Raw genomic sequence first — 57,469 nt, forward strand, 5'->3', positions numbered from 1 at the left:
GTTATCGGTCATCGTGGGATCTCGCTTTGCTTCTTGCCGGAAACAACTGGTCATCCCACGATGGCCCTCCTACGTCAACGACGACGAGAACCCCGCGGGAAGTGACACCACGCTACGAGACGCACCCGAGTCCTCCGATCGCAGAGGTCTCTGCCCCTTATCCACCGAGCTGAAACTGACGGTGGCGATGTGCATTGCGGTCCGTCAAGGTCAAGCTGATCGAGGCTGCGGCGTGACGCCGACGGTGCCGCTGGAGACTCGGGGGCGCAGACATGTCGGTGGTCCTGTATTCACCGTGGCGGCCGAACCTAGGCCATGATCGGAATGTGCGAAGTCCGGAAGAGCAGGTGGCCATCCGCGAGGACGTGTTTCGCTGGCTCGACGACGTCTTCATCGGACATGGCGGCTACGAAATACGTCATTCGATTCTGCGCTCGTATACGTACCACGGAGAGCGGATCCCGCTCTTGGACCAAGGGCGCGGTATCCGAAACCCGGCAGACTTTTCATCGACGCTATCCATCATGTCTGGCTGGAAGTCGAATAAGTATCGCGACTACGAGGCCGACGATGGATGGGTGACATACGACTATCGGGCCGGTGATGGCGGCGATAACGTCAAGCTGGTTCGGGCGTATGAGAATCAAGACCCGATCGTCTATTTTCGTGCAGTGAGCCAGGGGTATTACGTCCCCTACTATCCAATCACTATCGCGGAGAACGATCCGGTTGCGAGAGTTGTACGCTTCCCTCTTGATGAGGCCTTCATCGCGCTTGGTGACCCGGCCAGTTACACGCCAATCCAAAAACGCTACGCGGCTTCTCTCGTGCAGCAACGACTGCATCAACCGATTTTTCGGGCGCATGTGCTCCATGCATACGCCGGCGCGTGCACTGTCTGTGATCTTCGGCACGCGGAGCTCTTAGACGCTGCGCACATCATTCCGGACTCTGCGGAGCTTGGCGTTGCCGAAGTGACGAATGGTCTCGCGATGTGCAAGATCCACCATGCGGCATATGACAGAAACCTAATGGGGATCACCGCGGATTACGAAGTGCGTATCAACGATGATCTTCTCAACGAGATCGACGGCCCCATGCTTCGCCACGGTCTCCAGGACATGCACGGTCGGACGATCCACGTCCCAACTCGGCGGAGTGAGCGACCTTCACCGGAGCGTCTCGCCGAAAGATTTGAGCAGTTCTCTCTACGCTGATGTGCCGATCTCCTCGTGAAGTCGGAGCCAGGCCTGTGGTCGTGTCCGTCGTCGCTGCGGTCATCACCAACGGCGACCGCGTCCTCGCGTGCCGACGCAACGCCGACCGCGAGGCCGGCGGACTGTGGGAGTTCCCCGGTGGCAAGGTCGAGCCCGGGGAATCGGCGCAGCAGGCGCTCGAGCGGGAGATCCGAGAAGAGCTCGGCGTGGGCATCCGTGTCGGCGATCTGCTGCATCGCGGAACCACGCCCATGAATGGGCGGCTCGTTGAACTCGCCTGCTATTGGGCGACGTTGACGGATGCCGAGCCCTCCTCCAGCACGGATCATGACGGCATCCGGTGGTTCCGCCGCGACGAACTGCACGAGGTGGAGTGGCCCGAGCCGGACCAGGCGGCCGTGGCGCTGCTTGCCGATGGTGCGAGGCCTCGGGGTGGCGTGGCCGAATGACCTCTGCGGCTGACGGAACCGCTCCGCCGATTGCATCGTGGATCGGGCGGGTCCCGGGCGCCCACCACTCAGTCCATGCCGCCGCGGATCCAGTGCTGAACGCGCCAGATCACGTTGTACAGGTTCCACGGCGCCTCGTCGTACGTCTTCCATTCCTGGCCGACGCGGGTGGTCCACTCGGGAATGCGTCCGCAGCAGATGTGGTGCCCGAACACACGGAACAGCGAATTGCACAGCACGGCCTTCATCACGAAGTCCTCTCAGCGATGGCCGGCCCCTGGGTGGGGCTAGCGTTGTCGTCTGCGCATGCTCGTACCGTACGCCAAGGGGCCGACGCTGCGATGCGGCATACTGTGGCCGTCATGCCTTCCGCACCCGTCGCATCCGAGATCGCCCTACGCCGATGACCGGCGTCGACCTCACGGAAGCCGGGGATCTCGTCGACCGGATGCTCGCGCTCGCCGACGCGCAGGCATCCGCGGGGCGCGTGCTTCTCGGCATCGTCGGCGCGCCCGGTGCGGGCAAGTCGACGCTCGCGGCCGCGCTCGCACAAGAGGCGACTCGTCGTGGACGCGCGCACGAGGTCGCGGTGCTCCCGATGGACGGATTCCACCTCGCCGACGCCGCACTCATCCGGCTCGAGCGTCTCGACCGCAAAGGTGCGATCGACACGTTCGACGGCCACGGACTCCTCGGGCTGCTGCGACGCATCCTCGCCGAGCCCGATCACACGGTCTACGCGCCGGCGTTCGAACGCGACCTCGAACAGCCCATCGCGGGCAGCATCGCGATCGAGCCGGCGGTGCGCTTCGTGATCGTCGAGGGCAACTACCTGCTCGATCTCGAGGAGCCGTGGCGGAGCATCCGCTCTCTGCTCACCGAAGCGTGGTTCATCGAGACGCCGGACGACGTGCGACTGCCGCGACTGATCGCCCGGCACGAACGGTTCGGCAAGAGCCCAGCGGATGCCCGTGCATGGGTCGAGCGCGTCGACGAGGCGAACGCGCGACGCATCGCCGCCTGCCGCGATCGCGCCGACCTCATCGTGCCGCACTGACCGAAGTCGCCCGTTGATGCGGCCCACCCCCTAGCCTCGGAGCATCCGTCCTGTGCCAGAGGAGGCCCCATGCGAAACCTGCGGATCGTCGACGTCGAGGTGCACAGGATCACCGGGCCGAATCCGCGGTACTCCGAGGGCGCGCATCCCGAAGGCGACCGCCAGCGGCAGGTGCAGGCCATCGATCTGTACGACGACGCCCGCGAGCCGCTGCGCGTCGCGGCGGCGGATGCTCGGGAGCCGCGCACCATCTCGCTCTGCTACCTGCGCATCGTGGCGGATGACGGCGCATTCGGGTTCTACGGGCCGATCGATGAGCTGCCGGGCCGCGTCGTGCTCGACGTGTACCGCGACCTGCTGATCGGGCAGGATGCGCTGGCATCCTCCACGATCTGGGACCAGCTCGAACGCATCGACCGGCACAGCAGGCACGGTCTGCACAAGGCCGCGATCTCCGCGATCGACAACGCGCTGTGGGACCTGCGCGGGCGCGTGTTCGACGCCCCAGTGTGGCAGCTGCTCGGGGGTGGGTCGCGGCGGAGCATCCCCGCCTATGCGAGCATGCTCGGCACCCCGCTCGACGCGGCGACGATCGCGAACCGCGCCAAAGCCGTGCAAGCCGAGGGTTTCGCCGGCCAGAAGTGGTTCTTCGAACACGGGCCGGCCAGTGGCCCCAGCGGGCTTGCCGCCAGCGTCGACCTCGTGCGGCAGGTGCGCGAGGCCGTCGGCGACGACGAGCCGATCATGTTCGACGCGTATCACGGCTGGGATCTGCCGTTCGCCCGCGCCTGGGCGCAACGCGCCGAGCAGTACCGTCCGGACTGGCTCGAGGAGGCTCTGCTGCCGAACAGGCACGCAGCGTTCGCCGAGCTGCGGCGGTCGACGCGCATCCCGCTGGCCACCGGCGAGCACGTGTACGACCGTCAGGAGGTGCTCGACCTCCTTCGCGACGGGTCGATCCAGGTGCTGCAGGCCGACCCGGAGTGGTGCGGCGGCGTGACGGAGCTCACCAGGATGGCCGCGCTCGCCGAGACCTTCGGCGTCGCGCTGATCCCGCACGGGCACGGCGTTCACGCCGCGCTGCACGTGATCGCGTCGCAGTCGCCCGAGGTGTGCCCCAAGGCGGAGTACCTGCTGCGGCACATGCCGTTCCGGCATCACTTCGAGGCGGATGCCCCGGCTCCCGTCTCCGGCGCGTTCGCTCTGCCGACGGAGCCGGGCTTCGGCATCGGACTCGACGCGTCGAAGGTCGAGCGCGTCGAGTTGCTGCCCACGAGCTGATCAGCGGCGCCTGAGGTGCGTCACGTCGGAGGGACGCTCGTTCCCCCGGTGCCGCGGCGCAGCACGATCGCACCGGGCATCCGTCGAAGCACGAACCGGAACAGCGGCTTCGCCAGGGCGGATGCCTCCACCGCATCCACGATGCGTGGCTCGGTCGTTCGCTCGTCGCGACCCTTCCACGTGACGACCGCGCCATCGGCTGCGACGACATTGCGCGCCCAGTTGGTCGTCGTGCCCCATGGCAGGCCGATCAGGATGAGCGACTTGTCGCGCGTGGGCACCACGGCGATCGGCGTCGCGTACTCGGCGCCGCTGCGTCGTCCGCGGTGATGGACGACCGCCCAGAGCGGGAACCAGCGCCGCCCAGCCAAGGCTCGGGCGATGGGTTCGAACCCGCGCTGCGCGGCCGGACGTCGCTTCTCCTCGGTCATGCGTCCAGCATGCGCCTTGCCACGGGCATCCCTCACCGCTTCCCGGCGGGCTGGCGGATCGCCGCGTTGATCCGGTTCCACACGTTGATGGTGCCGATCGAGAACAGCAGCGCCGCGATCTCGCGCTTGCTGAACACCGCAGAGACCTCGTTCCAGAGCTCGTCCGGCACCGCATCCGTCTTGTCCGCGACCCGCGTCACCGCCTCCGTGAAGGCGAGTGCCGCGCGCTCACGAGCGGTGAAGTACGGCGCCTCGCGCCAGGACGCGACGGCGGCGATGCGCTCCTCGGAGGTGCCGTCCACCTCGCGCAACTCGCGCGTGTGCTCGACGGTGCACCACGAGCATCCATTGATCTGGCTCGCCCGCAGCGTCACCAGGTGCAGGATCATCTCCGGGATGTCAGTGGATGCCGCGACCTTGTTCATCGCGGTGAGCGCATCCATGCCGCCCTCCAGCAGGAATGCCGGGTGGGGCATGCGTGCCCGAACCGGCACGATCGCGTCGGCGTCGGAAGCGAGGGTGGTCTGCTGCAGCTGCGTGGTGTCGGTCATGGTCTGCTCCTGTTCATGTCTTGCGATGTCACACCGCCGCGATTTCGACGGTCATAACGGGGACGCCATGATTGACCCGCGACCGGAAGGAAACGTGACATGACCGACCAGGATTTCTTGGCCGCGCAATTCGAGGGGCACCGCGCACGCTTGCATCACCTCGCCTTCCGCATGCTCGGTTCAGACGCCGAGGCCGACGACGCGGTGCAGGAGACCTGGCTGCGGCTGTCCCGCTCCGGCGGTGACGACATCGACAACCTCGGCGGCTGGCTCACCACCGCAGCCTCGCGCGTCTGCCTGAACATGCTGCGGTCGCGGGCGACCCGCGGCGAGACCGAGTACGAAGAGGCGCTGCCCGACCCGGTCGTCGAGCCGGTGCGCGCGGCAGGTGACCCGGAGGCATCCGCTCAGCTGTCGGACGCTGTGGAGACCGCGCTGCTGCTCGTGCTCGACAGGCTGAGCCCTGCGGAACGGGTCGCGTTCGTGCTGCACGACACGTTCGACGTGCCGTTCGAGCAGATCGGCGAGCTGCTGGAGCGCTCGCCGGAGGCCGTGCGGCAGCTGGCCAGCCGCGCGAGACGGCGGGTGCGCGCCGACGACAGCTCCTCGGATGCCGCGAGCGACTCCCGCGGTCGCCGCCTCGTCGATGCGTTCTTCGCGGCCGCACGCGATGGCGACTTCGACAGTCTGGTCGCCGTTCTCGCCCCGGATGCCGTGCTGCGGGTCGACGACGGCGTCTCGGCGACGACAATCGTGCGTGGCAACCAGCAGATCGCCTCGCGCGCCATGATGTTCGCCAACCCGCGAGCCGTGCTTCAGCCCGTGCTCATCGACGGACTGCCGGGCGTGCTCGTGACCGTCGAGGGGCGGCCGGTGTCGCTGATGGCGTTCCGGGTGGAGGGGAGCCGGGTGCTCGGGATCGACGGGTACTCGGGGGAGCGGCTCGCGGGCATCCGGTTGCCGGTGTGATGGCCTGACGCCGGGTGTCGGCGTCTCCGTCCCCAGCGGAAGCGAGTCACCGGGGATCGGACGAACGCGGGCGCGCCGGGCATCCAGCGCCCAGCCGAGGTTCTGGGCCACCGGCGATCTGACAGGGCTGTTATATTAGCGCTGTGACATCGTCGAACCAGGAAGAGCCGCGTCCGCAACGCGTCTCGGAACTGCCGAGCACCTGGCGCCCGATCAAAGTGGTCAGGCAGCGCATGGAAGACGGCATCGCCGAGGCGTACGAGCGCATGGGCATCGAGGGGGTGCGACCGCGGTTCAGCATGGCTGTGATGTTCCTCGACGACCGAGCCATGAGCATCCGTGACCTTGCAGAACGGTGCGGCGTCACGCACTCGGCCATGAGCCAGTCCGTTTCGGCGATGCGCAAGGCGGGCCTCGTCGAGTCGGAGCCGGGAACGGATGCCCGCAGCCGTATCGTCTCGCTCACCCCGCGTGGCAAGGAGGTCGCCTCGGTCTTCTGGCGGGAGTGGTACGCGACGGAGGCGGCCGTGCGGGAGGTGGCCAAGGAGGCCGGCGTCGATCTCGAAGAGCTGGGCGCCGCGATGGGAGCCGCTCTCGACCGGGAGTCCTTCGCCGACCGCGTGCTGCGGAACCTGGTATGACGCTCCGGGATCACCTGGTCGACATCCGTCCGCTGCGGGAGATGCCGGCGTTCCGCGCGTTCTGGATCGGCACCACGGTGTCGAGCTTCGGCAGCCAGCTGAGCGCGTTCGCCCTGCTCTACTACGTGTGGGAGCTCTCGCACTCCGCCGCACTGGTCGGCCTGACGGGCGTCGTGCGCGCCGTGCCTTTGGCGGTCTGCGGCCTGCTCGGCGGTACCCTCGCCGACAGGATGAACCGCCGCACGCTCCTGCTCAGCATGCGGCTCGCGCAGATGGCGTCGTCCGCCACGCTGGCCGTGCTCGTGATCGCCGGCGTCGCCAACGTGCCCATCGTCTACGTCTTCATGGCGATCGGCGCGGGGCTCGCATCCATCTCGGTTCCTTCGAGCCAGACGTTCGCACCGCGGCTGCTCGATGGCGAACGGCTCGGAGCGGGCCTGGCGCTCATGCGACTCTCTTCGCAGTTCGCGATGCTCGCAGGGCCGTTCGTAGCGGGCATCCTCGTCGACAATCTCGGCGTCGGCATCTGCCTCGTCGTCGATGCCGCCACGTTCATCGCCGCTCTTTGGGGCATCGTGAGCCTGCCGAAGGCCGTCGGCGAGCCGCAGCGCGACGCCGGCACATCGGAGCGCGGCATCCTCGGCGCCGTTCGCTACCTCGTGCGCACGCCCGTGCTGGTCGGCGCGTTCGTCGCCGACCTCAACGCGACGGTGCTGGCCATTCCCACGGCCCTGTTCCCGGTGATCAATGCCGAACGATTCGGCGGATCGCCGGTCACTCTCGGGTTCATGCTGCCCGCGATCGGGCTGGGCGGCATCCTCGCCGGCGTGCTCTCGGGCCGCATCACCCGGCAACCGAGGCAGGGCGTCGTGATGGTGGTGTGCTGCGCGATCTGGGGCGCAGGCATCGCGCTGTTCGGGCTGAGCGGATGGCTGCCCCTCGCGCTCCTCGGCCTGGTGATCGCCGGCGCCGCGGACACCGGCACGGTCGTGAGCCGCGGCACCATCGTGCAGCGCTCGACTCCGGATGCCCTCCGCGGCCGCATGAACTCGCTCGACTTCCTCGTCGGTGCGGGCGGCCCCAGCCTGGGCGATCTGCGAGCCGGGATGGTGGCCTCCGCGACGTCGGGCGCGATCTCGGCCGTGACCGGAGGACTCGCCTGCGCCGTCGGGGCCGGCGTGATCGCGGCGGCGATACCCAGCCTGCGCAGGTGGCGGGCAGATGAAGCGGCGACGGCGCAGATGCCCTGAGAACGTCGACACATTCATTACACAGGCTTGACATGTCTGGCAGGTCGCGCGCAGAGCCCGCCTAACCGAAGCCGAAGTTCGGCGCGCAGTGTGGTGGCGTGCGAAGTGCGGGTGCGATCAGGGTTACGCGCATCCGCCCCGAGATCCAGGCGCTTCGGGCACTTGCTGTGCTCGGCACGATCACGTATCACACCTGGCCGGGATACATTCCGGGCGGAGACGCGGGCGTCGACGTGTTCTTCGTGGTTTCGGGCTTCCTGATCACGGGGATGCTCGTGCGCGAGGTGGACCGGACGGGCGGGATTTCGTTCCGGAGCTTCTATGTGCGCCGGATCCGCCGTCTCTTCCCCGCGGCGTGCGCGATGCTCGCATTCAGCGCGGCGATGACGATCGCCTTCGTGCCCAAGGCGAAGTGGGCCTACTTCTTCCACGAGATCGGCGCGGCCACGATCGGCGTGGAGAACTGGAGCGAACTGGCGAACTCGCAGAGCTCGAACCCGGTGCTGCGCCACCTGCCGCCGACACCGGTTCTGCACTTCTGGTCGCTGGGCGTGGAGGAGCAGTTCTACCTGGTGTGGCCGGCGCTGATCCTGCTCATCGTGCTGCTCGTGCGACGCAGCAGGCGGCGCGGCGAGGGCTTCCGCACGCAACTGCGGTGGGTGTTCGGGATCGTCGCGGCCGGCTCATTCGTGGACTGCGTCATCGCCACCTATGTCAACGTCAACCTCGGCTACTTCGCTACGAACGCTCGCGGCTGGGAACTGGCCGTCGGCGGTCTGCTCGCGCTTCTGCCGGGTCTCGACCGCATTCCCGAGCGGATGCGCCTGGCACTCAGCTGGGCCGGCCTGCTCGCCATCGTCGGCACCTACTTGTTCACCTGGGATCAGCATCATTTCCCTGGCTGGTATGCGCTGTTCCCGGTGTTCGGCGCCGTGGCCGTGATCGCGGCCGGCACACCCGCAGGACGTTCCTCGCCGGCGTACTTCGCGCAGTGGCAGCCGATCCAGGCGTTCGGGGATGCGTCGTACTCCATCTACCTGTGGCACTGGCCGGTGATCTTCTTCTTTCCCTTCGTCACCGGTGTGCCGACGCCGTGGTGGGGCGTGGCCCTTCTCATCGCAGCGGGCGTGGCGATCGGGTTCGCATCCAAGCGCTGGATCGAGGACCCGCTCCGCGTCGGAGCGAGGGTGCGCGTCGGGCCCGGATGGGGAGGTCCCTCTCGACACGATCGGCCGCTGCAGCACACCGCGTAAACCTCTTTCGCCCCCAGGCATCCGCTGCGCCGCCGAGTACTCCCGTAACACGCGCAGAGGCACACTCCAGCCGCCCGTAGAATTGGGATACCAGCGCCGAGACGCCGGCATCCGTCGTTTCGCACCCGCTCGGCCGGCGCATCCCACCCTTCAGGAGTCTTTCGTGGCCTTGATCGTGCAGAAGTACGGCGGCTCGTCCGTCGCCGACCCCGAGAGCATCAAACGGGTCGCCAAGCGCATCGTCGAGACGCGTAAGGCCGGCAACGAGGTGGTCGTCGCGGTCAGCGCCATGGGCGACACGACGGATGAGCTGATCGACCTCGCACACGAGGTGACGCCGATGCCCGAGCCGCGCGAGCTCGACATGCTCCTCACTGCGGGCGAGCGCATCTCGATGGCGTTGCTCGCGATGGCGATCAAGTCGATGGGCTACGACGCCCGCTCCTTCACCGGCAGCCAGGCCGGCATGATCACGGATGCCCGCCACGGCGCCGCCCGCATCGTCGACGTCACGCCGGGGCGCATCCGTGAGGCGCTGGACGAGGGTGCGATCGTCATCGTCGCCGGATTCCAGGGTTTCAGCCGCGAGTCGAGGGACATCACGACGCTCGGACGCGGGGGATCGGACACCACGGCGGTGGCGCTGGCGGCTGCACTGGACGCATCCGTCTGCGAGATCTACACAGACGTCGACGGCGTCTTCACGTCCGACCCGCGCGTCGTGCCGCTCGCTCGTAAGATCGACCACATCACGAGCGAGGAGATGCTCGAACTGGCCGCGGCGGGGGCCAAGGTGCTGCATATACGCGCAGTGGAATATGCCCGCAGGCACGGAGTGACGCTGCACGTGCGCTCGTCGTTCAACAACGGCGAGGGCACCTACGTGCTGAACGAGGCATCCAGGGACTACGCCGACAAGCTCGCGGCGCTACAGCAGAAGGTCCAGAAGAGAGGCAACACAGTGGAAGAGCCGATCATCGCCGGCGTGGCCACCGACCTGAGCGAAGCCAAGATCACGGTCGTCGGGGTTCCGGACGTTCCGGGCAAGGCCGCCTACATCTTCAAGGTGGTGGCCAAGACGAACGCCAACATCGACATGATCGTGCAGAACGTGTCGGCGGCGGCGACGAGTCTCACCGACATCTCGTTCACTCTGCCGAAGGGCGACGGGCAGAAGGTGCTGCAGGCGCTGCGCGCCGAGCAGCAGGACGTGGGATTCCAGTCGCTGCAGTACGACGACCAGATCGGCAAGCTCGCCCTGGTCGGGGCGGGCATGCGGTCGAACGCCGGCGTCTCCGCGAAGCTGTTCGAGGCGTTGTACACGGCAGGAATCAACATCGAGATGATCTCGACCAGCGAGATCCGCATCTCGGTCGTCACCCGCGCCGACACGGTGGCAGAGGCGGCGCGGGTGGTGCACACGGCGTTCGGGCTCGACTCCGACACCGAAGCCGTCGTCTACGCGGGCACCGGGCGGTAGCGGGCACCGGGCGGTCGCAAGCGGCGGGCGGTAGCAGGCACCGGACGGTAGCGGGCGGCCGGACTGTCGCAAGCGGCCGCTTCGGGACATCCATCGAGTCCTAGTCGACAGGCAAAGTACGTGAGGACAGGCAGAATCTGCCTGTTCTCACGAGGTAAGCGTCTTCCTGCCTGTTTTCGCGTGGAGCGACCGCATGTGGAGGCGCGCTCAGTGCGTGAGGGCCGAGAGCGTCTTCGCGTACTGGGTGTAGCCGTCGAGGGTGGGATGGTAGGCGTCGATGCCCTTCAGCACGAACCACGGGTTCTTCGCGTTGACGCCGTGGCCGCGGAACTGCACATCGACGAAGCGGATGTCCGTGCCAGCAGCACGCTGCTTCGCCACCGCCTTCGCGATGGTCGCGTCGAGTGACGCCACGGCCGTGTCGACGGCGATGGCGGCCGACAGCTCATCGGATCCCAGCGTGCTCTCGTTGATGGCGGGCAGGTCGTAGAACAGGGGATAGTCGGCGACGAGGATGCGCGCGTGCGGTGCCGCCTTCGCGATCGCCTGGTAGGTCTTCTCGAGCTTCGGCGCCAGAGTGTGCAGCAGCGCGACCGACGCGGCCACCGCGGTCTTGCAGATGTCTGTCTCGCCCCGGCCGCACGCCGACGGCAGCACGCTGACGTCGAGGTCGTTGCCGCCGATCGTGATCGTGACCAGGTCGATCTGCGGGTCGAGCGCGTCGATCTGGTGATCGAGCACGTCCGAAGTCGTCGCGCCAGAGCAGGCGACGAACCGGGAGAGCACGATCGTCTTCGATTTCGCGAGCTGCTCCGGGAATCCGTGCGGGCTGCGACGGCACCGGCCGCTCGCGTCGCCGCCGCCCATGCCCGCCGAGTATGAGTCGCCCAGTGCGGCGTAGCGCAGCGGGTCGGATGCCGTTCCCTTGCGCATCGTGGAGGTCGGGGCGGGAGTCGGCGTGCTGCTCGTCGGAGCCGTGGGCGCGCCGGACTGGTCAGGGTCTCCGGAGCCCGACTGCGAGCATCCGGCGAGAACCAGTGCTGTCAGAGTTGCTGCGACGAGCGCGACGGCGCGTGCATGTGCCGTTCGGGTTCGCTTGCGCATCCTGCGAGGGTAGTGCGGGCGTCCCGGAGGCGGGTGGGCAGTTGCTGGACGCGGCGTCAATGGTCGCGGTTCGGGCGCGGGCGGCGGATGCCCGGCGCGGCTGCAGATGCCTGGCGTGGCTGCCGATGCCTGGCGCGGGCGGCGGGTGCCGAGCGCGGGTGGCGGATGCCTGCCGGGGGCTGCGGATGCCGAGCGGGGGCGGCGGGTGCCTGGCGGGGGCTGCGGATGCCTGGCGGGGGCTACGGATGCCCGCCGGGGCTGCGGATCCCTGGCGTCGCTCAGCGCGGCTCGAGGCGGAACACGCGGAACCCGGTGTCGACGTGCCCGCCCGCGGAGCGCGAGCGGAGGCGCTTGCCTGCGCGGCGCATCCGTTCCGCCGTCACGTCGGCGATGGTGGCGAAACCCGCGGCGGCCGCCTCGGATCGGGGCGAGGTGCGCTCATCCAGCTGCACGAGCGCGAACCGGCGACGCGCGCCGTCGTCGGCGTTCTGCTCCATTACGGCCTGCGCGGTCGTGCCGGAGCCGGCGAAGAAGTCGAGCACGAGGTCGTCGCCGCTCGTGGTCACCGCGATCAGGGTGCGCAGCAGCGCGACGGGCTTCGGGGAGTCGAACAGATGGTGCATTCCCAGGTCGTCGAGATCGCGCTGGCCCGACATGGTGCTCGGGCCCATCACCACGTCTTTCAGTGTCATGCCGTCCACGTCGCGCACCTTCGTGCGGATGCGCAGCATGCCGCCACTCACGTCGAACTCGAGTTCGTCGTGGTCGGCCAGTACCCGGGCGCGACTCCAGCGCCATGCGTGCCAGTGAAGACCGGCCCGATGATTGGGGTGCGGCAGAGCGGTGACGAATCCATCGAACTCGGTGTCGTCGTCGATGTCGGTGACGCGCACCTCGCCGGTTCCGGGGTGGTAGTGGATGCGGAACACCATCGTGGGTGCGGTGCGCTCGTTGAACCGCGAGTTGGTGTTGTAGAGCTCGTTCTTCGTGACGTAGGGGCCCTTCGCGTCGTACTTCGGCGGGTAAGCGGTGCGCCGGTAGACGGCGGGCATCAGCGCGTGCAGGTCGGATGCAGACCCGCGGAACCGGGCGACGGCGTCCGCGTTCCGGGCGAAGCAGAGGATGTACTCGTGCGTGCCGGCCGGCCCCCCGCCTGAGATCTGCCGCCCCTTGAGATTGCTCACCCACACGATCGTGGCCACCACGTTGCGCGCGCCGAACACCTCGGCCAGCAGCAGCTTCAACTGGGCGACCTCGTTGCCATCGATGCTCACGAACCCGACGCCGTCGTCGGTGAGCAGGTCCCGGGCGAGAATCAGCCGCGGATACATCATGCTGAGCCACTCGGCGTGCGACGGCCCGAAGTCGTCGTTGTAGACGAAGTCGTTGCGCGTGTTGTACGGCGGGTCGATGTAGATCAGCTTCACCGACCCGGCGTGCGTCTGACGCAGCAGCTTCAGCGCCTCGAGGTTGTCGCCGGCCATGAAGACGTTCCGGGTGGATGCCCGATCCACCGACTCGTCTTCCGCCTCGCGCAGCTGCGCGCTCGGCGGCGTCGTCGCCTCGAGTGCGGCGGCCCGCTTGCCGGGCCACTCCAGCCCGTACCGCTCACCCGAGCCCTGGGCTAGCTCGCCCGAGAGCTCCTGCTGGAGCAGATCGAAGTCGACCGACATCCGCGGCTCGCCCGCCTCGCCGGCCACCTCGGTGATCACGTGCGGGAACAGACGTGCGATCGCTGCGACGTTGTCGGTGAGCCGGCTGGCGGGCCGAGCATCCCACTCGTCCACGATGCTCCCTCCGATCCCATTGGCTCGGCTGTTCACAACACTATCCACGCGTTCGAGAGCGCCGTGAACGAACCGGCAGCTTGGCGCGCACGAAGGCGCACCGTCGCAGTGACGGACGCGCACCTTGGCGGGAAGAATGCGCACTCTCGCGGCGAAGGGCGCGCACCCTCGGGGGAAGGGCGGGCACTCTCGCGGGGAAGGGCGCGCGCTCTCGGCGTTTGCGCTCAGTCGCGCGGGCGCAGGCGAAGGCCGGACATCCCTCCGTCGACCTCGATCGCCGTGCCGGTCGTCGAGCCGGCCGCGGGGCTCGCCAGGTAGGCGACGGCATCCGCGATCTCGTCGGCTGCGACCAGGCGGCCGTGAGGCTGCCGCGCCTCGAGCGCCTTGCGCTCGGCGGCGGGATCGGGCGCCATCTCGAGCAGCCGGGCCACCCACGGGGTGTCGGCGGTTCCCGGGCTGACAGCGTTCACGCGGATGCCCTCGGCCAGGTGATCGGCGGCCATCGCGCGGGTCAGCGACAGCACGGCGCCCTTCGACGCGGAATACAGGGCGCGCTGCGGGAGGCCCGCCGTAGCGGCGATGGACGCCGTGTTCACGATCGCGGCGGCCGGTGACTTCCGCAGGTGCGGGAGCGCTGCGCGCGAGACCCGCGCCATGCCGATGACATTGATGTCGAAGACGCGCTGCCACTCGGCATCCGGGTTCGCGGCGACGTCGCCCTGAGCGCCGATGCCGGCGTTGTTCACCACGATGTCGAGGCGGCCGAACTCGTCGATGACACGCTGCACACCGGCTACGACCGTGGCGTCGTCGCTGACGTCCACCCGCACGGCGAGGTCGGCGTCGGCGGCATCCGGGTTCAGGTCGAACGCGGCCACCCGGGCCCCGTCCGCGCGCAGCCGGCGGGCGATCGCAGCACCGATGCCGGAGGCACCTCCCGTGACGATGGCGACGAGTCCGGTGAAGTCGGTCATGGCGGTCCTTCCTGCGCGGGGAATCCGCGCAACCACGGTGGCGGCGAACATCCGAGGTGTGGGCGTGCGGTGGCGGCGTTCGCAACGATTGTGGCACATCGTTCCCCGGTTGACGAGGCAAACATCCGATGTTTAGGCTTGCGGCGGATGCCCGACACTTTCGGTGCGTTCGGAGAGGGAACACCATGAGCACGATCGTCGCCGTCGACACCAGGGACGTGCGGTTCCCGACGTCGCTGTCACTGGACGGTTCGGACGCGATGAACCCCGACCCGGACTACTCCGCGGCGTATGTCACGATCCGCACGGATGCCCCGGACGGGCTGGAGGGCCACGCGTTCGTCTTCACGATCGGGCGGGGCAACGATGTGCAGGTGGCGGCGCTCGACGCGCTGGCCGACCACCTCGTCGGGCGCAACGCCGAGGAGCTGCTCGCGGACATGGGCGCGGCATCCCGCCTGCTCGTGCACGACTCGCAGCTGCGCTGGCTCGGACCCGAGAAGGGCGTGATGCATATGGCGATCGGCGCCATCGTGAACGCACTGTGGGATCTGCGCTCGAAGCGCGCGGGTGAACCGCTGTGGCTGCACCTGTCGAGACTGAGCTCGGAGGAGCTCGTCTCGCTCATCGACTTCCGCTACCTCACCGACGCGATCACCCCGGAAGAGGCGCTGCGCATCCTGAAGTCCGCCGAGCCGGGCCGCGAGGAACGCATCGAACGGCTGCTGACAGAGGGATACCCGGCGTACACGACGACCCCCGGATGGCTGGGCTACTCCGACGAGAAGCTCGCGCGGCTGTGTCGCGAGGCGGTCGACGCGGGGTTCGGGCAGGTGAAGCTGAAGGTCGGCGCCGACCTGGCCGACGACATCCGTCGATTCCGGATCGCTCGCGAGGCGCTCGGGCCGGACTATCCGATCGCGATGGATGCCAACCAGCGCTGGGGCGTGCAGGAGGCGATCGACTGGGTGAAGGCGCTCGCCGAGTTCCACCCGGCCTGGATCGAGGAGCCGACCAGCCCCGACGACATCCTCGGGCACGCCGCCATCTCGCGGGGCGTCGCCCCGATCCGGGTCGCTACCGGCGAGCACGTGCAGAACCGGGTCGTCTTCAAGCAACTGCTTCAAGCCGGCGGCATGCAGGTCATGCAGATCGACGCCACCCGCGTCGGAGGCGTGAACGAGAACATCGCTAACCTGCTTCTGGCCGCGAAGTTCGGCGTTCCGGTGTGCCCGCACGCAGGGGGAGTCGGACTATGCGAGGCGGTGCAACACCTGTCCATGTTCGACTTCGTCGCGGTGACCGGCACGATGGATGGCCGCATGATCGAGTACGTCGACCACTTGCACGAGCACTTCGCGACCCCCGTCGTGATCGAGAACGGGCGGTACCTCACCCCGGCCGCGCCAGGCGCCGGCACCGAGATGCTCCCCGCATCGCTCGACGAGTTCGAGTGGCTCGCGGCGCGAGCGGACGCCGAAGAGTGAGCGACCTGTCCCCGCTCGGCTTCGGGGCGGCGTCCATCGGCAACCTCTACCGCGAGGTCTCCGACGAGCGGGCGCAGGATGCCCTGGATGCCGCGTGGAACGGCGGAATCCGCTACTTCGACACCGCACCGCACTACGGGCTGGGTCTCAGCGAACGCCGGCTCGGCGCGTTCCTGCGGGAGAAGCCGCGGGACGAGTTCGTGCTCTCGACCAAGGTCGGGCGGTTGCTCGAGCCCAACCCGCACTTCTCGGGTGGACGCGACCTCGCCCATCAGTTCGACGTGCCGGACGAGAAGGTGCGGCGGTTCGATCCGAGCGAAGCGGGCATCCGTCGCAGCCTCGAGGACTCGCTGGAACGTCTCGGGCTCGACCGGGTCGACATCCTGTATCTGCACGATCCGGATGTCTACGACCTCGATCGCGGACTGCGCGAGGGGCTGCCCGCCCTGGCGAAGCTGCGCGACGAGGGTCTCGTGCGGCAGATCGGCATCGGGGTGAACGACGCCGCCGTTGCTGCGCGCGCCGTACGGGAGGGCGACCTCGACCTGGTCATGATCGCCGGACGGTACACCCTGCTGGAGCAGCCCGCGCTCGAGGAGCTGTTCCCCGTGTGCCGCGATCGTGGTGTGCGCGTCGTCGCCGCGGCCGTCTACAACTCCGGGCTGCTCGCCAGCAGCACGCCGGCAGCGGATGCCACGTACAACTACTCGGCCGCACCCGCGGAGCTCATCGAACGGGCTCGGGCGATCGCCCAGACCTGTGCGGAGTACGAGGTGGAACTGCCGGCCGCGGCGCTGCAGTTCCCGCTGCGCGACCCCATCGTGGCGTCGGTCGTGGTGGGCACCGCGAACCCGGATGCCGTGCGCGAGAACCTCCAGCGCATGGCCGCCCGCATCCCGGACGAATTGTGGGCGGCGCTCGCCGCGGCAGGCTTCATCCCGGAGTGACGCCGGAGTGCTGGTCGCGTGCGGCCTCCTGCTCCCGCGTATCGTGCTCCGCGTGTCCGGCTCCCGTGCGTCCCGCGAACGAGAAGTCAAAAATTGCAGTCCTCCGACCTGGTTCCTGCATCTTTTGCCTTCTCGAAGCACGGGCCCGACATGACGGTACCTGTGGAGAATCGGCACGGAGAACGTCCGACGGCGGGGACACTCGAACCATGCGATCGCCGCAGCCACTACCGCCTCATCTGACTGGTTTCGTTTTCCGTGTGAACGAGACCGAGTTTCATCAGCTCACGCCGAGTAAGCTGCGTAGCTCCCTCCTGACTACCCCATTCCACGGCGTTCGCAGCGTTGGCGTCGTAGCGACGGGCATAACGGAGCGTTGCCGAATGTATGCGCCCAGGCTGCGGAGTGGACAACTCTTCTCGCATGTCACGGCGGCGCGGCTCCTGGGCATTCCGGTACCCAGCCACTGCCGGTCGTCGACGGCCCTCCACGTCGCATCCGTACGCGGTACGCGAGTTCGCACGCGCGGCGTCGTGGGGCACGTCGTTCCGGATGCCGTGTTGTTCTTCGTCGAAGAGCTCCCCGTGGTGTCGCCGGCCCAGACCTGGTGCCATCTGGCGCCGATGGTTTCGCGTGAGTACCTGGTCGCGGCGGGCGACTACCTGATATCCGGGCTTCGGCTTCCTGGAGGGTTCCGTTCTCCTCCGCTGTGCTCCCGCGAACAGCTGGCAGAGGCGGTGCGGCGGCACGGATCACGGCGCGGCGCCGCCGCTCTCGCCTGGGCGTTGCCTCTCCTCCGCTCTGGGGTGGATTCCCCGAGAGAGTCGATGCTGCGCCTTGCCATCGTGGCGGCCGGACTTCCGGAGCCGGCGATCGGGCATCCGGTGCCTGTGGCAGGAGATGTCGTTCTTCACCCCGACCTCAGCTATCCGCAGCAAAGGGTCGCCATCGAGTACGAGGGCGACAAACATCGGAAGGACAAGAAACGCTGGCGTAAGGATCTGCGCCGGGTCGCGCTCCTCGAAGAGGCGGGTTGGCGCGTCATCCGGGCTACGGACGACGACATCGCGGATCCGACCAACATTGTGCGGATGGTACGCGCTGCTTTGGGATGAGCAACGGCTACGGACTCATCGAGAAGTCGATTATTGCGTTCACCTGAGCCAGACTCCGCCATTCTTGACTTCTCGATCTCAGAAGCTTCTCTCTCGGAGGAATTCGGTGGTGCGAGCGACGGACCTCACCAGAGGCCGTAGAACCGGGCGGCCGTGCCGTGTTCGATGGATGCGACGCCCCCTGGCCCGACGCCCGCGGCGGTTGCAGCACGGCGGACGCGCTCGCGCCAGCTCTCGAACGTTCCGCCCGCGCCGGTGAGCGCGCTGACCGGCCAGTCGCTGCCGATCATGGAGCGGTCAGGGCCGAACGCCCGCAGGGCGTGCACGAGGATGGCCTCGGCGTGGGCGTCGAGCGCCGCGGTTCCGGATGCCTCCGCCGCCAGCCCGCTCAGCTTCACGTGCGCCAGAGGCAGCCGCGCCAAACGGGGGATCGCCTCCGCCCAGGCGCGACCGGCCTCGCTCTCGATCCCGTCGTCGACGGGTGGCTTGCCGAGGTGGTCGAGCACGGTGGGCAGCTCGGGCACCTGCTCGAGTAATTCGATCACGGTGTTCAACTGGCGATGCCGCACGCAGACGTCGAAGGTGAGGCCGCGCTCGGCGAGAGCCCGGAGACCGCCGAGCAGTGCGGAGCGGGCCGCGGGGTCGGCGAGCAGGTCGTCGGGCTCGCCCTGCAGGAGGTGACGGATGCCTGCGACACGGATCCGGCGGCCTGCCGCACTCCCGCCGGCGCCTGGCCGCGGCCCCGTGATTCCGCCTGTGTCGAGCGTGAGCAGCTCGTCCAGATGGGACTCGAGCGCGCGTCCCCCGCGGAGGTCCGCATCGGCGACGATCGCGGCCAGCTCGGGCCAGGCATCCGTCATGCCGAGCACCCAGCGCACCTCGTCGAGGGCCTGCGCGGGCAGGCATCCGGCCTGCACGAAGACGTGCCGCGTGACCGAACCGGCGGCCCGGTCGATATCGGCAGGGAGGAAGGCACGCCCGAGCACCCCTTCCAGCCACGGATACGTGAGCCGTGCCGGATCCCAGACGTGAACGTGCGCGTCGACGAGGGCTGCGCCGCCGTCAGCCACGTCAGTCGAGGCCCATGTCGATCACGGGCTCGGCGCGCTGCTCCTCGAGACGCCACACCTTCGTCAACGGCACGTAGCCCTCGGCGCCGTCGGGGCCGAGGAATCCTTCGACGAATCGTCCGATGTGTTCCTGCCATCGGCGGTCGGCGTCGTCGGCACGGATGACCCGCATCGCGTGATCGAAGTCGTCGCACTCGACGAGGTGGAACAGCCGGTCGCCGGAGCGCCAGATCGTCCAGTCGCGGATGCCTGCCCGATCGAACAGTGCGCGCAGGTCGTCGGGCACGCGGGCGTGCTCGCGGAGGTAGTCGTCGACGGCTCCCGGGTGGAGCGTGGAGTGGAGCGCGATCCTCATCTGTCGTGATCCTCCTTGTCGTGACTCGGTACTTCGTCTGGCGCGTGCTGGATGCAGCGGTCGCTCAGGCTGTCGCACCCAGGGCCGCGCGCAACCAGTCCTCGATGCCGGCAACGTGGGTGAGCGATCGGGCGGAGGCGAGCTCCGCGTCGTGGTCTCGTAGCGCGGCCAGGATGGCGCGGTGCTCCGCGATCGTGCGCTCCGTCGCGCCCTGCTGGGTGAGCCCACGCCAGATGCGGGCGCGGACCGTGTGGCTCGAGATCGACTCGATCAACTGGGCGAGATAGTCGTTGCCGCACGCCTCGCTGATCGCCCTGTGGAACTCCAGGTCGTGCTGGATCAGCGCCTCGACGTCCTCGTCGCCGGTCGTGGCCTCGAGAAGGCGATCGACGGCATCCAGCTGTTCGCCGGACATCCGTCTCGCGGCGAGGGCAGCCGCGGCCGGCTCCAGGATGCGCCGCACCCCGAAGATCTCGATCACCGAGCGGTCGTCGTGCAGGTCGACGACGAACGAGAGCGCCTCCAGCAGAAGCCGGGGTTCCAGGCTCGTGACGTAGGTGCCGTCGCCGCGGCGCACATCCAGAACCCGGATCACCTCGAGCGCCTTCACCGCCTCGCGCAACGAGGAGCGGGAGAGCCCGAGGCTCTCACTGAGCTCCTTCTCGGGAGGAAGACGATCGCCCGGGTTCAGTCGCCCGCTCGTGATCATCTCCTTGATCTTGAGGATCGCCTCGTCGGTGACGGCCATATGCGCGATCGTACCGTGCGAGCGGATAAGACATCGGATGTCTCAGCTCTCTTGAGAGGCGCGTTCCGCGCAGGAGGGTCTGTCACAATAGAAGGCCTACCCACATCAACGGCGACGGCCGGCGTCGTTGCGCCTGCCGCACTGACTGGCAAGGAACTCCCATGGGCAACGGATTCACCGTAGGCATCGTCGGCGCCACCGGACAGGTCGGCACCGTGATGCGCCGCATCCTCGCCGAGCGCGACTTTCCGGTAGAGACGCTGCGCCTGTTCGCGACCAGCCGCTCTGCCGGACGCACCCTGGAGTTCAAGGGCGATCAGATCGTGGTCGAAGACGTCGAGACGGCGGATCCGTCCGGTGTTGACATCGCACTGTTCTCGGCCGGAGCGACGGGCAGCCGGGCCTACGCGCCGAAGTTCGCCGCGGCCGGCGCGGTGGTCATCGACAACTCCAGCGCGTGGCGCATGGATCCCGAGGTGCCCCTCGTGGTCAGCGAGGTGAACCCGGAGGCCATCGCCGAGGCGCAGAAGGGCATCATCGCCAACCCGAACTGCACGACCATGGCCGCGATGCCGGTGCTCAAGGTGCTCGACGCGGAGGCCGGACTGCGGCGGCTCATCGTCAGCACCTACCAGGCGGTGAGCGGATCGGGCCTGGCGGGGGCGCAGGAACTGGCGGAGCAGGCCGAAGCAGCGGTGGCATCCGGCAAGCTGCTCGAGCTCGTGCACGACGGCTCGGCCGTCGAGATGCCGGAGCCCGTGAAGTACGTGCGGCCCATCGCATTCGACGTCATCCCGCTCGCCGGCTCGATCGTCGACGACGGTCTGAACGAGACCGACGAGGAGAAGAAGCTGCGCAACGAGAGCCGCAAGATCCTCGGGCTGCCCGACCTGCTGGTGAGCGGCACCTGCGTGCGCGTTCCCGTGTTCACCGGCCACTCGCTGTCGATCAACGCCGAGTTCGCTCGACAGATAAGCCCCGAGCGCGCGACCGAGCTGCTGAGGGATGCTCCCGGCGTCGCCCTCGAGGATGTTCCCACTCCCCTCGGAGCCGCAGGCAACGACCCGAGCTATGTGGGCCGCATCCGCCAAGATCCGGGTGCTCCGGAGGGGCGTGGCCTCGCGCTCTTCGTCTCGAACGACAACCTGCGCAAGGGTGCTGCCCTGAACGCGGTGCAGATCGCCGAACTCGTGGCAGCGAATCTGCGGGCGACGGCCACGGTCTGAGCGCTGCTCACTCCTCAGGCGCAGCACTTCCCGCGGCGGCCGACGCTGCCGCATCGGCTGCAGCGCTCATCTCAATGCCCGCGGACTCGGTCGGCCGGCGTCCTGGACGAGACCGCGTGACGGCTCCGACCACGACCGCTGCTGCCGCGATGACGAGCGGATACACCAGGTTGGCACCCTCGAGAACGAGCAGGCCGAGCACCAGCACGCAGGAGAGCACGGACATCCACCAGCCCATGCTGCGCCGGGGTAACAGAACGAGGGCGCTCGCGACGCCGATGCCGTAGATCGCCGCGCCGATGCTCGTGTGCACGAGGATCACCGGCTGCAGGTCGGGCAACCACGCGACGACGGCGAAGTAGAGCGCCATGAGCGCGGCGCTCAGCAGCAGACCGCGGCGCGCGATGCCGCCCCGTTCCGCGCCTCGGCCGAACCAGGCAGGCAGATCGCCGTCGCGTCCCATGGCTGCGCCGAGCTTGCTGAACGCGGCGAAGTACGCATTGAAGACGCCGACCACGACGATCACGGCCACGCACGCGACGACCACGCCCCAGCCGCGGCCGAGTCCGACGGTCACGAGGTCGAGCAGCGGGGCATCCGACTGGCCCACCTTGGGGCCGAGCACGCCCACCACCACGGCCTGGATCGCGATGTACGCGACCGAGACGATCGCGAGCGCCAGCGCTGTCGCCCGCGGGATGTCGCGCCGCGGCCGGGAGAACTCGCCGGCGATGCCCGCGACGGCCTCCCACCCCGCGAACGCCCAGATGTAGAGGCTCACCGCAATGCCCACGCCGCCCAGGCCGTGCGGGAGGAACGGCGTGAAGTTCGCCGGGTGCACGTGCGGTGCGGCGGCGGCCAGTGCAAGCACGAGGATCGCCATCAGCGCCGCGCTGAGCAGCAATTGCGCCCAGCCCGCGAAGCGAACCCCGAACACGGTGATCGCGATCGGCACGATCACGAGGGCGGCCGCGACCAGGATGACCGTTCCGCGGTCGCCGCCGATGATCGCCACCACGTACTGTGCGGTCATGATCGCGGCGACCGGTGCGCCGATCGGTGTTCCGAAGTAGAACCAGTAGCCGACGATGCGCGCGGCGGTCGGACCGAACGCGCGGCGGGCGAACGTGGCGACACCGCCGGCATCCGGATGCCTCGTCGACAGCGCCGCGAACGTCGACGCGAGTGGAATGGAGACGACGGCCAGTGCCCCGACGGCGAGGATCGCTCCCGGTCCTGCCGCACGGGCGGCGAGCGCGGGAAGCAGCAGGATGCCGGTTCCGAGCACGGCCGCCACGTATAGGGCCGTGCCCTGGGCGAGCCCGATTCCGTGGTGTCGATCGTCGGCCATGGCATCAGTGTCGAGTGCACATCCGACACGAAAGGCACGCATCGGGGGCCGATGACCGCATCTTGTCGGAAGATGTCCGAATCCTGGTGCTCGCAGGGCCGGGCGGCCGATTCGAGCCGGCGACGACGACCATCCGGCGGCCCGAGAGACGATCATGTACGCATGACGAACATCCAGACAGCAGTCGACGTGGCCGACTGGCGCCGTCGCGTTTTCGCGCTGTACGAGCTGGTACGGGAGCTCGCCGACGAAGACGCGTCAGCTGCCCACGCCGCCTGGGTCGTCGAGCGAGATGCTCTCTTCGCGACGCATCCGTCGACGCCCTTGCTGCCGGAGGATCGGGCATCCTTCGCCGGGCTGCCGGTACCGCAGTACGACCCGGAGTGGCGGTTCGAACTGACGATCGAGCAGGCCGAACCGGCCGATCTGGATGTCGAGACCGGTACCGACGGCGTCGTGCCGTTCGAGCGCATCGGCGTCGTGCGGCTACCCGATGTCGGCGCGCTGGATGTCTGGCGGCTGCGTTCGTACGGCGGCGGGCTGTTCCTTCCGGTGAAGGATGCCTCCGCAGGACGGCCCGACGGCACTTACGGGGGCGGACGCTACCTGCTCGACACGATCAAGGGCGCCGACCTCGGCCCTGGATCGGAGCCTGGGACGCTCGTGCTGGACTTCAACTTCGCGTACAACCCGAGCTGCGCGTACGACCCGGCCTGGGCCTGCCCGCTCGCCCCGCTGGGGAACACCGTGCCGGTGGAGATCCCGGTGGGGGAGCGGTACCGCAGCTGAGCGATCGGCGCCCGTCAGCGGCACCACCGGCGCGCCCATAGAATTGTTCGAGTGAGTGATTCCCGGGCCCCGCTAGACGTCGTTCTCATCGGCGGGGGCATCATGAGCGCGACCCTCGGCACCATGATCCAGCGGCTGCAGCCTGACTGGAAGATCCGCGTCTACGAGGTTCTCGGCGAGGTGGCACAGGAGAGCTCGAACCCGTGGAACAACGCGGGAACCGGGCACGCCGCGATGTGCGAGCTCAACTACATGCCCGAGGCGAAAGACGGCACGGTCGACCCGGCGAAGGCGATCAGCATCAACGAGCAGTTCCAGCTCAGCCGGCAGTTCTGGTCGTCGCTCGCGCAGAAGGGTGAACTGCCCACCTCGTTCATCAGCTCGACGCCGCACATGACGTTCGTGCGCGGGGGCGAGAACGTGAAGTACCTCCGCAAGCGCTACGCAGCGCTCAAAGACCAGCCGCTGTTCCGCGGCATGGAGTACTCCGAAGACCACAGGGTCATCCGCGAGTGGACACCGCTGCTCATCAAGGGCCGCACCCGTGAGCCGATTGCGGCGACCCGCATGACCGCCGGAACCGATGTGGACTTCGGCGCGCTCACGACCGCCCTGTTCGACGGGCTCGTGGAGCGCGGTGGCGAGCTGTGGCTCAACTGCCGGGTGAAGAGCATCCGTCGCACCAGGGACGGCAACTGGCGGCTGAACGTGCGGCACCTCGTCGGCAACACCCCGCACACGGTGGATGCCCGGTTCGTGTTCGTGGGAGCCGGCGGCGGCGCACTGCACCTGCTGCAGTCATCCGGAATCAAGGAGATCAAGGGCTTCGGCGGGTTCCCGATCAGCGGCAAGTTCTTCCGCACCACCAATCCCAAGCTCGTCGCGCAGCACCACGCGAAGGTGTACGGCAAGGCGGCCGTCGGCGCGCCGCCGATGTCGGTTCCGCATCTGGACACCCGGGTCGTGAACGGCGAGGCGTCGCTGATGTTCGGCCCGTACGCGGGCTTCAGCCCGAAGTTCCTCAAGAAGGGTTCGTGGTGGGATCTCCCCGGGTCCGTCCGCGGAGGAAACCTCGGGCCCATGCTCGCCGTCGCGCGAGACAACTTCGCGCTCGTCAAGTACCTCGTCTCCGAGCTGCTGGCGACGCGGGCGAAGAAGCTGCGCGCCCTGCAGGAGTTCATGCCGACCGCCAAAAGCGAGGACTGGGAGCTGATCACCGCCGGTCAGCGCGTACAGGTCATGAAGAAGGATGCCAAACGCGGCGGCGTGCTGCAGTTCGGAACCGAAGTGGTCGCGGCATCCGATGGTTCGATCGCAGGCCTGCTCGGCGCATCGCCAGGCGCCTCGACGGCCGTGCCGATCATGCTGGACCTCTTGAAGCGGTGCTTCCCGCAGCAGTGGACGCAGTGGGAGCCGAAGCTCAAGCAACTCATTCCGACCATGGGCACCACACTGAACGACCAGCCGGAGAAGGCCGCACAGGTGATCGCCGAGACCTCGAAGGTGCTCGGGCTCGACGACTGAGGTTGCATTAGCTCCGGCGCGCTGGTAACGTCTCGCGAGCTATGAAGAAGTGACCACCCTTCGTCCCGCGCATGAGGCTCGACCCCTGCGGATCCGCGATACATCGATGTCGCACCGCAGCGCACCCGGCGAAGAACGGTCATCCGTCACCGTGACGGTCGTGCTTCGCGCGCGCTTCATGGGGTCGTCCGGCCGATTCTGACCTCGGGGCCAACGCCCGGCGGGATCCTTCCGCTCGCGCCGACCGTTGTCGGCGGCCTTCGAGCGAACCGATTCGGGCCGGCACGGCCGTTCGTGGTCGTGCCGGCTCCAGGGCTCAAGCCCGGAGAGGCGGTTCCATGCCAGTACGTTCCTCATTCCTTCCCCCCTTCGATGCGGCGCCCGCAGATGTTGCTGCGACGCCGAGCGGCGTTGGCCCCACAGAGCCCGCAGTCGACTCGATCTCGGCGCCCGCCACGGTCGCCGACTACATCCGCGCCGACGGCGTCTCGGTGCGGTACGGCATCCGCACCGTTCTCACGGATGTCTCACTCACCGTTCCGCCCGGCTCCCGCGTCGGGCTGATCGGCGAGAACGGCGTGGGCAAGTCCACATTGCTACGGGTGCTCGCAGGGGCCGAGGCTCCCGACCGAGGAGCCGTGGCGCGCCCGTCGCGCACCGGCTTGCTGTGGCAGGAGGTGCGGTTCGCTCCGCATGAGACGCTCGACTCCCTCGTCGAGCACGCCCTCGCCGAGGTGCGCGCCGTGGAGCGTGAACTCGATACGGCGGGCGTTGCGTTGGGCGAGGCATCCGATCCGGAGTCGCTGGAACGGGCAGCCGTGCGATACGACGCGGCGCTCGCCGCGGCCGAGCGAGCGGATGTCTGGAGCATCGATGCGCGCCGCGACCGCGTGCTCGCGGGGCTCGGCGTGCAGGGCATTCCGCTGCACCGCACGCTGGGCGAGGTGTCCGGTGGTCAGCGCAGCAGGTTCGCGCTGGCGGCGCTGCTGCTGAGCCGGCCGGACGCCCTGCTGCTCGACGAGCCCACCAATCACCTGGACGACGACGCCGTGGAGTTCCTGCAGCGACAGGTGGCCGAATGGAGCGGTCCGGTGCTGTTCGCGAGTCACGATCGCGTGTTCCTCGACGCCGTCGCGACGGCGCTCGTCGATCTTGACCCTTCGCGTACGAGTGTCGCCGCGCGGAACGACGACGCCGGGCGAGCCGGATCCGGGCCGTCGGGTCGCGAGTCGGTGCAGGCATCCGGAAACGGGGCGACGGTTTTCGGCAGGCCGGCCACGGGTGAGGGCGTGTTCAGTGCGTATCTCGAGCACAAGGCTGCCGAGCGCGAGCGCTGGGAACGGCAGTACCGCGACGAGCAGGACGAGCTGAACCGGCTACGCCATGCCACGGCCGTCACCGCCCGTTCCACGCACGCACCTCGCGCCGCGCGGGACAATGACAAGTACATCGCTCCGTTCAAGGGCGCTCGGGTGGATGCCCAGATCGCCAGGCGCGTGCGCAACGCTCAGGGCCGGGTGGACGAACTCGAACGCAACCAGGTGCGCAAGCCGCCCGCCGTGCTCACGTTCGCGGGCATCCCGAGCGGTTCGCACGGGCTCGACGACGCAGCAGGCACGCTGATCCAGGTCACGGATGCTCGTGTGCGCCACCGCCTGCACGTCGAGCGTCTGCGTGTCGAGCCCGATGCCCGGCTGCTCGTCACAGGACCCAACGGCGTCGGAAAGTCCACGTTGCTCGGGCTGCTCGCCGGCACTATCACCTCGGACTCGGGGATGGTCACCCGCCGCAAGGGCCTTCGGGTCGGGCTGCTGGAGCAGGACGTGCGGTTCGCCGACCCGGCGGCCACACCCCGTGCCCTCTACGCGAAGGCGCTGGGGGAACGCCGGTCGGAACAGCTGCCGCTCACCTCGCTCGGCCTGATCGCTCCGCGCGACCTCGACCGACCCGTCGGGTCGCTGTCCGTCGGCCAGCAGCGCCGATTCGCGCTGGCGCTGATCATCGCGAAGCCGCCGCACGTGTTCCTGCTCGACGAGCCGACGAACCACCTGTCGCTCGCCCTCGCGGGGGAACTGGAGGATGCCCTCGGCGGCTACCCCGGCGCGGTGGTCGTGGCCAGCCACGACCGCTGGCTGCGCCGACGTTGGTCGGGCGACGAGCTCGCGCTGACGCCGATGGCGGCGACCGTGTGCTGACCGGCGCCGTAGGTCGCCGGTCGGCCGCTCCGCCGGTCGGCCGCTCCGCCGGTCGGCCGCTCCGCCGGTCGGCCGCTCCGCCGGTCGGCCGCTCCGCCGGTCGGTTCAAGTCGCGCAGATCGTCCCTACAACGGGTTCATGAGGGCCATCTGCGCGACTTGAACGAGGTGTAGCCGTAAACGGGACAGCCCTGGAAGGTTCCGGCGAAGCTCCGGTCATTGTGCTTGCGTAGTCGTCGAAGATATGTTCGAATGAAACTGTGCGGTGGAGCGGTCAGGAGATCACGGTCGAGCAGGCGGATGCCCTGCCCGGCCTGGCGAAGCTCAACAACCTCGTGCGTTCCGTGCGCACGCCTGAGTTCGCCGGCGTCACGTTCCATGAGGTGCTGGCAAAGTCTGCACTGAACAAGGTTCCGGGCGGCGGAGGCGCCCTCCCGTTCGGCTGGACGATCAACCCGTACCGGGGCTGCCAGCATGCCTGTGCCTACTGCCTGACGCCCGATACGAGCATCCTCATGGCCGATGGCAGGCAGCGACCGTTGGGTGAGATCACGGTGGGTGACGTCGTGATGGGCACACGCGTCGAGGGCCGTTACCGACGTTATGAGCCGAGTCGAGTTCTGGCGAAATGGGGTACGCGGAAACGGGCCCACCGCATAACTCTCGCGGACGGCACCGAGCTCGTCGCGAGCGCTGACCATCGATTTCTCACCGAACGTGGCTGGAAGTACGTCACCGGTGCCATGAGCGGAAGGGCGCAACGCCCGTACCTGACGACCAACAACTCCCTGGTCGGGTTCGGCGTCGGAGGCAGTGCAAGCAAGCTCGCCATGGCCGGTACTGCCATCAAGGCCTCGGTCGATCTGAGCGTCATCTCCGTTCAAGATCTCGGCATCGAGCTCGACATGGTCGACCTCACAACCGAGACCGGCGACTTCGTGGCGAACGGCGTGGTAAGCCACAACTGCTTCGCGCGGCCCACCCACCGGTACCTCGAGCTCAACATGGGGACGGACTTCGACCGCGAGATCATCGTGAAGGTGAACGTGGCCGACGTGCTGCGGCGTGAGGTCACCAAACCGAGCTGGGCGAGGCATCCGGTCGCGTTGGGCACCAACACTGATCCATACCAGCGGGCGGAGGGACGCTACCGGTTGATGCCGGGCATCATCGAGGCGCTCGCGGACTCGGGCACTCCGTTCAGCATCCTCACGAAGGGCACGCTTCTGCGGCGCGATCTCGATCTGATTGCGGATGCCGCCACGCGGGTTCCCGTCGACCTCGCGATGTCGATCGCGGTCTACGACGACGAGCTGCAGAAGTCGGTCGAACCGGGAACACCGAGCACGAAGGCCAGGCTCGAGACCGTGCGGGCCGTGCGTGAACACGGCCTGGACTGCTCGGTGTTCATGATGCCGATCCTCCCGTACCTCACCGACTCCCGGGCGCATCTCGACTCGGCGCTCTCCGCGGCAGCGGATGCGGGCGCGACCTCGGTTCTGTACACGGCGTTGCACCTCAGGCCGGGCGTGAAGGAGTGGTTCATGATGTGGCTGGAGCGGGAGCACCCGGAGCTCGTCGACAAGTACCGGGCTATGTACGGATCGAAGGCGTACGCGCCGGTGGAGTACCGCAAGTGGCTCGCCGCACGGATCAAACCGCTCCTCGCCGCGCACGGCCTCCAGCGCGGCGAGGAGGATCCGGTCACCGGAGGCGTGCGGTCGGCGGCGCTGAACACCGTGCGCGACGAGAACGGCGATCGGGTGCGCCGGAGAAGGGCCCGGGATGACGCAGGCTTTGCTGACGCAGCGCGCCTGCAAAGCGGCGTGCGGTTCGAGGCGTCGCCCGCAGCGAATGCTCCGGGCGCACCGAAGCCGGTCGCGCCGGAAGAACGTCTGACGCTGTTCTGAGCGAACGCCGTTCTTCCCGAAACACGCACTCGCGAAGCCGCTCTCCACCGGGGTACAGAACTGGGGTACAAGTGGGCGCATCGTCGTGTCATAATCCTCACGATGTCTCTCGGGGTTCCGGCCCAGGTGGCGCGCGAAGCTGGCAACCTCGCTGTCGCCCGGTCGACGCAGGTTGCTGCGCTCATCTGCCTTGCCTCAGCGACGGCATCCGTGCTGGCCCCAGGCCTGTTCCTCGATGTCGACGTGCGCTGGTGGGCGACCGGCTCACTGTTGCCGATGGCAGCGCTCATGGTCGTGGTGATGGTGAAGCCGAGCCTGACCGCGATGGTCGCCTACATCGCCGTCGGCGTGGCATCCACGTTCGCGTACACCTTCGCGCTGCTCGAGCAGACCGTCACCTACACCGACACAAACCTCTTCGTGGTGGCGTTGCCCCTTGTGGCGTTGATGCTGATCGGCGGATCCGGGTCGGATGCCCGCATCGGGGTTCTCTGGGCGACCGTCGCGTATGCGGTCGGCGACCTTGCCGTGTTCGCGGCCGCGACGGTGGCGCACCGGCAGTTCCGCTTCGACTCGATCTCGCTGGCCACCTACGTGCTCTTCATGGCGCTGTTGCTGTTCCACGGGGTGACTCGCAGCGCCCACCGCGGCGCACACACGCTGATCATGCGGATGCTCCGCCGGCAGCACGCCGACGAGCTCCGCCGAGCGCTCGTGGCCGAGTTGCGCGCCGAACTGCACGACACCACCCTCAGCGAACTGGCCGCCATCGCGACCGCCGCTCCCGGCCCGGTGTCGGAGGCGTTCCGTGAACGGCTGCAGTCGGACATCCGTCACTGGACCGACGAGACGCAACGCGTGCAGGCTCTCGCGGTGACGGATGAACGGGACTGGCGCGCAACGGAACTCGCGCAGGCGATCGCCCAGGCCCGCGACGCCGGCCTCGTCGTGGACGTCTCCGGAGACTTCGGCCCGTACACGTCGCTGACGCCGGATGCTCGCCGCGCCGTCGGGCTTGCCGCCCGCCAGTGCCTGGTGAACGTGCTGAAGCACTCCGGACAGTCAGCGGCGGACGTGATGCTCTCGGCATCCGGCGGTGCCGTCTCCCTCGTCGTGGTGGATGCCGGCCGCGGCTTCGATGTCGGCATGCTCACCGCAGAGGGCAACGACCGGATGGGCCTGATGCACTCGGTCATCGAGCGGGTCGAACGCGTCGGCGGGTCCGTTTCGGTGTTCTCGAAGCCGGGCGCTGGCACCTCCGTGCTGATGGTGGTTCCGCTCATCCGTTCGGAGGATGTCGTCTGATGCACGAGGTGATCCTCGACCGTGCACCGAACCGGCTCGATCCGATCGGTGCGATGGCGGCGTGGGGACTCGCGCCGTTGCTGGGTGGGATGTCTGTGGGATACGCAGTGGTGCAGAGCATCCTGAACCGGAACGAGATCGTCGCGCCCGTGCTCGCGGTTGCGGCACTGTGCCTGCTCATCGCGGCCGGAACCGCGCTGTCGATCGCCGTGCATCCCTCCGTCGGGCGCCTCAGCGCCGGAGGCGCGGCCGTCATCGTCGGAGCGGCCGTGGGCGCCGCCGTGCTCTCCGCACTGTCGACGTGGGGCCACAACCGGCTCGTGCAAGACGACTGGGGACAGATCGGCATCGCGCTGATCGTCTTCGGATTGCTCTGGATGCGACCACCGTGGGAGATCATCGTCTTCGGCGTGTTCGGTGCGCTCGTCGTCGGACTGCTGGCCGCCGCGCAGCACACCTCCCTCTCCATCGTGAACACACCATATGTGTACGCCGTCGTCGCGGCCACGCCCGTGCTCGTGCTGGCCTCTGTCGCCGCTACGATCGGCGCCGTCATCGCGAGGTTCAGCTCAGAATGGACGGCGTCGTCCGAACGCGGCATGCGCGCCCTGGAGCCCGAGTTCCGCATGCTCGAACAGGATGCCCTTCGCCGCGCCCAACTCGACGAATTGCGGCAGTCGACGCTGCCGCTGCTGGCATCCATCTCCGACCGCGGAAGCATCACGCAGGTCGACATCGACACCGCGACGGCTGTGTCGGCGGGGCTGCGGGAACACGCGCTCGAGCAACTGCGCGTGACCTGGTTCGACGGCCTTCTGGCAGACACCCGGATCGACGGGCACGCCGTGCGCGATCCCGAACGGCTGCTGCCGCATATGCCGCCGCACGCACGTGCCGCGTTCAGCGCGTTCCTGGTGGAGTCGGTGCGCATCGGTGCCCTCGACCCGGCAGGTGCGGCCATCATCGTGCAGCGCAATCCCACCGTCGAAAGCTCCGAGAGCGCGCGATTCGAACTCTCGATGCGCATTGCGGCAGACTGGCGATTCGTGCGGCGCACGGCCCGGCCGTTCGTCAGCGTGCTGCGTTCGCTGAGCGGCGATGCCGCCATCTCGAGAAACGGCTCCACGATGATCATGAGGTTCGGTTTTGTCCCCGCGTGAGGGCCGCACCCCGGTGCGGGTAGGCATCCTCGACGACCACGAATTGCTGCTCGACAGCCTCTCCAACTGGATCCGCGAGCACGAGCCACTGTTCGAGCTCGTCGTCGCCGCCCCTACCTGGGTGGAACTCGTGCACTCCGCCGCGTTCCCCACCGACCTCGTGCTGATGGACCTCAACCTCACCGAGAAGGTCTCCATCGAGGCGCGGGTGCGCACCTGCCGCGCGGCCGGAGCATCCGTCATCGTGCTGACCGCGCTCGACACCCCTGAGGAACGCGAACGCTGCCTCGGAGCCGGCGCGTTGGCGTTCCTCTCCAAGGCGCAGCCGGTGCGCGAGGTGATGACGACCGCGAAGGCGGTGATGGGACTCACGGATGCCGATGCCGCCGAACCCACGCACGTTGCGTCCACCGCGTTGCCGCTCACGAAGCCGAAGCTGAGCGACGGCGAGCGGTGGGCGCTCCTGCTCTACGTGGAGGGTCACTCCACCTCGCAGGTCGCGGGCGCGATGAACGTGCAGTTCGAGACGGCGAAGACGTATCTGCGGCGCGTGCGAGAGAAGTATCAACGAGTCGGCAGGCCGACGAGCACGCGCTCCGACCTGATCCGCCGCGCCGCCGAGGACGGCTACCTGACCTGAAATAACGGTGCGCCATACGATATCGGGGTGGCGAAACTGTACTTCCGGTTCGGGGCGATGAACAGCGGCAAGAGCACGGCGCTGCTGCAGGCGGCATACAACTACGAGGAGCGCGGCCACCGCGTACTGCTCGCGAAGCCGGCGATCGACACGAAGGGCGACGCGGCCATCGTCTCCCGCCTCGGTGTGACGCGGGATGCCGACTTCACGATCGACCCGCAGGCCGACCTCTACCACCGGTTCCAGGTGTTGCGCGAGCGAACCGTCTCACGCTTCGGTCGCGACGTCAGCTGCCTTCTCGTGGATGAGGCGCAGTTTCTCACGGAAGCCCAGGTGGATGACCTGCTGCGGATCGCGATCCTGGAGGATATTCCGGTGCTGGCATATGGCATCCGCACCGACTTTCAGACGGTCGCATTCCCCGGCAGCCGCCGATTGCTCGAGGTGGCGCACAGCCTGGAGGAGCTGAAGACGATCTGCCGGTGCGGACGCAAGGCCATCTTCAACGCCCGCACGATCAACGGGGTCTTCGTGTTCGACGGCGATCAGGTCGCGATCGAGGACGGCGACGACGTGGTCTACGAGTCGCTCTGCGGTGCCTGCTACCTGCAGGAGAGCGGCGGTGTTCTGAACAACGGCCGCCGTCGTTGGCCTCTGGGTGGCTCCGCGGTCGCCTATGCGAGTGAGCCGGATCCGGACTTCACCTGACGGCCCGGTCGTCGGTGTCGGAGGGGTTCGACAAGATGGCTCTCATGTCGATCACACTCCTTCAACCCGACGGGCTCGTGCGCTCTCCCGCCTTCAGTCATGTGGCGATCGTGCCTCCGGGCTCGACGACCGTGTATCTGGGCGGCCAGAACGGCGTGGACGAGACGGGTGTGGTTGTCTCCGACGACATCTCCGACCAGTCGGTGCGTGCGTTGGAGAATGCGGTCGTCGCGCTCGAGGCGGCCGGCGCGACGCTGGAGGACATCATCCAGTGGAACATTCTGTTCGACGAACGTGCGGACGTGAGGGCCGCGTACGGTGCGATAGCCGGCAGGCTCGCCCGAGACGACGCGCCACCTCTGGTGACGGCTGCCAAGGTGGCCGGGCTCGGGGTTCCCGGTGCACTCGTCGAGATCAGCGGGGTTGCCGCCGTCTGCCGGGAATCCTGACGTCACCTGGCGGTTGAACTGAAGGTGACCGAACTCCGCAAGGTTCCCCTGAACGTCCTCGACCTGGCCAGCCGCGAGGCGGGCGCGGGCAATGCGGATGCCGTCGCCGGCAGCATCCGTCTCGCGCAAGCGGCCGAGAGGCTCGGGTTCCACCGGTTCTGGGTCGCGGAACACCATGGGATGCCGGCGGTCGCGTCGAGCGCGCCGGCCGTGCTGATCGCGGGAATCGCCGCGCGCACCGACCACATCCGCGTGGGCAGCGGAGGAGTCATGCTGCCGAACCACGCCCCGCTCGTCGTGGCGGAGCAGTTCGGCACGCTGCGTGCCCTGTACGGCGACCGCATCGATCTCGGCATCGGCCGCGCACCGGGCGCGGATCAGGCGACTGCGGCGGCTCTTCGGCGCAGCGCGGATGCTCTGGGTGCCGAGGACTTTCCGCAGCAGCTCCTGGATCTGCTCGGCTTCTTCACCGGAGGTTTCGCGCCGGATGACCCGCTCGCCGGCATCCGCGCCGTTCCCGGCCTCGGCGACCTGCCCGAGATCTGGCTGCTCGGCTCCAGCGGATACAGCGCCCAGGTCGCGGCCGCCCTGGGGCTCCCGTTCGCCTTCGCGCATCACTTCGCGGGGGAGCACACCGAGGAGGCGCTGAAGCTGTATCGCGAGCGGTTCACGCCTAGCGCGACACTGGAGAAGCCGCACGCGATGATCGCCGTCACCGTGCTGGCGAACGAGGATCCGGACGAGGTGCGCAGGCAGTCGCTGCCGGCTGCGATCTCGTTCCTGCAGATGCGGCGAGGTCAGAAACCTGAGCCCGTCTCGGTCGAGGAGGCTGCCACCTACCAGTTCAGCCAGCTCGAACTGGACTTCATCGCCGACCGGAACTCCCGGCAGGCGTATGGCACACCCGAGGTGGTGCGCGACCGGCTCGCCTCTCTGCTCGCCTCGACGGGCGCCGACGAGCTGATGATCGCGTCGGGAGCCGCCGAATCGGATGCCCGCGTGCACTCCCTCGAGCTCGTCGCGGAACTCTTCGCCTGAGTCGGCGGCCCTAGCGTCCGAGCCCGATCGGCGACGAATCCGCGCTCAGGACTCGAGTCCCGGCTTGACCGCGATGCGGCCGCCTCCCATGCGCACGAGCAACAGTTTCTCTCCCGTGCGTTCGAGCCACTCGTCGACCGCCTCCCTGGCGCCCTGCCAGTGCGCGTAGTCGTCGAGCAGGAGCACGCCGCCCGGCACAAGCCGGTCGTACATGTGCGCGAGCTCGTGCGCGGTCGAGCTGTGCCAGTCGGTGTCCAGCCGCAGGAGGGCGATGTGCTCGGGAAGGATGCCCGGAACGGTCTGCTCGACGGGTCCCTGCACGAAATGAAGCCGCTCCTTCGGATACGGCACGTTCTCGAACCCGGCCTTCACCTCATCCAGCGATGCGTATGCCCAGATCGCGCTGTTGCGCTTGTTGTGCTCCGAGTGCTTCAGCCAGCGCGCCGGATGCACGCCATCCCAGCGGACATCCTTCTCGGTGGGTTCGGTCATCCCCTCGAACGTGTCGTAGAGATACAGCTCGCGACTGGTGTCGCCGCACGCGGCAAGGGCGCGGGCCACTGCGTGCATGCTCCCCCCGCGCCAGACTCCGCACTCGACGACGTCGCCCGGTATGTCATGCTGCGCCACGTACCGTGTCGCCGTGATCAGCGCGTGCAGCTTGTCGACGTTCGTCATCGTGAACGGCGTGACGGCACGGATGATGGATGCCATCTCGTCGTCGAAGTCGTTCGGGATCTTCGGTTCGGCACGGCCCGAATCGCTCCGCTCCGAGCCACCGGTAGCCTTCGGACCGGATTGCTGGCGTGAGACCCTGCGGAGCTGAAAACCAGTCAGCCGGCCGATGGTCTCGTTGATGCGGCGCATTCGGGACACAGCGACAGCAAAGCACACACCTATGAGGTGCCACTACCCGTTGCGAACGCGAATCAGTGTCTCTCCTCATAGCGTCGGGGTATTCGCTGCTTCGCAGGTGCCCATACCCCAGCACCCGGGCGAATGAAAAAAGGGACCGCCTGAAGGCAGTCCCTTTTTCATTGGTCGGGGTGACAGGATTTGAACCTGCGGCCTCTTCGTCCCGAACGAAGCGCGCTACCAAGCTGCGCCACACCCCGATGGCCCGTCAAAGGCCTCCATAAGGATACACGTTGGCAGGGGCGCTTCACGACGAGAAGGTAGCCGCCGAGCGCGCATCATCCATGGCCCTTACCGGGCTTTCCCGGTCCCGGTGCCGGTGCCGGCGGGTTCGCACCGTTGCCGCCACCCGAGTTGCCGCCGTTGCCGCCTGTGCCCGGATTCGGACTACTCGTCGCCGGCGGCTTCGAACGGTTGCCATAGATGAGGGTGTTGTCGGGTGCAGGGAACGCGCTTCCGCCGTAGACGCTGTCGAGCGCGGTGTCGACCTGCTTCACCACGTTGAACTTCACGTTGTTGCCCTGGATGCCCTTGAAGTACACGTAGTGCATGTCGGTGGCACCCGAGATCAGTCCGATCCAGGTGGCCTGCGCCACCTTCGAGGTAGAGGTCACGAGCCAGTTCTCGTGCGCGTAGTCCGTCGTTCCGGTCTTGCCCATGATCGGAACACCGTCGTTCGGGTTAGCCCCCGTCGCCGTTCCCGCCGTCATCACGTGCTGCAGCGCCCAGGTGACCGTCGCGGCGACGTTCTCCGGAATCGCCTGCGTGCACGTGGTCTTCGGCACCGCTATGGCTTTTCCGTTGGCATCCACCGCCTTGTCGATCGCGATCGGGGTGCACGTCTTTCCGCCGTTCGCGATCCCCGCGTAGGCCTGCGCCTGCGCAAGCGGAGCGATGTAGTTACCGCTTCCGATCACCATCGGCGGGTTGATGATCCAAGGGTTGCCGCCTTCGGAGTGAGGCGCCGGATTGGCGGGATGCACTCCGAGTGCCTGCGCCGCGTTCGAGATGTCGCAGAGGTTGAGCTTGGTCGCCATCATCGCGAATGCAGTGTTCACGGATGCTTCGGTCGCCTGAAGGACGGACATGTAACCGCCTTCGGATGACTCATCGTTTGCAACGGGCCACACGACGTTGCCGAACCCGTCACCACATGTCGCGAACTGAGACTCCGGGAACGAGTGCACATTCGCGTTCACGGTTTCGTACAGTGAGTGCCCTGCCTCCAGCCAAGCGACCAGGTCATATGCCTTGAACGACGAACCCACCTGGAAACCGTCCGATCCGCCGTACGCGTAGTCGGTCGCATAGTTCACGGAGGTTGTGCCGGGCGGCGCGTTACCGCTGTCGTCGAACTGCTTGTTCGACACCATCTCGACCACTCGGCCCGTTCCGACCTCCATTGCCACATTCGCCCCGCCGAGATCCAGGTTGCCGTACGTCGGCGGGATGTAGTTGCTCAGCGCCGCCTGTGCGTTGTTCTGCAGGTCGAGGTTGAGGGTCGTGTACACCTTGAGCCCGCCTTGCTGAAAGAGCGCCTGCCGCTGTTCTGCGGTCTTTCCGAACACCGGGTCCGTCAGCATGATGCGCTGCACGTAGTCGCAGAAGAAGCCGGCATCGACGCTGACAGCGCTCGAGCATCCGGACAGCTTCGGCGTGATGTGCGGCTGGATCTTCGTGGCGACCGCCTGCTTGTACTCGGCGTCGGAGATCTTGTGATTCACGAGCATCCGCTGCAGCACGTAGTTGCGTCGCTCAGTAGTGGCGGGGAAACCCTTGGCCGCCACGTTGTCGGACGATGTCGACCCGTCGTCGATGCGAAGGTAGTTCGGGTTGTTGAGGATGGCGATCAGGGTCGCGGCCTGCGGCAGGGTCAGGCTCTTGGCATCCGTTCCGAAGTAGTACTGGGCGGCCGCCTGGATGCCGTAGACACGGCCCCCAAAACCCACGATGTTCAGGTAGCTGAGCAGGATCTGGTCCTTGCTGTACCTCTTGTCGAGGCCGATCGCGTACCGGATCTCCTGCACCTTCCGCTGCACGGTCACGCCGGTGGCGTCGGTGTAGCAGGCCTCGAACTTGTTCTGCTGCTGCTTCTGCACCTTGGGGGAGGCATCCGGGTCGACGGCGTCGTTCTGCTCGCAGCGCTGCACGAGGATGTTCTTCACGTATTGCTGGGTGATGGATGATCCGCCCTGAACGTCCTTGCCGCTCGCGGTCGAGAGCGCCCCCCGTACGGTGCCGAAGACGTCGATGCCGCCCTCGCTGTAGAACCGGGGGTCTTCGGTGGCGACGGCCGCGTCTTTCACGGACTGGGAGATCGCGTCCCAGGCGACGTCCTCACGGTTCTGCGCGTAGAACGTGGCGATCGGCACGTATTGGCCGCCCTTCGTCGCGTAGAAGGTGGTCGTCTGATCCAGCGGCTGTGGGGCGAGGTAGTCGGGCAGTCCGTCGAACATGCCCGTGCCGTCACTGATCGCCAAGGATGCCACGGCGACGGCAGGCGTCACCGCGCTGACCACGAGAACTCCGGCGACGGCACTCATTGCGATGAACCCTGCGAGGGCTCCCCAGGCTGCGGCACGTGATGTCACCTTTTCGAGGCTACGCGCGCGGTTCCACTTCGTCATGGGGACCCTCCGGAGGTTGCGTGGGTTCAGCCATCTATCCGCCGGACGACGGGAGGCCGCTGCTGGTCGGCACCGGTAGCGGTGAGGTCGTCGGCGCCGGAACGGGGCTATTCGTCGAGGAGCCACCGTTGCTTCCGCCGCTGCTGCCACCGTTGTTTCCGCCGCTGTTGCCGCCAGTGTTCCCGCTGCTGCCATTACCAGACTGCGTCGAGCTCTTCGACGATCCGTACAGCAGCGAGCTGGGGGGCGTGGCAAACTCGGACCCGCCGTATGCGGCATCCAGAGCCGTCAGGATCAGGCGGTCCGCGTAGAACTTCGAGTACGCGAGCTCCGTGCCGTTGTAGTCGTAGGCGCGGAGGTCATGGTGGCCCGAGATCTGTCCCACCCAGATCGCGTTCGCCACCTTCGAGCTCGACGTCACGAGCCAGTTCTGCTGGTACTCGTCGGTCGTGCCGGTCTTCGCGAGGATCGGCGTGCCGTCGTGCGGGTTCGCCGAGGTGGCCGTTCCGGCGGTGATCACGTGCTCGAGCGTCCACGCCAGCGCAGCGGCCACGGTCGGAGCAATCGCCTGCGTGCACGTCGACTTCGGAACAGTCATGCTCGAGCCGTCGTTCGTGACCACCTTGTCGATGGCGACGTTGGTGCAGAACTTGCCGTTGTTGGCGATGCCTGCGTACGCGGTGGCCATGGTCAACGGGGCGATGTAATTGGTGCCGATCACCATCGAGGGAACGATCTGGAACGGGAGAGCAGGGTTGGCGACGTGCACGCCGAGCGCTTTCGCCGCATCGGCGATCCCGCAGAGGTCGGTCTCGGTGGCCATCTGCATGAACGCGGTGTTGACCGACTCCTCGGTCGCCTGCAGCACACTCATGGTGCCGCCCTCCGACGAGGAGTCGTTGCTGACCGGATACGAGCCACCGCTCATCGGCTGGCCGTTGCACGAGAAGGAACTGAACGGGAACGCGTAGCCGGAGTAGTGCGCGTTGACGCTCTCATAGGCGGTGTGCCCCGTCTCGAACCAGTCGGCGAGGTCGAACGCCTTGAACGACGATCCGGTAGCGAACCCATCCGATCCGCCGTATGCGTGGTCGGTGTTGTAGTTGATGGCGGTGCTCCCCGGCGCCGCAGTGCCCGAGTTGTCGAACTGCTTGTTCTCGACCATGGTCACGATGCGCCCCGTGCCGACCTCGACGGAGACGTTCGCGCCACCGATGTCCACCACAGGATTCGTCGACGGCACATACTTGCTGAGTGCGCTCTGCGCCGTGGCTTGCAGGTCGAGGTTCAGCGTCGTGTACACCTTCATGCCACCGCGCTGGAAGCGCAGCTGGCGCTGGTCCGCAGTCTTGCCGAAGGCCGGGTTCTGCAGCATGACGTCTTTGACGTAGTCGCAGAAGAAGCCGGCGTTGTACGCGACCGCGGACTGGCATCCGGACTGCTTCGGGGTGATCTTCGGCGTAATGGGCGTGGCGACCGCCTTGTCGTACTGGTCCTTCGTGATCGAGTGATGCACGAGCATCCGCTGCAGCACATAGTTACGCCTGGCGAGCGTCAGCTTGAACTTGTTCGTCGCGTTGTTCGACGGGTTCGCGGATGCGTCCTGGTCGATCCGCAGGTTCGCCGGGTTGTTCAGCATGGCGACCAGGGTCGCGGACTGGGGGAGCGTGAGGTCTTTCGCATCGACGTCGTAGTAGTACTGCGCGGCCGCTTGGATGCCGTACACCCGGCCGCCGAACCCGACGATGTTCAGGTAGGACTGCAGGATGTCGGTCTTGCTGTAGCGCTTGTCGAGCCCGATCGCGTACCGGATCTCCTGCAGCTTGCGCGAAATGGTGACGCCGGCGGCATCCTGGTAGCACTGCTCGAACTTCGCCTGCTGCTTCTTCTGCACCGAGGCGGACGCGTTCGGGTCGACCTGGTCGTCCTGGTCGCAGCGCTGTACCAGGATGTTCTTCACGTACTGCTGCGTGATCGACGAGCCGCCCTGCACATCGCCGCCGGTGCTCGTGGCCAGCGCGCCACGGATCGTGCCGTACACGTCGATGCCGCCCTCGGAGAAGAACCGCGGATCCTCGGTATCGACCGCGGCATCCTTCACCGACTGCGCGATCTGGCTCGACGAGACGTCCTGCCGGTTCTGCGCGTAGAACGTCGCGAACGGCACATCCTGGCCGCCCTTCTTGGCGTAGAACGTGGTCGTCTGGTCCAGGGGCTGCAGGGCGAGGTAGTCGGGCAGGCCGTCGAACGCGTTCGTCGCGTCGCTCACCGCGAGCGAGGTGACCGCTGCAGCCGGTGTGACTGCGGCGGCCACGAGCATTCCGGCCACCGCACTCATGCCCACGAAGGCGCCGAGAGCACCCCAGGTTCTGCGACTGGTCTTCACCCGAATACGCTACGCGGTAACTCTGACCCGTTTGTCTGTGCCGTCTATGTCGTCTCTCAGAGAAGCCAGAACGTTCAGCGAACGTTGACTCCGTCGTATGCCGTGTCGTGCGGCACGAGCGTGACGAGGGATGCCTCTGGCCGGCAGGCGAATCGCACAGGCGAGTAGATGGATGTGCCGAGTCCCGCCGAGACGTTCAGGTAGGCGACGCGCAGCGCGTGCGTCCAGGTGCTCAGACCCTTCGCCTGGCGGCGGGGGAGGTCGCAGTTCGTGACGAGTGCTCCGAACCCGGGAACGCAGACCTGGCCGCCGTGCGTGTGTCCGGCGAAGATCATGCTCGCGCCGTTGGTGACGAACGAGTCGAGGATCCGGCGGTACGGTGCGTGCGCAACCCCGATCGCGACGGTGGGCTGATCGCCGGCCGCGCGGTCTGCGGGCCACGTCGCATCCGTCACCTCGGATGCCCGCAACTCATCGAGTTCGCCCGTCACCCGGTCGAGCCGGTCGAAGTTGCGGTGCGGATCGTCCACACCGAACAGCTCGAGGCGGGTTCCGTTCACGGTCAGCGCGCCGGCGTGGTTGTTGAGATCGAGCCAGCCGAGCTCGCCTGTGAAGAATCGGGTGAGCTCGTCCGTGTCAAGATTCGCCGGGTTCGCGTGCAGGGCCGAGGGACCGCTGAAGTACCGCATCGGATTCTTCGGAATGGGGCCGTAGTAATCGTTCGACCCGTTCACGAAGACGCCGGGCGTGCCGTGGAACGCGTCCAGCGCGTGCTCGACGCCGTCGAAGCCACGCTCGTGCCCTAGGTTGTCGCCGGTGTCGACGATGAGGTCGGGAGCGAACGCCGCCAGCGACCGGATCCACTGCTGCTTGTCGCGCTGCCAGGGTGCCATGTGCAGATCGCTCAGGTGCAGCACGCGAATCGGCTTCGACCCGGAAGGGAGCACGGGGGCGCTGACCTGCCGCAGCACGTACCAGCGTCGCTCGATGAGCGTGCCCCAGAGGAGCGCACCCGCGGATGCCGCGCCCAGCGCGAGCGCGACGCTCCCGACCGCGCCCGCCCCGTTTCGGCGTGTCATCCGTTGCCCCCGTTGCCCGGACCGCCGCCGCTCTTCTTCGACGTGGTGATCGTGACCGTCGAGCCCGCGGTTGCCGGCGTGTTCGCGGCTGGATCCGTCGAGACGACCGTGCCGTTGGGATCGCTTCCCGGCGCCCAGGCCACGTTGAACCCGGCGGCCTTCAAGGCATTTTGGGCGTCTTGTCCTGACTTGCCGGTCACGTCCGGCACCGCCTTCTGGTTGCCCTTCGACGTGTACACAGTGATCACCGCGCCAATTCCTGCGCTGCTGCCCGCTGGTGGGTTGGTGCTCGCCACGGTGCCGGCCGGCTGGGCCGAGTCGACCGGGCCGCCATCCTGGTACGTGAAGCCGAGGTTCTGGAGCGTCGACTGCGCGTCGGACGGGGACTTGCCGGTCAGGTCGGGCACGGTAACCTGCTTCGCCTGCAGCACGCTGCCGGTCGGCTGCGGGAACTGGTCGCCGCCGTAGATCTTGTTGAGCGCTGCGATGACGGGTCTGGCGACGTAGAGCTTCGCGTCACGACCGCCGTGGCCGCCTAGGGTGAGGTTGCCGAAGTTCACGGAGTTGCCCACCGTCTGGCCGACCCACGAGACGGTCGCGACCTTGGTGGTCGATGAGACAAACCAGTTCTGCGCGGCGTGGTCGGTCGTACCCGTCTTACCGAAGATCGGCACACCGTCATGAGGATTGGCGATGGTGCCCGTTCCGCTGCTCACCACACCTTGCAGCGCCTTGATTGCTCCGGCCGCCACGTTCGGATCGATGCCCTGCGTGCATTTGGCGGGCGTCACCGGGAGATTCTTGCCATCCGGTCCGACGATCTTGTCGATTCCGACCGGCGTGCACCACTTGCCGCCGTTGGCCACGCCCGCGTAGGCGGTGACCAGGTTAAGGGGTGACAGGTTGTTGGTACCGAGGATGGTCGCCGGGCTGCCAAGGAGTGGGTTGGCTACCTGCACCGGATTTCCGGCGGCGTCGGTGGTCCACACCTTGTCGCTTGCGGGGTGGATCCCCAAGTTGATGGCGCTCTGACGGATGCCGCAGAGGTCGAGCTTGGTGCCCATGACCGCGAACGCTGTGTTGACGGACTCGGCCGTCGCGCGGGCAACGCTCATCGTCCCGCCTTCGCCGGGACCATCGTTGCCAACCGTCCATGGCCCCGCCCAGGACGTGTCGGGGCAGGTGGTGTGCCAGCGGCTGGCGGGGAACGTCGTGCTTGCCGACGGAGCAGTCACATAGTCGTTGATCGAGTGCCCTTCCTTCAGCCATTCGAGCAATGTGAACAGCTTGTAGGTCGAACCCGTCTGAAAACCAATCGAGCCGCCTTCATTGAAGTCGGTGTTGTAGTTGATGCCCGAGTAGTTCGGGTCATCGGTCGCGGTCGCCGTGTACTTCGTGTTCTGCACCATGGAGATGACCCGGCCGGTGCCGACCTCGACGGAGAGGTTCGTGCCGCCCAAGGTGACCCCGGGCTTCGACGACGGCACGATCGAACTGAGCGACTGCTGCGCCACCGCCTGCACGTCCAGGTTCAGCGGCGTGTAGATCTTCAGACCGCCGGCACGTAGCAGCGCGTCACGCTCGTCGGCCGTCTTGGCCAGGCCGGTGTCCTCTGAGACCAGGTGCTGTACCCAATCGCAGTAGTACGCGGCGTTGTATTGCGCCGCGGTCTCGCATCCGTTGGGCTGAGGCGTGATCTTCGGCTCGATCTTCGTCTTGACCGCGTCGTCGTACTGCTTCTGCGTGATCTTGTGCGCCTTCAGCATGCTGCGGAGTACGTAGTCGCGCCGGTCGAGCGTGCGCTTGAACCCGTTTTCGGCGTTGTTTCCGGGGTTCGTCGCCTTGTCTTGGTCGATGCGCAGGTTGGCCGGGTTGTTGAGGATGGCGACGAGGGTCGCGGCCTGCGGCAACGTGAGGGTCTTCGCCGTCGCGCCGAAGTAGTAGCGGGCGGCCGACTCGATTCCGTAAACCGATCCGCCGAATCCTGCGATGTTCAGATATCCCTTGAGGATGTCGTTCTTGGAGTACTTCTTCTCCAGACCGATCGCCTGCTTCATCTCCTGCAGCTTGCGGGAGATCGTGGGATCGGTGGCTTCGTTATAGCAGTCCGTGTACTTCTGATCTTGAGCGGCCTGCTGCTTCTTCTGCTCCTCATCGAGCTTCTTCTGCTCGTCCGCAGTCGGCGTTCCGGTGCCCTTGAAAACTGGCGCGGGAACCACGACATTGAGCTTCTCGCACTGCTGCACCTTGACGTTCTTCACGTACTGCTGCGTGATCGATGATCCACCCGACGTCGACTTGTGCAGGAGCCCGGTCAGCACGATTGCGCGTGCCGTGCCCTCGATATCGATGCCGCCGTGCTGATAGAAGCGCGGGTCTTCGGTCGAGACTGCGGCATCCTTCACGACCTGGGAGATGTCGTCCCAGCCGACCTCGACGCGGTTCTGCGAGTAGAACGTGGCGATCGGAACCGGCTGGCCGCCCTGATTCGCGTAGATGGTGGAGACCTGGGGGAGCGCGCTGATCTGCAGGTATTCGGGGAGGCCGTCGAATGCGCCGATGCCGTTGTTCGCGGCCATGCCGGTGACCGCGATCGCGGGAGTCACTGCTGCTGTCACAAGAAGGCCGGCCACGACGCTCATTCCTACGAACGCCCCGAGGGCGCCGAGCGCACCTCTAGCCGTGGGTTTTTGGGCAGACATGAGGCCCAGGCTAGCCGCAGAAGCTGGCAAACCGCCTTCCCGGCGCGGCATGCGAAGTGCACTGCCGCCGTGGCACGATCAACAGGGCGGCCCGATGGGGTCGTCGTGGAAGCGTGAGAGAGAAGGACACATGCGTCGGTGGGAGTACCTGACCACGCCGCTGATCGTGCACAACACGGCGGCGATCCTGAACAACTGGGGATCGGAGGGCTGGGAACTCGTGCAGGTCGTCACCGGCCCTGAAGGCGGCCTCGTCGCCTACCTCAAGCGCGAGATCGGCGAGGACGCCTGATGGGCGCATTCGAGGCACGCCTCGCCGAGCTCGGCATCGAGCTCCCCGAAGTGGTTCCTCCGGTTGCTGCCTACGTGCCGGCGCTGGTGAACGGCTCCCTGGTGTATACCGCAGGACAGCTGCCGATGGTGTCGGGTGCGCTGCCGCTCACCGGCAAGGTGGGTGACGCGCACGGGCTCGTTCCAGCCGATGACGCGAAGGACCTCGCCCGCACCGCCACCCTCAACGCGCTGGCAGCGGTCAAGTCGGTGATCGGATCGCTCGATCGCATCACGCAGGTCGTCAAGGTGACCGGGTTCGTGGCATCCGACCCGTCGTTCACCGGCCAGCCCGGAGTGATCAACGGCGCATCGTTGCTGCTCGGCGAGGTGTTCGGCGATGCTGGACGCCACGCGCGTTCGGCGGTCGGCGTCTCGGTGCTGCCTCTGGATGCTCCGGTCGAGATCGAGCTGGTCGTCGCCTTCGAGTAGCGGCGGCCCGTCGTCCCGGCGGTTTGAGCCGTCGCACAGTGTGCCGGAAATCGCGCGGTGTGCCGGAAGAATTCAGTGCTAGCGTCCGGCGCATCGCACGGTCTCCGGCCGATGGTGCGTCGCGGTTTTTCGGTCGGTCGTGCGTTGCGCTTCCGCGCGATCGTGCGTCGCCTGCGGTGGACGACTCCGCTGGCTTGTTCTCCACAAGCCGAGTGACCGCCGGGTTCTGCATGGTTCGTGCGCGGTGGCGTGGATGCGCGCAGCCACGCGGGCAGGCTAGCGGACATGGACGTCATTTCCCTGGTTCGTGAACGCGGCGGGGTGATGCACCGATCGTCTTTGCGGCGTGCGGGCATCACGTCGTATCGCATTCGTGCCGAGCTCAACCGTGGCCGCATCATCCCGATAGGGCGGAACCGAGTCGCTCTGCCGGGCACGTCCCCGAACGTCATCCGCGCGGCGAACCTCGGCGTGCGCCTCACCTGTGTCACGGAAGCAGCGGCGAAAGCTCTGGACCTTCAATGACTCGAAGCTTCATGTCGCTGCACCAGAGGGCTACTCGGCGCATCGCCCGAAAAGCGACGACATCGTCATCCACTGGTCGCTGGGGCCGTCGCCGGTTGTCAAGGATGTCGCGGTCGAACCGCTGGCCAACGTGCTTTTCCACATCGCGCGATGTCGGCCCTTGGACTACGCCGTCGCGACGTTCGATTCCGCACTCAACAAGAAGGCGATCACGGCGCAGGAGCTACGGCGTCTCGCGGCCGCGGTCGGCGGCAGGTTCGCGGCGGCCGTCGCTGCGGCGGATGGCAGAGCCGACTCCGGTGGCGAGACGTTGTTCCGTGTCCGGATGGCTGCACACGGTGTCCACGTCGAGCCGCAGGTCGTGATCGACGGGCATCCTGTCGACGGCCTAATCGGCAAAATGCTCGTCATTCAGATCGACGGGTTTGGCCCGCACAAGGACCCCCAGGGCCTCCACGAGCGTTAGCCGCATGCCCGGCGTAGCGAGATCGGCCGGAGAACGCAGGATGCGCCGGATGAAATCGACTCGTACATCCGGCGCACCGTGCGATTTCCGGCGCACCGTGCAATGCAGGGAGCGCTCAGTCCTCGGCGGGGGCGGCGCCGCTCAGCTTCTCGGTGATGATCGACATGACGGTGGTGTCCGCCAGCGTCGTCGTGTCACCGACGGGGCGGCCCTCGGCCACGTCGCGCAGCAGGCGGCGCATGATCTTGCCGCTGCGGGTCTTCGGCAGCTCCTCGACGACGTAGATGTCGCGCGGACGGGCGATCGCGCCGATCTGCTGGGCGACGTGCGAGCGCAGCTCGGCGTTGACATCCGTCGCCGCTGCGGCCTCGCGCTGGTTGCCCTTGATGATCACGAACGCCACGACGGCCTGCCCCGTCGTCTCGTCGGATGCGCCGACCACCGCGGATTCCGCGACGAACGGATGCGCGACCAGCGCCGACTCGATCTCTGCTGTCGACAGGCGGTGACCCGAGACGTTCATCACGTCGTCGACCCGGCCCATCAGCCAGATCTCGCCGTCCTTGTCCTTGCGGGCGCCGTCTCCGGCGAAGTACTTGTCGCCGAACTTCGCCCAGTACGTCTCCTTGTAGCGCTCCGGGTCGCCCCAGATGCCGCGCAGCATCGACGGCCATGGCTCGGTGATGACGAGCAGGCCGCCCTCGTCCGCGCCGACGGACTCGCCGGCATCCGTCACCACGTCGATCGAGATGCCTGGCAGAGGCACCTGAGCGCTACCGGGCTTCAGCGTGGTGACTCCGGGCAGGGCCGAGACCATGATGGCGCCGGTCTCGGTCTGCCACCAGGTGTCGACCACGGGGGTCTTGTCGCCGCCGATGACCTCGCGATACCAGATCCACGCCTCGGGGTTGATCGGCTCACCGACCGAGCCCAGCACGCGCAGTGACGAGAGGTCGTACTTCTGCGGAATCTGCCGGCCCTGCTTCATGAACGAGCGGATGGCCGTTGGCGCGGTGTAGAAGATGCTCACCTTGTACTTCTCGATGAGCTGCCACCAGCGGCCGGGCTCCGGGAAGTCCGGCGTGCCCTCGTAGAGCAGCTGCGTCGCACCGTTGGCGAGCGGGCCGTAGACGACGTACGTGTGACCGGTCACCCAGCCGATGTCGGCGGAGCACCAGTAGACATCCGTCTCGGGGTGCAGATCGAACACGTTCTTGTGCGTGTACGCAGCCTGGGTGAGGTAGCCGCCCGAGGTGTGCACGATGCCCTTCGGCTTACCCGTCGTGCCGCTCGTGTAGAGGATGTAGAGCGGATGCTCGGCAGCGAACGGCTTCGCCTCGTGGTCGGCGTCGACCTGCGGGAGCTCTTCGTGCCACCACAGGTCGCGCCCATCGACCCACTCGACGTCGTTGCCGCCGCGGCGCACGACGAGCACCTTGTCGACGTTCGTGCCGCCGTCGGCGAGCGCCGCATCCACCGCGTTCTTCAGCGGGAAAACCGAGCCTTTGCGGTAGCCGCCGTCGGCCGTGATCACGAGCTTCGCGTTCGCGTCGTCGATGCGCTGGCGCAGGCTGTCGGCGCTGAAACCCCCGAACACGACCGAGTGCACGGCGCCGATGCGGGCGACGGCGAGCATCGCCACGACGGCCTCGGGGATCATCGGCAGGTAGATCGCGACCCGGTCGCCCTCGCGCACGCCGAGGCTGGTGAGCAGGTTCGCCGCGCGCTTCACGTCGGACGTGAGCTCGGCGTACGTGATCGTGCGCGTGTCGCCCGGCTCGCCCTCCCAGTGAATCGCCACCCGGTCGCCATTGCCGGCCAGCACGTGGCGGTCGAGGCAGTTGTAGGCGACGTTGAGCTCGCCATCGTCGAACCACTTCGCGAACGGTGGATTGGACCAGTCGAGCGTGCGCGTGAACGGCTTGTGCCAGTGCAGCAGCTCACGCGACTGATCGGCCCAGAACTGCAGACGATCGGCCGCAGCCTGCTCGTACAACTCGGCCTTCGCTACCGCGTTCGCGGCGAACTCGGCGTCGGGCGCGAAGCGGCGCGACTCGTGCAACAGGTTGTCGATCGTGTCGGAAGACATGGATTTCGCTCCTTCGCGAGGTGTGTCACGTGGGCGGCTGGCACAACGCTTTACGACGATACCGGTTGGCCGGGGGTGGTCGCGAACGGGTCGACATCCGTCTGAACTCGCGGGCGGAATGCGTTTGCACGGCCTACGAAAAATGCCTCTTGCGCGATCGAACTCATGGCGTACACTATCGATCGGCCGAATGATAATTCTGGCGTGCGGCGAGAACGATTCCCCCCAATCCCTCGTCGCTGAGGCGGCACCTGTTCCCCCCAATAGGTGCCGCCCCTTGCATTTAATGCGCTGTGCAGACTCGGGCTTTCGGCCGGTCTCCTCGTCCACAAGCGGGCCACGACAGCGAACTGCACCGGCCTGCGCTCGGATGCCCGACCACCCGAGCCACGTCCGTAGCGTCGCTCTATGCCCGTCGCGCACCGCTCCCGTAGTTTTACCGTTCCGTTTGTGCCGCGTCCGCCCGTGGCGCGTGCGCGAGGTCCCGCGCCCGCGGCCGCGTCGTCCGGACCTGCAACGGCGTCTGCGGCGGCGATTCCCGTGGCTGCCGAGACGGCGGCTGCGACGCCCGGGGCGATTGCATTCACGGTGAAGCCGAACCCCGACGGGAGAGAGGCCACGCCTTCTCGGCCCGAGACCATCGAGGGCCGAGAGGGACGCGCCGGGGAGGCCGTCATGGATGAAGTGCTCCGGGCCGAGTCGTACGGCGAGGAGCAGGTCGAGAGCACGGTCGAATCGCTGGACTGGTCGGCGTTCGGCCCGCTTGCCCCGTTCGTCGCGGCGCCGGGCGTCACCGACGTCTTCGTCAACGGTCAGGCCGGGCTCTGGGTCGACACCGGCGCGGGGGCTGTGCACGACCCGACCTGGGCGTGCGAGGAACGATCGCTGCGTGCTCTCGCCGTGCGTCTCGTCGCACTCGGCCGACGACACGTCGATGAAGCGAACCCCTGTGTCGACGTGCGCCTGGCTGCGGGCATCCGCGTGCACGTCGTGCTTCCTCCCGTGTCCACCGGCGGCACTCTGATCTCGATCCGCGTGCCCCGGCCCAGCCGGTTCACGCTCGATGAACTCGACACTGCCGGCATGCTCGGCCGGCATCGGCAGCGGCTCGAAGCCGCGGTGCGAGACCGCGCCAACCTGCTTGTCACGGGGGCGGCCGGCAGCGGAAAGACCACTCTTCTCTCCGCACTGCTCGCCGAGGCGCCTCCACACGAGCGGATCGTCTGCATCGAGGATGTCGCGGAACTGCACGTGCGACATCCGCATGTGGTGGCGATGGAGGCGCGGCAGGCGAACCTCGAGGGCGCCGGGGCGATCGGCTTGGACCGGCTCGTGCGAGAGGCGTTGCGGATGCGCCCCGACCGTCTGGTCGTCGGCGAGTGCCGAGGAGCCGAGGTGCGAGACCTGATGTCCGCACTGAACACCGGGCATGACGGCGGGGCAGGGACATTGCACGCGAACTCGATGGACGATGTGCCGGCACGGCTGGAGGCTCTCGGCGCCCTCGCAGAGATGGACGTCTCGGCAGTCGCACGTCAGGCCGTCAGCGCCTTCGACTTGGTGGTGCACCTGGAGCGCGTGGACGGCATCCGTCGCGTCGCACACTGCGGTTCGTTCCGCACGGATACCGCGGGCCGGCTGCTCGTGCAGGAAGCGGCCGAGCGGTGAAGCCGCAGCGTCGACCCGCCGTCGAAGACGTAGCGGACGTCGCTGGACGCCTCGCGGTCCTCCTCGCCGCCGGGGTGCCGCCCGGTGCTGCGTGGGGGTACCTCGCCGAGGCGACCGATGCGGCAGAGCCGGGCGGCAATGCACAGGGCGGCGGCGCGGCAGAGGCGGGCGCCGGTGTACCTGGCGGGGGTGCACGGAGCGGGGGTGCACACCGCACCGTGACGGATGCCGTGATTCGCGCCGCAGCAGAAGCCGCGCGACGTGGTGGCGACGTGCCTCGTGCGATAGCGGCCGCCGCCGAGGCAGGCGTTCCGGGCCCGAAGCGCCGGAGCAGCAAGCGGCGAAGCTCCGACGTTCGGGAAGCATGGCGCGGTCTCGCCGTCGCGATCCAGGTCGCCACCGAATCCGGTGCGCCGCTCGCCGAGGCTCTTCGCGATCTCGCCTCGTCGTTGCGCGACCTCGGCCAAACTCAGCGCGACCGGGAAACGGCACTGGCGGGGCCGCGAGCGACGGCGCGGATGGTGCTTGCGTTGCCGGCCGTCGGCATCCTATTCGGTGCAGGACTCGGCTTCGATACGTTGCACGTGCTCGTCGCCACACCGGCCGGACTCGGCTGCCTCGCCGCAGGCGCCGCACTCCTGTTGGCCGCACGCTCCTGGAATCGCGCGTTGCTGAAACGAGCAAGACCCCGCGAACGGATGCCTGGGCTCGCGATCGAACTCGTGGCCGTCGCCATGACGGGCGGCGGCTCTGCTCCCGGGGCGCTGGGACGGGTAGCGGATGCCTGCGCCCGCTTCGCGCTCGCACCACCCGATCCCGTAGCGGTCGACTCCGTGCTCGCGCTGGCGCAGCGCGCCGGCGTGGGCACGGTCGAGCTCTTGCGAGCCGAAGCGGAGCAGGCTCGGCGGGATGCCCGCAGCAGCGCACAGGCGATGTCGGCGGCACTGGGTGTGCGGCTGATGGCACCGCTGGCGGTCTGCGTGCTGCCGGCCTTCATGCTCCTCTCGGTCGCGCCGCTCGTGATGTCGATCCTGTCGTCCACACTGCGGGGGATCTGACCGCTTCGCACCGATCGCACCTTCGGTCCACTGGCGGATCGCCTTCCGAATGATGCTCGAAGTGACGGGAATGACGGGCGCGGTCTCATCAAGCGAGACCGCAATTCGACGGCTTCCGTCGCAGAACGCCAACAAGGAGGACCCCATGCAACAGGACCCCATGCAACAGAGGGAATCGAGAACGACGAACGTTCGACAAGATCGACGGGCGGCGGATGCCCGACCGAGAACGAGAGGATCCGGGATGCTTCGACGCGCGTTGGCGGACGAGCGCGGCTCCGCCACCGCCGAGTACGCCGTGGCCACGATGGCGGCAGTCGGATTCGCCGGGCTGCTGGTGCTGATTCTTCGCGGCGACGAGGTGCGGGGCATCCTCACCGACCTCGTGCGTCGTGCCCTGACGGTGGCGGGCTGACATGTCGCTGCGAACGACCGCCTCATCCCGGCACAGGGCGAGCCTTCTGGGAGAACTCGGTCGGGAACGGGGCAGCGTGACGGCGGAGTTCGCTGCGATCGTTCCGGCCGTGCTGCTCGTACTGGCATTCGCCCTGGGCGCGATCGAGGTGGTCGTTCAGCAGGCCAGGCTCACGGATGCCGCGGCCGACGGTGCCCGCTCGCTGGCACGAGGAGACGGCGAGGGCCTGGCCCGCTCGAACATTTCGGGAGCGGTCGGGCAGTCGGCGGTCTCGGTACGCACGAGCGGGGACTTCGTCTGCGTCTCGCTTGCACAGAAGGCCGCCGGGCCGGCCGCTCTGACCGGTCTCACGGTGCATAGTCAGGGCTGCGCGCTCGGGGACGATGCAGCCGATCAGCAGGGCGTGGGCCGATGACCGGTGCGAACGGGTTGGCCGGGCGAGCGGAACGCGGCTCGGCCACCCTGGTCGTCATCGGTCTCCTCGCCGCGCTGTTGATGGCGAGCGCAGCAGCGGTGGGCGCCTGCGCGCTTCTCGCCGCGAAGCAGCACGTGTCGGCCGCTGCGGACGCCGCGGCGCTGGCGGCGGCCGATACCGCGAGCGGACGCGTGGCAGGTGCACCGTGCGATCGGGCTGCTCAAGCCGCCCGACTCAACGGCGCGCGACTCGGCGCGTGCTCGGTCGACGGACTTTTCGCGCTCGTGAGTGCGGAGGACGATATCGGTGGCATCCCGATATCCGTCTGGGCGAGAGCAGGACCGCCGGGCAGCGCCAACTGAGAGCGAGCGCTCAGTAGTGACCGGTCGGGCAGTGGAAAGCGCCGACGAACGCGCCGTGCGAACAGCGGTTCAGCGGTTCAGCTGAAGACGGCCTCTATGTAGCGGTAATCGACCGCGGTAGGACGATCGGAGTCGCCCGAGTCCGAGGCGTACTCCACACCGCCCGAGCGCGTGTACACATATCGCTTGTCGCCGCTCGAGGCCGGAATCTCGATGCGGGGCTGAGGCTCTCCGGTCTCCAGGAAACCCGTGGTGACGGTCTTGCCTTCAAGCGGTCCGTCGGTCAGCTTCGCGGTGTAGGCACCGCTCGATGAAGTACCCATGATGTCATTGTCCTCCGCCCACCCCGGGGGTCAACCCTCCGCAACTGGGGCCGGACCCGTCCCTACGGGACGCGCGCCGCGACAGCGTCGTGGATTAGGCAGTCCGGCGGAGAACGTGTGTATGGTGTGCCTGATGAGCGGCGCGGCTCGACTCGGCAGGGCGAGCCGGAGCGACTCGGGGGAGAAAGCGGGGGATCGGCGACCGCACTGCCGGGTCGGACATGCTGGCCGGGCCGTTGCGGATCGGAACGAGGCAGGCGCACGGACCGGGTCCGAGTGCCGAAGTCGTCAAGATCCCACGACCCTCGGTCGACGTGAACACGCACGCCGAGGCATCCTGACCGACGATCCGTCGAACCGAACCCGGCGCTGGTTCTGCGGACCGCTCGTCAGTTCGAACACCCGAAAGCCGCCCAAGCCGGCAATACAGCAGCCGGAGCAAGCAGCAGCGGGCATCCAACAGGAGTCGAGGTAAGGAGACAGGTGCCAGGGAACAAGCTGGTCATCGTCGAGTCGCCGACCAAGGTCAAGTCGATCGAGAAGTATCTGGGCGATGGATACACGGTCGAGGCATCCGTCGGGCACATCCGCGACCTCATCGAGCCCAAAGACATTCCGGCGGAGAAGAAGCGCGGGGCGTTCGGACAGTTCGGCGTCGATGTCGACAACGGCTTCGAGCCGTACTACGTCGTCTCTGACCGAGCGCGCAGCGTCGTCGCGAAGCTGCGCAAACTGCTGAAGAACGCGGACGAACTCCTGCTCGCCACCGATGAGGACCGCGAGGGCGAGGCGATCGCGTGGCATCTGCTCGAGGAACTCAAGCCCAAGGTGCCGGTCAAGCGCATGGTGTTCCACGAGATCACGAAGGACGCCATCGAGAAGGCCAAGGACAACACCCGCGACCTCGACATGTCGCTGGTGGACGCACAGGAGACGCGTCGCATCCTCGACCGTCTGTACGGCTACGAGGTGTCGCCGGTGCTGTGGCGCAAGGTGCGGCAGGGCCTTTCGGCTGGCCGCGTGCAGTCTCCGGCGACCCGCCTTGTCGTGGACCGCGAGCGCGAGCGCATGGCGTTCGTCGCGGCATCGTATTGGGACCTGATCGCGCAGGTGGCGGCGGATGCCGGTGCGCAGTCGTTCAGCGCTCGCCTCAGCCGTGTCGACGGGCAGCGGGTCGCTGCCGGCCGCGACTTCGACGATCGCGGACAGCTCAAGAATGAGGCGCGGGTCTTCGACGAGAGCTCTGCAAGGGCGCTCGCGGATGCCCTGCGCCAGCAGTCCACGGCCGTCACCGTGGCGAAGCTCGAGACCCGGCCGCTGACGCGCAAGCCCTCGGCGCCGTTCACGACCTCGACGCTGCAGCAGGAGGCCGCGCGCAAGCTTCGGTTCACCGCGAGGCAGACGATGAGCGTCGCGCAGTCGCTGTACGAGAACGGGCACATCACGTATATGCGCACCGACTCGACGGCGTTGTCGGCGCAGGCGGTGGGTGCGGCCCGCGCTCAGGCGAAGGCGCTCTACGGTGCCGACTCCATCCCGAGTGCTCCCCGTACCTTCCCCAACCGCAGCAAGAACGCGCAGGAGGCGCACGAGGCGATCCGTCCGGCAGGTGACACCTGGCGCACGCCGGCAGAGATGGCATCCGTGCTGCACGGCAACGAGCTGCGCCTGTTCGAGCTGATCTGGAAGCGCACGGTCGCCTCGCAGATGGCCGATGCGAAGGGTCAGACGGCCTCGGTCACCATTGAAGCCCGCGTGCGGGAGGGGGCGCTCGACGGCACGATCGCCGAACTGACCGCCAGCGGTACGGTCATCACGTTCCGCGGCTTCCTGCAGGCCTACGAGGAGAGCCGCGACGAGGAGCGCAACGCGGAGGCGACGTCCGAGGAGGCCAAGCTGCCGCCGCTGACGGAGGGCCAGACTCTCGTCGTCGGCGACGTCGAGGCGAAGGGCCACGAGACGTCGCCGCCGCCGCGTTACACAGAGGCCAGCCTGGTCAAGCGCATGGAGGAACTGGGCGTCGGACGTCCGTCGACGTACGCCACGATCCTCTCCACGATCGTCGACCGCGGCTACGTGAGCACGCAGGGCCAGGCACTGGTGCCGAACTGGATAGCGTTCGCGGTCGTGCGCCTGCTGGAGGATCACTTCGGTGATCTGGTCGAGTACGACTTCACCGCTGAGCTCGAGAACAACCTGGACCGCATCGCCGACGGTGATGAGACCAGGGCCGGCTGGCTGAAGGGCTTCTACTTCGGAAGCGGAGACCACCGAGGATTGCGTGAGGTTGTCGACAACCTCGGCGAAATCGATGCCCGCGAGATCAACTCGGTTCGGATCACCGACGACATCACACTGCGGATCGGCCGGTACGGGCCATACCTCGAGGTGACCGAGCAGGGAGCCGGGCCGGACGCGACGCCGCGACGGGTCAACATCCCACCGGATCTCGCCCCCGACGAACTCACCGTGACGAAGGCCAAGGAACTCATCGAGGCGCCGGTGCAGTCCGACCGGGAACTCGGCGTGAACCCGGCCAACGGCAAGCTCGTCGTGGTCAAAGACGGCCGGTTCGGTCCGTATGTCACCGAGCTGGAGGCCGACGAGGCCCCGGTGCCCGACTCGGTCGACATCACCGACGCGGTCGACGCGGTCGTTGACCTCGAAACGGGTGAGGTCAGCGCCCCCAAGAAGAAGAAGAAGAAGGCATCGAAAGCCAAGGCCGCCAAGGCCGAGAAGCCACGCACGGCGTCGCTCTTCAAGTCGATGGATCCGGCCGGCGTCGATCTGCAGACCGCGCTCAAGCTGCTCGACCTGCCACGCACGGTCGGCGAGGACCCCGAATCAGGCGAGCCCATCCTGGCGCAGAACGGGCGTTACGGCGCCTATCTGAAGAAGGGGGCCGACACACGGTCGCTTCCCAGCGAGGACGCGATCTTCGACATCGACCTGCCCGGCGCGCTCGAGCTCTTCGCCCAGCCGAAATACGGTGCCAGGCGGGCGTCGAGCGCGCTCAAGGAGTTCGACGCGGATCCGGTCAGCGGAAAGTCGGTGCGGGTGAAGGACGGCAGGTTCGGTCCCTACGTCACCGATGGTGAGACGAACGCGACCATCCCGCGCGGGGAGTCCGTCGAAGAGATCGACTTCCAGCGCGCCGTGCAGCTACTGGCCGACAAACGCGCCAAGGGACCCGCGAAGCGCGCCGGAACAACCCGCCGCACCACGAAGGCGGCCGGAGCGAAGGCGGCGACCAAGACGGCAGGAAAGTCGACCGCCAAGAAGGCACCGGCAAAGCCTGCGGTCAAGAAGACCGGGACGCCGAAGTCGTCGACCCCGAAGAAACCCGGCGCGGACTCGTGAGCGACTCCTCCGCCGAGATGGCGCCCGGCCTCTTCATCACATTCGAAGGCGGCGACGGGTCGGGCAAGACGACGCAGGCGTCCCTGCTGGTGGAGCGGCTCGCGGCAGCCGGTTACGACGTGCTGCACACCAGGGAGCCCGGCGGCACCGAGGTGGGCCTGGAGATCCGCGAGCTTGTGCTGCACCATCACGGCGACATCGTTCCGCGGGCGGAGGCCCTGCTCTACGCAGCGGACAGAGCACACCACGTGGCGTCGGTCGTGCGGCCCGCGTTGAGCGCCGGAACGATCGTTGTGCAAGACCGCTATCTCGACTCCTCCGTCGCCTACCAGGGTGTGGGTCGGGAGCTCGACGCGGCGGAGATCCGCGAGCTCTCGCTCTGGGCCACGGAGAACCTGCTGCCCGACCTCACGGTGCTTCTCGACATCGACGAGACGGATGCCCGTGGCAGGCTCGACGCCGCGAACAAGCGGTTCGACCGGTTGGAGGCCGAAGCAGGCGAGTTCCACGCCCGCGTGCGCACCGCCTTCCTCGCGCTGGCGGAGGTGGAACGCGACCGCTTTCTCGTCGTCGACGGTGCGGCATCCGCCCAATCCCTCGCGGACCGGATCGGAGCGCACGTCGTCGAGTTGCTCGCCGCGCGCGGAATCACGCCACGCAGCACGAGTGCGTCAGCTGCCACGAAGACGGCAAGCGCTGACAGACGCACCGGGTAGCGTCGAACCATGCCAGCTGTCCAGACCTCGGTGAGGCCGTCGCCGGTCGACGGGTCGTCGGTGTGGGACGACCTGACCGGCCAGCCCGATGCGATCGCGACCTTGCGGGCAGCGGCCGGGGCGACGGCATCCTCGGCCATGACGCACGCCTGGCTGATCACGGGTCCGCCGGGCTCGGGTCGCTCGAACCTCGCCTACGCGTTCGCCGCTGCGCTGCTGAGTTCCGAGGGGCCGGACGGCGACGCAGCCACGACGCGCGAGGTGCAGGCGCGGACCCACCCCGACCTCAGCGTGCTCAGCACGGAACGCGTCATCATCTCCATCGACGAGGTGCGCTCGCTGGTCTCCAGCTCGCAGTTCTCGCCGTCGGTGAGCCACTACCGCGTCATGGTGATCGAGGATGCCGACCGCATGTCGGAGCGCACCTCGAACGTTCTGCTGAAGGCGCTGGAGGAGCCGCCCGAGCGCACCGTGTGGATCCTCTGCGCGCCGAGCGACGCGGATCTGCTTCCGACGATCCGCTCCCGCGTGCGCACGGTGCGGCTGCGGGTGCCGTCCGTCGCCGACGTCGCAGACCTCATCGAGCGACGCGACGGCGTGGCGGGTGACATCGCCGAGCGCGCGGCGCGGCACGCGCAGAGCCACATCGGCATGGCGCACCGGCTGGCCACGAACGAGAAGGCACGAGCACGGCGCGAGGAGACCCTCGAACTGGCGCTGGGCATCCGTACCGTCTCCGACGTGGTCGCAGGCGCCGCCCGGCTGCTGGAGATCGCGGGTGCCGACGCGAAGGCCATCACCGAGGAGCGGGACGCCGAGGAGCGGGCGCACACCCTGCAGTCGCTCGGCGTGCAGGAGGGCGGTTCCGTTCCGCCCGGGCTGCGAGCGCAGTTGCGCCAGTTGGAAGACGATCAGAAGCGGCGTGCCACGCGGAGTCTCCGCGACGGGATCGACCGCATCCTGACGGATCTGCTGTCGCTATATCGCGACATCCTCATGCTGCAGCTCGACGCCGGAGCCGAGCTGGTGAACGTGGAACTGAAGGACCGGATGCTCGCCGCGGCACAGGCATCCAGCGCCGCCGCGACCCTCGCGACGATGGATGCCGTGCAGACGGCACGCGAGCGCATCGACGGCAACG

51 protein-coding genes and 1 tRNA gene (1 of these 52 cut by a window edge) are annotated in these 57,469 nt (G+C 67.7%); 34 read left to right on the plus strand and 18 right to left on the minus strand.

Translation table 11 applies throughout. The features are described 5' to 3' along the window. The first annotated feature begins 347 nt into the window (after positions 1 to 347). Both ACYVII_RS02565 and ACYVII_RS02570 read left to right on the plus strand, forming a co-directional pair. A complete protein-coding gene (locus ACYVII_RS02565) occupies positions 348 to 1,217 on the plus strand; it encodes an HNH endonuclease (protein ID WP_460530544.1) in 870 nt (289 codons plus the stop codon). Positions 1,218 to 1,258: 41 nt separating this feature from the next. Further along, positions 1,259 to 1,666 (plus strand): (deoxy)nucleoside triphosphate pyrophosphohydrolase, encoded by a 408-nt coding sequence (locus ACYVII_RS02570; RefSeq protein WP_460530546.1) that lies wholly within the window; start codon positions 1,259 to 1,261, stop codon positions 1,664 to 1,666. 68 nt (positions 1,667 to 1,734) lie between these two features. Here the strand turns inward: ACYVII_RS02570 and ACYVII_RS02575 are convergent, their stop codons facing one another. Beyond that, complete coding sequence (locus ACYVII_RS02575; protein ID WP_460530548.1) at positions 1,735 to 1,914, minus strand: hypothetical protein; 180 nt, start codon at positions 1,912 to 1,914, stop codon at positions 1,735 to 1,737. 155 nt (positions 1,915 to 2,069) lie between these two features. On the opposite strand from ACYVII_RS02575, the gene ACYVII_RS02580 reads away from it, so the two are divergent. Both ACYVII_RS02580 and ACYVII_RS02585 read left to right on the plus strand, forming a co-directional pair. Next, entirely contained in the window at positions 2,070 to 2,723 is a 654-nt protein-coding gene (locus tag ACYVII_RS02580; RefSeq protein ID WP_460530550.1) for a nucleoside/nucleotide kinase family protein, read from the plus strand. A 69-nt stretch (positions 2,724 to 2,792) separates the two neighbouring features. Beyond that, a complete protein-coding gene (locus ACYVII_RS02585; RefSeq protein ID WP_460530552.1) occupies positions 2,793 to 4,004 on the plus strand; it encodes an enolase-like domain-containing protein in 1,212 nt (403 codons plus the stop codon). A gap of 20 nt (positions 4,005 to 4,024) precedes the next feature. Here the strand turns inward: ACYVII_RS02585 and ACYVII_RS02590 are convergent, their stop codons facing one another. Further along, a complete protein-coding gene (locus ACYVII_RS02590) occupies positions 4,025 to 4,435 on the minus strand; it encodes a PNPOx family protein (protein ID WP_460530555.1) in 411 nt (136 codons plus the stop codon). A gap of 32 nt (positions 4,436 to 4,467) precedes the next feature. Continuing rightward, complete coding sequence (locus ACYVII_RS02595) at positions 4,468 to 4,986, minus strand: carboxymuconolactone decarboxylase family protein (RefSeq protein ID WP_460530558.1); 519 nt, start codon at positions 4,984 to 4,986, stop codon at positions 4,468 to 4,470. Positions 4,987 to 5,085: 99 nt separating this feature from the next. Here ACYVII_RS02595 and ACYVII_RS02600 point away from each other — a divergent pair, with 99 nt between their 5' ends. The 5 genes from ACYVII_RS02600 (at position 5,086) to ACYVII_RS02620 (ending at position 10,579) form a co-directional block, all read left to right on the plus strand. Beyond that, positions 5,086 to 5,955 (plus strand): sigma-70 family RNA polymerase sigma factor family protein, encoded by an 870-nt coding sequence (locus ACYVII_RS02600; RefSeq protein ID WP_460530561.1) that lies wholly within the window; start codon positions 5,086 to 5,088, stop codon positions 5,953 to 5,955. Between the two features lie 143 nt (positions 5,956 to 6,098). Further along, positions 6,099 to 6,596: a MarR family winged helix-turn-helix transcriptional regulator gene (locus ACYVII_RS02605; RefSeq protein WP_460530564.1), complete on the plus strand. Its 498-nt coding sequence runs from the start codon at positions 6,099 to 6,101 to the stop codon at positions 6,594 to 6,596. Continuing rightward, on the plus strand, positions 6,593 to 7,846 hold the full coding sequence (locus ACYVII_RS02610; protein ID WP_460530567.1) for an MFS transporter: 1,254 nt from the start codon (positions 6,593 to 6,595) through the stop codon (positions 7,844 to 7,846). Before ACYVII_RS02605 ends, ACYVII_RS02610 begins: the two co-directional genes overlap by 4 nt. A 98-nt stretch (positions 7,847 to 7,944) precedes the next feature. Next, entirely contained in the window at positions 7,945 to 9,099 is a 1,155-nt protein-coding gene (locus ACYVII_RS02615) for an acyltransferase family protein (protein WP_460530570.1), read from the plus strand. 163 nt (positions 9,100 to 9,262) lie between these two features. Then, a complete protein-coding gene (locus ACYVII_RS02620; RefSeq protein ID WP_460530573.1) occupies positions 9,263 to 10,579 on the plus strand; it encodes an aspartate kinase in 1,317 nt (438 codons plus the stop codon). A gap of 207 nt (positions 10,580 to 10,786) precedes the next feature. Here the strand turns inward: ACYVII_RS02620 and ACYVII_RS02625 are convergent, their stop codons facing one another. The 3 genes from ACYVII_RS02625 to ACYVII_RS02635 form a co-directional block, all read right to left on the minus strand. After that, the gene (locus tag ACYVII_RS02625; protein ID WP_460530576.1) at positions 10,787 to 11,683 is read right to left on the minus strand and encodes an SGNH/GDSL hydrolase family protein; all 897 of its coding nucleotides are present in this window, start codon (positions 11,681 to 11,683) and stop codon (positions 10,787 to 10,789) included. A gap of 278 nt (positions 11,684 to 11,961) precedes the next feature. After that, positions 11,962 to 13,470: a site-specific DNA-methyltransferase gene (locus tag ACYVII_RS02630; RefSeq protein ID WP_460530579.1), complete on the minus strand. Its 1,509-nt coding sequence runs from the start codon at positions 13,468 to 13,470 to the stop codon at positions 11,962 to 11,964. A gap of 224 nt (positions 13,471 to 13,694) precedes the next feature. Beyond that, positions 13,695 to 14,444 (minus strand): SDR family NAD(P)-dependent oxidoreductase, encoded by a 750-nt coding sequence (locus tag ACYVII_RS02635; protein ID WP_460530582.1) that lies wholly within the window; start codon positions 14,442 to 14,444, stop codon positions 13,695 to 13,697. A gap of 185 nt (positions 14,445 to 14,629) precedes the next feature. Between ACYVII_RS02635 and ACYVII_RS02640 the strand changes: the two genes are divergently transcribed. The 3 genes from ACYVII_RS02640 (at position 14,630) to ACYVII_RS02650 (ending at position 17,993) form a co-directional block, all read left to right on the plus strand. Then, on the plus strand, positions 14,630 to 15,931 hold the full coding sequence (locus ACYVII_RS02640; RefSeq protein WP_460530585.1) for an L-fuconate dehydratase: 1,302 nt from the start codon (positions 14,630 to 14,632) through the stop codon (positions 15,929 to 15,931). Further along, positions 15,928 to 16,878, plus strand: coding sequence for an aldo/keto reductase (locus tag ACYVII_RS02645; RefSeq protein ID WP_460530587.1), 951 nt, complete (start codon positions 15,928 to 15,930; stop codon positions 16,876 to 16,878). Before ACYVII_RS02640 ends, ACYVII_RS02645 begins: the two co-directional genes overlap by 4 nt. Positions 16,879 to 17,261: 383 nt before the next feature. Next, positions 17,262 to 17,993, plus strand: a complete 732-nt coding sequence (locus ACYVII_RS02650) for an endonuclease domain-containing protein (RefSeq protein ID WP_460530590.1) — start codon at positions 17,262 to 17,264, stop codon at positions 17,991 to 17,993. 125 nt (positions 17,994 to 18,118) lie between these two features. On the opposite strand, the gene ACYVII_RS02655 is transcribed toward ACYVII_RS02650, so the two are convergent. The 3 genes from ACYVII_RS02655 to ACYVII_RS02665 all read right to left on the minus strand — a co-directional run bounded on the left by ACYVII_RS02655 (position 18,119) and on the right by ACYVII_RS02665 (position 20,166). Continuing rightward, positions 18,119 to 19,063 (minus strand): amidohydrolase family protein, encoded by a 945-nt coding sequence (locus ACYVII_RS02655; RefSeq protein WP_460530593.1) that lies wholly within the window; start codon positions 19,061 to 19,063, stop codon positions 18,119 to 18,121. Position 19,064: 1 nt separating this feature from the next. Further along, positions 19,065 to 19,418, minus strand: coding sequence for an L-rhamnose mutarotase (locus tag ACYVII_RS02660; RefSeq protein WP_460530596.1), 354 nt, complete (start codon positions 19,416 to 19,418; stop codon positions 19,065 to 19,067). Positions 19,419 to 19,482: 64 nt separating this feature from the next. After that, positions 19,483 to 20,166 (minus strand): FadR/GntR family transcriptional regulator, encoded by a 684-nt coding sequence (locus ACYVII_RS02665; protein WP_460530599.1) that lies wholly within the window; start codon positions 20,164 to 20,166, stop codon positions 19,483 to 19,485. A gap of 161 nt (positions 20,167 to 20,327) precedes the next feature. On the opposite strand from ACYVII_RS02665, the gene ACYVII_RS02670 reads away from it, so the two are divergent. Beyond that, positions 20,328 to 21,392: an aspartate-semialdehyde dehydrogenase gene (locus ACYVII_RS02670; RefSeq protein WP_460530602.1), complete on the plus strand. Its 1,065-nt coding sequence runs from the start codon at positions 20,328 to 20,330 to the stop codon at positions 21,390 to 21,392. Positions 21,393 to 21,399: 7 nt separating this feature from the next. Here the strand turns inward: ACYVII_RS02670 and ACYVII_RS02675 are convergent, their stop codons facing one another. Further along, on the minus strand, positions 21,400 to 22,743 hold the full coding sequence (locus tag ACYVII_RS02675) for an APC family permease (protein ID WP_460530605.1): 1,344 nt from the start codon (positions 22,741 to 22,743) through the stop codon (positions 21,400 to 21,402). 162 nt (positions 22,744 to 22,905) lie between these two features. Here ACYVII_RS02675 and ACYVII_RS02680 point away from each other — a divergent pair, with 162 nt between their 5' ends. From ACYVII_RS02680 to ACYVII_RS02725, 10 genes are all read left to right on the plus strand, one after another. Next, positions 22,906 to 23,532, plus strand: a complete 627-nt coding sequence (locus tag ACYVII_RS02680; protein ID WP_460530608.1) for a DUF1684 domain-containing protein — start codon at positions 22,906 to 22,908, stop codon at positions 23,530 to 23,532. A gap of 51 nt (positions 23,533 to 23,583) precedes the next feature. Further along, entirely contained in the window at positions 23,584 to 25,056 is a 1,473-nt protein-coding gene (locus ACYVII_RS02685; protein ID WP_460530611.1) for a malate:quinone oxidoreductase, read from the plus strand. A gap of 338 nt (positions 25,057 to 25,394) precedes the next feature. Then, a complete protein-coding gene (locus ACYVII_RS02690) occupies positions 25,395 to 27,251 on the plus strand; it encodes an ABC-F family ATP-binding cassette domain-containing protein (protein WP_460530614.1) in 1,857 nt (618 codons plus the stop codon). Positions 27,252 to 27,510: 259 nt separating this feature from the next. Next, positions 27,511 to 29,160 carry an Rv2578c family radical SAM protein gene (locus tag ACYVII_RS02695; protein WP_460530617.1) on the plus strand — a complete coding sequence of 550 codons (1,650 nt, stop codon included), beginning with the start codon at positions 27,511 to 27,513 and terminating at the stop codon, positions 29,158 to 29,160. Between the two features lie 102 nt (positions 29,161 to 29,262). Continuing rightward, on the plus strand, positions 29,263 to 30,465 hold the full coding sequence (locus ACYVII_RS02700) for a sensor histidine kinase (RefSeq protein ID WP_460530620.1): 1,203 nt from the start codon (positions 29,263 to 29,265) through the stop codon (positions 30,463 to 30,465). Beyond that, positions 30,465 to 31,625 carry a hypothetical protein gene (locus ACYVII_RS02705; RefSeq protein WP_460530623.1) on the plus strand — a complete coding sequence of 387 codons (1,161 nt, stop codon included), beginning with the start codon at positions 30,465 to 30,467 and terminating at the stop codon, positions 31,623 to 31,625. Before ACYVII_RS02700 ends, ACYVII_RS02705 begins: the two co-directional genes overlap by 1 nt. Next, positions 31,612 to 32,265 carry a response regulator gene (locus ACYVII_RS02710; RefSeq protein ID WP_460530626.1) on the plus strand — a complete coding sequence of 218 codons (654 nt, stop codon included), beginning with the start codon at positions 31,612 to 31,614 and terminating at the stop codon, positions 32,263 to 32,265. The genes ACYVII_RS02705 and ACYVII_RS02710 overlap by 14 nt, the downstream gene beginning before the upstream one ends. Before the next feature lie 27 nt (positions 32,266 to 32,292). Next, complete coding sequence (locus tag ACYVII_RS02715; protein WP_460530629.1) at positions 32,293 to 32,973, plus strand: thymidine kinase; 681 nt, start codon at positions 32,293 to 32,295, stop codon at positions 32,971 to 32,973. A gap of 44 nt (positions 32,974 to 33,017) precedes the next feature. Beyond that, a complete protein-coding gene (locus tag ACYVII_RS02720; protein ID WP_460530632.1) occupies positions 33,018 to 33,422 on the plus strand; it encodes a RidA family protein in 405 nt (134 codons plus the stop codon). A gap of 24 nt (positions 33,423 to 33,446) precedes the next feature. After that, positions 33,447 to 34,460 (plus strand): LLM class flavin-dependent oxidoreductase, encoded by a 1,014-nt coding sequence (locus ACYVII_RS02725; protein ID WP_460530635.1) that lies wholly within the window; start codon positions 33,447 to 33,449, stop codon positions 34,458 to 34,460. Positions 34,461 to 34,505: 45 nt separating this feature from the next. Here ACYVII_RS02725 and ACYVII_RS02730 read toward each other — a convergent pair whose 3' ends face one another. The 6 genes from ACYVII_RS02730 to ACYVII_RS02755 all read right to left on the minus strand — a co-directional run bounded on the left by ACYVII_RS02730 (position 34,506) and on the right by ACYVII_RS02755 (position 44,169). Next, a complete protein-coding gene (locus tag ACYVII_RS02730; protein WP_460531828.1) occupies positions 34,506 to 35,327 on the minus strand; it encodes a class I SAM-dependent methyltransferase in 822 nt (273 codons plus the stop codon). Positions 35,328 to 35,498: 171 nt separating this feature from the next. After that, positions 35,499 to 35,575 (minus strand) — tRNA-Pro (locus ACYVII_RS02735). Positions 35,576 to 35,653: 78 nt separating this feature from the next. Then, on the minus strand, positions 35,654 to 37,966 hold the full coding sequence (locus ACYVII_RS02740; RefSeq protein WP_460530638.1) for a transglycosylase domain-containing protein: 2,313 nt from the start codon (positions 37,964 to 37,966) through the stop codon (positions 35,654 to 35,656). Between the two features lie 70 nt (positions 37,967 to 38,036). Continuing rightward, complete coding sequence (locus tag ACYVII_RS02745; RefSeq protein WP_460530641.1) at positions 38,037 to 40,388, minus strand: transglycosylase domain-containing protein; 2,352 nt, start codon at positions 40,386 to 40,388, stop codon at positions 38,037 to 38,039. Positions 40,389 to 40,462: 74 nt separating this feature from the next. Beyond that, complete coding sequence (locus ACYVII_RS02750) at positions 40,463 to 41,467, minus strand: metallophosphoesterase (protein WP_460530644.1); 1,005 nt, start codon at positions 41,465 to 41,467, stop codon at positions 40,463 to 40,465. Beyond that, positions 41,464 to 44,169, minus strand: coding sequence for a transglycosylase domain-containing protein (locus tag ACYVII_RS02755; protein WP_460530647.1), 2,706 nt, complete (start codon positions 44,167 to 44,169; stop codon positions 41,464 to 41,466). Before ACYVII_RS02755 ends, ACYVII_RS02750 begins: the two co-directional genes overlap by 4 nt. Positions 44,170 to 44,299: 130 nt before the next feature. Between ACYVII_RS02755 and ACYVII_RS02760 the strand changes: the two genes are divergently transcribed. The 3 genes from ACYVII_RS02760 (at position 44,300) to ACYVII_RS02770 (ending at position 45,922) form a co-directional block, all read left to right on the plus strand. Beyond that, positions 44,300 to 44,461, plus strand: a complete 162-nt coding sequence (locus ACYVII_RS02760; protein WP_460530650.1) for a DUF4177 domain-containing protein — start codon at positions 44,300 to 44,302, stop codon at positions 44,459 to 44,461. Further along, positions 44,461 to 44,931 (plus strand): RidA family protein, encoded by a 471-nt coding sequence (locus tag ACYVII_RS02765; RefSeq protein ID WP_460530653.1) that lies wholly within the window; start codon positions 44,461 to 44,463, stop codon positions 44,929 to 44,931. The genes ACYVII_RS02760 and ACYVII_RS02765 overlap by 1 nt, the downstream gene beginning before the upstream one ends. 484 nt (positions 44,932 to 45,415) lie before the next feature. Next, complete coding sequence (locus ACYVII_RS02770; RefSeq protein WP_460530656.1) at positions 45,416 to 45,922, plus strand: DNA/RNA helicase; 507 nt, start codon at positions 45,416 to 45,418, stop codon at positions 45,920 to 45,922. A 115-nt stretch (positions 45,923 to 46,037) separates the two neighbouring features. On the opposite strand, the gene acs is transcribed toward ACYVII_RS02770, so the two are convergent. Further along, positions 46,038 to 48,011, minus strand: a complete 1,974-nt coding sequence (gene acs, locus ACYVII_RS02775; protein WP_460530659.1) for an acetate--CoA ligase — start codon at positions 48,009 to 48,011, stop codon at positions 46,038 to 46,040. Between the two features lie 675 nt (positions 48,012 to 48,686). Here acs and ACYVII_RS02780 point away from each other — a divergent pair. The 5 genes from ACYVII_RS02780 (at position 48,687) to ACYVII_RS02800 (ending at position 51,929) form a co-directional block, all read left to right on the plus strand. Then, on the plus strand, positions 48,687 to 49,679 hold the full coding sequence (locus tag ACYVII_RS02780) for a TadA family conjugal transfer-associated ATPase (protein ID WP_460530662.1): 993 nt from the start codon (positions 48,687 to 48,689) through the stop codon (positions 49,677 to 49,679). Further along, positions 49,676 to 50,737, plus strand: a complete 1,062-nt coding sequence (locus tag ACYVII_RS02785; RefSeq protein ID WP_460530665.1) for a type II secretion system F family protein — start codon at positions 49,676 to 49,678, stop codon at positions 50,735 to 50,737. The genes ACYVII_RS02780 and ACYVII_RS02785 overlap by 4 nt, the downstream gene beginning before the upstream one ends. Before the next feature lie 160 nt (positions 50,738 to 50,897). Then, a complete protein-coding gene (locus tag ACYVII_RS02790; RefSeq protein ID WP_460531831.1) occupies positions 50,898 to 51,152 on the plus strand; it encodes a DUF4244 domain-containing protein in 255 nt (84 codons plus the stop codon). 1 nt (position 51,153) lies between these two features. Further along, a complete protein-coding gene (locus ACYVII_RS02795; protein WP_460530668.1) occupies positions 51,154 to 51,567 on the plus strand; it encodes a TadE family type IV pilus minor pilin in 414 nt (137 codons plus the stop codon). Next, complete coding sequence (locus ACYVII_RS02800; protein ID WP_460530671.1) at positions 51,564 to 51,929, plus strand: Rv3654c family TadE-like protein; 366 nt, start codon at positions 51,564 to 51,566, stop codon at positions 51,927 to 51,929. The genes ACYVII_RS02795 and ACYVII_RS02800 overlap by 4 nt, the downstream gene beginning before the upstream one ends. A gap of 77 nt (positions 51,930 to 52,006) precedes the next feature. Here ACYVII_RS02800 and ACYVII_RS02805 read toward each other — a convergent pair whose 3' ends face one another. Further along, positions 52,007 to 52,252 carry a hypothetical protein gene (locus tag ACYVII_RS02805; RefSeq protein WP_460530674.1) on the minus strand — a complete coding sequence of 82 codons (246 nt, stop codon included), beginning with the start codon at positions 52,250 to 52,252 and terminating at the stop codon, positions 52,007 to 52,009. 483 nt (positions 52,253 to 52,735) lie between these two features. Here ACYVII_RS02805 and topA point away from each other — a divergent pair, with 483 nt between their 5' ends. The 3 genes in view from topA to ACYVII_RS02820 are tightly spaced (at most 17 nt apart) and all read left to right on the plus strand, a layout consistent with a single transcriptional unit that may run on beyond the window. Beyond that, positions 52,736 to 55,612 (plus strand): type I DNA topoisomerase, encoded by a 2,877-nt coding sequence (gene topA / locus ACYVII_RS02810; RefSeq protein ID WP_460530677.1) that lies wholly within the window; start codon positions 52,736 to 52,738, stop codon positions 55,610 to 55,612. 17 nt (positions 55,613 to 55,629) lie between these two features. Further along, a complete protein-coding gene (gene tmk, locus ACYVII_RS02815) occupies positions 55,630 to 56,328 on the plus strand; it encodes a dTMP kinase (protein WP_460531834.1) in 699 nt (232 codons plus the stop codon). Positions 56,329 to 56,337: 9 nt separating this feature from the next. Continuing rightward, positions 56,338 to 57,469 carry the 5' portion of a DNA polymerase III subunit delta' gene (locus ACYVII_RS02820; protein WP_460530680.1) on the plus strand. The gene runs 86 nt beyond the window's last position, so the window shows 1,132 of its 1,218 coding nt (coding positions 1-1,132); its start codon is at positions 56,338 to 56,340; its stop codon lies off the right edge, out of view.

It is taken from the genome of Humibacter ginsengiterrae, assembly GCF_054780115.1.

Bases quoted from the DNA above. Each gene is read 5' to 3' on its own strand.
- ACYVII_RS02575 (WP_460530548.1), bottom strand. From the start codon at position 1,914: ATGAAGGCCGTGCTGTGCAATTCGCTGTTCCGTGTGTTCGGGCACCAC.
- ACYVII_RS02580 (WP_460530550.1), top strand. From the start codon at position 2,070: ATGACCGGCGTCGACCTCACGGAAGCCGGGGATCTCGTCGACCGGATG.
- ACYVII_RS02585 (WP_460530552.1), top strand. From the start codon at position 2,793: ATGCGAAACCTGCGGATCGTCGACGTCGAGGTGCACAGGATCACCGGG.
- ACYVII_RS02590 (WP_460530555.1), bottom strand. From the start codon at position 4,435: ATGACCGAGGAGAAGCGACGTCCGGCCGCGCAGCGCGGGTTCGAACCC.
- ACYVII_RS02595 (WP_460530558.1), bottom strand. From the start codon at position 4,986: ATGACCGACACCACGCAGCTGCAGCAGACCACCCTCGCTTCCGACGCC.
- ACYVII_RS02600 (WP_460530561.1), top strand. From the start codon at position 5,086: ATGACCGACCAGGATTTCTTGGCCGCGCAATTCGAGGGGCACCGCGCA.
- ACYVII_RS02610 (WP_460530567.1), top strand. From the start codon at position 6,593: ATGACGCTCCGGGATCACCTGGTCGACATCCGTCCGCTGCGGGAGATG.
- ACYVII_RS02625 (WP_460530576.1), bottom strand. From the start codon at position 11,683: ATGCGCAAGCGAACCCGAACGGCACATGCACGCGCCGTCGCGCTCGTC.
- ACYVII_RS02635 (WP_460530582.1), bottom strand. From the start codon at position 14,444: ATGACCGACTTCACCGGACTCGTCGCCATCGTCACGGGAGGTGCCTCC.
- ACYVII_RS02640 (WP_460530585.1), top strand. From the start codon at position 14,630: ATGAGCACGATCGTCGCCGTCGACACCAGGGACGTGCGGTTCCCGACG.
- ACYVII_RS02650 (WP_460530590.1), top strand. From the start codon at position 17,262: ATGTATGCGCCCAGGCTGCGGAGTGGACAACTCTTCTCGCATGTCACG.
- ACYVII_RS02660 (WP_460530596.1), bottom strand. From the start codon at position 19,418: ATGAGGATCGCGCTCCACTCCACGCTCCACCCGGGAGCCGTCGACGAC.
- ACYVII_RS02665 (WP_460530599.1), bottom strand. From the start codon at position 20,166: ATGGCCGTCACCGACGAGGCGATCCTCAAGATCAAGGAGATGATCACG.
- ACYVII_RS02670 (WP_460530602.1), top strand. From the start codon at position 20,328: ATGGGCAACGGATTCACCGTAGGCATCGTCGGCGCCACCGGACAGGTC.
- ACYVII_RS02675 (WP_460530605.1), bottom strand. From the start codon at position 22,743: ATGGCCGACGATCGACACCACGGAATCGGGCTCGCCCAGGGCACGGCC.
- ACYVII_RS02680 (WP_460530608.1), top strand. From the start codon at position 22,906: ATGACGAACATCCAGACAGCAGTCGACGTGGCCGACTGGCGCCGTCGC.
- ACYVII_RS02690 (WP_460530614.1), top strand. From the start codon at position 25,395: ATGCCAGTACGTTCCTCATTCCTTCCCCCCTTCGATGCGGCGCCCGCA.
- ACYVII_RS02700 (WP_460530620.1), top strand. From the start codon at position 29,263: ATGTCTCTCGGGGTTCCGGCCCAGGTGGCGCGCGAAGCTGGCAACCTC.
- ACYVII_RS02705 (WP_460530623.1), top strand. From the start codon at position 30,465: ATGCACGAGGTGATCCTCGACCGTGCACCGAACCGGCTCGATCCGATC.
- ACYVII_RS02720 (WP_460530632.1), top strand. From the start codon at position 33,018: ATGTCGATCACACTCCTTCAACCCGACGGGCTCGTGCGCTCTCCCGCC.
- ACYVII_RS02730 (WP_460531828.1), bottom strand. From the start codon at position 35,327: ATGCGCCGCATCAACGAGACCATCGGCCGGCTGACTGGTTTTCAGCTC.
- ACYVII_RS02750 (WP_460530644.1), bottom strand. From the start codon at position 41,467: ATGACACGCCGAAACGGGGCGGGCGCGGTCGGGAGCGTCGCGCTCGCG.
- ACYVII_RS02755 (WP_460530647.1), bottom strand. From the start codon at position 44,169: ATGTCTGCCCAAAAACCCACGGCTAGAGGTGCGCTCGGCGCCCTCGGG.
- ACYVII_RS02760 (WP_460530650.1), top strand. From the start codon at position 44,300: ATGCGTCGGTGGGAGTACCTGACCACGCCGCTGATCGTGCACAACACG.
- ACYVII_RS02765 (WP_460530653.1), top strand. From the start codon at position 44,461: ATGGGCGCATTCGAGGCACGCCTCGCCGAGCTCGGCATCGAGCTCCCC.
- acs (WP_460530659.1), bottom strand. From the start codon at position 48,011: ATGTCTTCCGACACGATCGACAACCTGTTGCACGAGTCGCGCCGCTTC.
- ACYVII_RS02780 (WP_460530662.1), top strand. From the start codon at position 48,687: ATGGATGAAGTGCTCCGGGCCGAGTCGTACGGCGAGGAGCAGGTCGAG.
- ACYVII_RS02790 (WP_460531831.1), top strand. From the start codon at position 50,898: ATGCAACAGAGGGAATCGAGAACGACGAACGTTCGACAAGATCGACGG.
- ACYVII_RS02795 (WP_460530668.1), top strand. From the start codon at position 51,154: ATGTCGCTGCGAACGACCGCCTCATCCCGGCACAGGGCGAGCCTTCTG.
- ACYVII_RS02800 (WP_460530671.1), top strand. From the start codon at position 51,564: ATGACCGGTGCGAACGGGTTGGCCGGGCGAGCGGAACGCGGCTCGGCC.
- ACYVII_RS02805 (WP_460530674.1), bottom strand. From the start codon at position 52,252: ATGGGTACTTCATCGAGCGGTGCCTACACCGCGAAGCTGACCGACGGA.
- tmk (WP_460531834.1), top strand. From the start codon at position 55,630: ATGGCGCCCGGCCTCTTCATCACATTCGAAGGCGGCGACGGGTCGGGC.